The sequence below is a fragment of the Microbacterium sp. NPDC058269 genome (assembly GCF_042881445.1).
In the GTDB taxonomy this organism is placed as follows: domain Bacteria; phylum Actinomycetota; class Actinomycetes; order Actinomycetales; family Microbacteriaceae; genus Microbacterium.
Genome location: NZ_JBHVXT010000002.1, coordinates 1 through 57,671, shown reverse-complemented (window position 1 = coordinate 57,671; position 57,671 = coordinate 1). Strand labels below are relative to the sequence as shown.

At 67.2% G+C, this 57,671-nt stretch carries 50 protein-coding genes and 1 pseudogene (1 of these 51 running past the window's edge); 20 read left to right on the top strand and 31 right to left on the bottom strand.

What is annotated here, in order from left to right; translation table 11 throughout:
* Both ACFVWL_RS08500 and ACFVWL_RS08495 read left to right on the top strand, forming a co-directional pair.
* Positions 1-167: the end of a hypothetical protein gene (locus tag ACFVWL_RS08500; RefSeq protein ID WP_387181087.1), read on the top strand. It extends 319 nt beyond the left edge of the window; the window shows 167 of its 486 coding nt (coding positions 320-486); its start codon lies off the left edge, out of view; it ends in the stop codon at positions 165-167.
* On the top strand, positions 164-529 hold the full coding sequence (locus ACFVWL_RS08495; protein ID WP_387181084.1) for a hypothetical protein: 366 nt from the start codon (positions 164-166) through the stop codon (positions 527-529). The genes ACFVWL_RS08500 and ACFVWL_RS08495 overlap by 4 nt, the downstream gene beginning before the upstream one ends.
* 304 nt (positions 530-833) lie before the next feature.
* Here the strand turns inward: ACFVWL_RS08495 and ACFVWL_RS08490 are convergent, their stop codons facing one another.
* The 5 genes from ACFVWL_RS08490 to ACFVWL_RS08470 all read right to left on the bottom strand — a co-directional run bounded on the left by ACFVWL_RS08490 (position 834) and on the right by ACFVWL_RS08470 (position 5,176).
* Positions 834-965 carry a cupin domain-containing protein gene (locus ACFVWL_RS08490; protein ID WP_387181081.1) on the bottom strand — a complete coding sequence of 44 codons (132 nt, stop codon included), beginning with the start codon at positions 963-965 and terminating at the stop codon, positions 834-836.
* A gap of 674 nt (positions 966-1,639) precedes the next feature.
* Positions 1,640-2,812 carry an ABC transporter permease gene (locus tag ACFVWL_RS08485; RefSeq protein WP_387181078.1) on the bottom strand — a complete coding sequence of 391 codons (1,173 nt, stop codon included), beginning with the start codon at positions 2,810-2,812 and terminating at the stop codon, positions 1,640-1,642.
* 80 nt (positions 2,813-2,892) lie between these two features.
* Entirely contained in the window at positions 2,893-3,594 is a 702-nt protein-coding gene (locus ACFVWL_RS08480) for an ABC transporter ATP-binding protein (protein WP_387181076.1), read from the bottom strand.
* Positions 3,591-4,655, bottom strand: coding sequence for a peptidoglycan-binding protein (locus tag ACFVWL_RS08475; protein WP_387181073.1), 1,065 nt, complete (start codon positions 4,653-4,655; stop codon positions 3,591-3,593). The genes ACFVWL_RS08480 and ACFVWL_RS08475 overlap by 4 nt, the downstream gene beginning before the upstream one ends.
* A complete protein-coding gene (locus ACFVWL_RS08470; RefSeq protein ID WP_387181071.1) occupies positions 4,652-5,176 on the bottom strand; it encodes a hypothetical protein in 525 nt (174 codons plus the stop codon). The genes ACFVWL_RS08475 and ACFVWL_RS08470 overlap by 4 nt, the downstream gene beginning before the upstream one ends.
* Positions 5,177-5,343: 167 nt before the next feature.
* Here ACFVWL_RS08470 and ACFVWL_RS08465 point away from each other — a divergent pair, with 167 nt between their 5' ends.
* Both ACFVWL_RS08465 and ACFVWL_RS08460 read left to right on the top strand, forming a co-directional pair.
* Positions 5,344-6,000 (top strand): response regulator transcription factor, encoded by a 657-nt coding sequence (locus tag ACFVWL_RS08465; RefSeq protein WP_387181068.1) that lies wholly within the window; start codon positions 5,344-5,346, stop codon positions 5,998-6,000.
* A 38-nt stretch (positions 6,001-6,038) separates the two neighbouring features.
* Positions 6,039-7,211, top strand: a complete 1,173-nt coding sequence (locus ACFVWL_RS08460; RefSeq protein WP_387181066.1) for a sensor histidine kinase — start codon at positions 6,039-6,041, stop codon at positions 7,209-7,211.
* 149 nt (positions 7,212-7,360) lie between these two features.
* Here the strand turns inward: ACFVWL_RS08460 and ACFVWL_RS08455 are convergent, their stop codons facing one another.
* The 6 genes from ACFVWL_RS08455 to ACFVWL_RS08430 form a co-directional block, all read right to left on the bottom strand.
* Complete coding sequence (locus ACFVWL_RS08455; protein ID WP_387181064.1) at positions 7,361-8,302, bottom strand: zinc-binding alcohol dehydrogenase family protein; 942 nt, start codon at positions 8,300-8,302, stop codon at positions 7,361-7,363.
* 334 nt (positions 8,303-8,636) lie between these two features.
* Positions 8,637-9,965, bottom strand: a complete 1,329-nt coding sequence (locus tag ACFVWL_RS08450; protein ID WP_387181062.1) for an RNA polymerase sigma factor — start codon at positions 9,963-9,965, stop codon at positions 8,637-8,639.
* Positions 9,966-10,058: 93 nt separating this feature from the next.
* Positions 10,059-13,532, bottom strand: coding sequence for a hypothetical protein (locus tag ACFVWL_RS08445; RefSeq protein ID WP_387181059.1), 3,474 nt, complete (start codon positions 13,530-13,532; stop codon positions 10,059-10,061).
* Positions 13,533-13,633: 101 nt separating this feature from the next.
* Positions 13,634-14,032 (bottom strand): hypothetical protein, encoded by a 399-nt coding sequence (locus tag ACFVWL_RS08440; protein WP_387181057.1) that lies wholly within the window; start codon positions 14,030-14,032, stop codon positions 13,634-13,636.
* A 569-nt stretch (positions 14,033-14,601) separates the two neighbouring features.
* The gene (locus ACFVWL_RS08435; protein WP_387181054.1) at positions 14,602-14,823 is read right to left on the bottom strand and encodes a hypothetical protein; all 222 of its coding nucleotides are present in this window, start codon (positions 14,821-14,823) and stop codon (positions 14,602-14,604) included.
* A 1,459-nt stretch (positions 14,824-16,282) separates the two neighbouring features.
* Complete coding sequence (locus ACFVWL_RS08430; protein WP_387181051.1) at positions 16,283-16,558, bottom strand: hypothetical protein; 276 nt, start codon at positions 16,556-16,558, stop codon at positions 16,283-16,285.
* A 1,064-nt stretch (positions 16,559-17,622) separates the two neighbouring features.
* On the opposite strand from ACFVWL_RS08430, the gene ACFVWL_RS08425 reads away from it, so the two are divergent.
* Complete coding sequence (locus tag ACFVWL_RS08425) at positions 17,623-17,880, top strand: hypothetical protein (RefSeq protein WP_387181048.1); 258 nt, start codon at positions 17,623-17,625, stop codon at positions 17,878-17,880.
* A gap of 275 nt (positions 17,881-18,155) precedes the next feature.
* On the opposite strand, the pseudogene ACFVWL_RS08420 reads toward ACFVWL_RS08425, so the two are convergent.
* Positions 18,156-18,887 (bottom strand): annotated as a pseudogene (locus ACFVWL_RS08420) (2-oxo acid dehydrogenase subunit E2); the annotation flags it as partial.
* A 156-nt stretch (positions 18,888-19,043) separates the two neighbouring features.
* Between ACFVWL_RS08420 and ACFVWL_RS08415 the strand changes: the two are divergent.
* The 10 genes from ACFVWL_RS08415 (at position 19,044) to ACFVWL_RS08370 (ending at position 29,791) form a co-directional block, all read left to right on the top strand.
* Positions 19,044-20,474 carry an MFS transporter gene (locus ACFVWL_RS08415; RefSeq protein ID WP_387181045.1) on the top strand — a complete coding sequence of 477 codons (1,431 nt, stop codon included), beginning with the start codon at positions 19,044-19,046 and terminating at the stop codon, positions 20,472-20,474.
* 36 nt (positions 20,475-20,510) lie between these two features.
* The gene (locus ACFVWL_RS08410; protein ID WP_387181043.1) at positions 20,511-21,008 is read left to right on the top strand and encodes a universal stress protein; all 498 of its coding nucleotides are present in this window, start codon (positions 20,511-20,513) and stop codon (positions 21,006-21,008) included.
* A gap of 178 nt (positions 21,009-21,186) precedes the next feature.
* On the top strand, positions 21,187-21,399 hold the full coding sequence (locus ACFVWL_RS08405) for a heavy-metal-associated domain-containing protein (protein ID WP_387181040.1): 213 nt from the start codon (positions 21,187-21,189) through the stop codon (positions 21,397-21,399).
* Positions 21,396-22,361 (top strand): heavy-metal-associated domain-containing protein, encoded by a 966-nt coding sequence (locus ACFVWL_RS08400; protein WP_387181039.1) that lies wholly within the window; start codon positions 21,396-21,398, stop codon positions 22,359-22,361. Before ACFVWL_RS08405 ends, ACFVWL_RS08400 begins: the two co-directional genes overlap by 4 nt.
* A gap of 69 nt (positions 22,362-22,430) precedes the next feature.
* Positions 22,431-24,701: a heavy metal translocating P-type ATPase gene (locus ACFVWL_RS08395; RefSeq protein ID WP_387181036.1), complete on the top strand. Its 2,271-nt coding sequence runs from the start codon at positions 22,431-22,433 to the stop codon at positions 24,699-24,701.
* A gap of 52 nt (positions 24,702-24,753) precedes the next feature.
* Complete coding sequence (locus ACFVWL_RS08390) at positions 24,754-25,029, top strand: YHS domain-containing protein (RefSeq protein WP_387181033.1); 276 nt, start codon at positions 24,754-24,756, stop codon at positions 25,027-25,029.
* Between the two features lie 117 nt (positions 25,030-25,146).
* Positions 25,147-26,316, top strand: coding sequence for an FAD-dependent oxidoreductase (locus ACFVWL_RS08385; RefSeq protein ID WP_387181030.1), 1,170 nt, complete (start codon positions 25,147-25,149; stop codon positions 26,314-26,316).
* Between the two features lie 71 nt (positions 26,317-26,387).
* Positions 26,388-28,574 carry a heavy metal translocating P-type ATPase gene (locus ACFVWL_RS08380; protein ID WP_387181027.1) on the top strand — a complete coding sequence of 729 codons (2,187 nt, stop codon included), beginning with the start codon at positions 26,388-26,390 and terminating at the stop codon, positions 28,572-28,574.
* A 31-nt stretch (positions 28,575-28,605) separates the two neighbouring features.
* On the top strand, positions 28,606-28,917 hold the full coding sequence (locus tag ACFVWL_RS08375; RefSeq protein ID WP_387181025.1) for a metal-sensitive transcriptional regulator: 312 nt from the start codon (positions 28,606-28,608) through the stop codon (positions 28,915-28,917).
* 121 nt (positions 28,918-29,038) lie between these two features.
* Positions 29,039-29,791, top strand: a complete 753-nt coding sequence (locus ACFVWL_RS08370) for an SDR family NAD(P)-dependent oxidoreductase (protein WP_387181022.1) — start codon at positions 29,039-29,041, stop codon at positions 29,789-29,791.
* Positions 29,792-29,805: 14 nt separating this feature from the next.
* On the opposite strand, the gene ACFVWL_RS08365 is transcribed toward ACFVWL_RS08370, so the two are convergent.
* The 3 genes from ACFVWL_RS08365 to ACFVWL_RS08355 all read right to left on the bottom strand — a co-directional run bounded on the left by ACFVWL_RS08365 (position 29,806) and on the right by ACFVWL_RS08355 (position 31,938).
* On the bottom strand, positions 29,806-30,123 hold the full coding sequence (locus ACFVWL_RS08365) for a metalloregulator ArsR/SmtB family transcription factor (RefSeq protein ID WP_308737263.1): 318 nt from the start codon (positions 30,121-30,123) through the stop codon (positions 29,806-29,808).
* A complete protein-coding gene (locus ACFVWL_RS08360; RefSeq protein WP_387181020.1) occupies positions 30,120-30,593 on the bottom strand; it encodes an SRPBCC domain-containing protein in 474 nt (157 codons plus the stop codon). Before ACFVWL_RS08360 ends, ACFVWL_RS08365 begins: the two co-directional genes overlap by 4 nt.
* A 121-nt stretch (positions 30,594-30,714) precedes the next feature.
* Positions 30,715-31,938: an MFS transporter gene (locus tag ACFVWL_RS08355; RefSeq protein ID WP_387181018.1), complete on the bottom strand. Its 1,224-nt coding sequence runs from the start codon at positions 31,936-31,938 to the stop codon at positions 30,715-30,717.
* Between the two features lie 168 nt (positions 31,939-32,106).
* Here ACFVWL_RS08355 and ACFVWL_RS08350 point away from each other — a divergent pair, with 168 nt between their 5' ends.
* Positions 32,107-33,663 (top strand): SDR family oxidoreductase, encoded by a 1,557-nt coding sequence (locus ACFVWL_RS08350; protein WP_387181015.1) that lies wholly within the window; start codon positions 32,107-32,109, stop codon positions 33,661-33,663.
* 5 nt (positions 33,664-33,668) lie between these two features.
* On the opposite strand, the gene ACFVWL_RS08345 is transcribed toward ACFVWL_RS08350, so the two are convergent.
* The 4 genes from ACFVWL_RS08345 to map all read right to left on the bottom strand — a co-directional run bounded on the left by ACFVWL_RS08345 (position 33,669) and on the right by map (position 38,970).
* Positions 33,669-35,669, bottom strand: coding sequence for a BCCT family transporter (locus ACFVWL_RS08345; protein WP_387181014.1), 2,001 nt, complete (start codon positions 35,667-35,669; stop codon positions 33,669-33,671).
* Between the two features lie 56 nt (positions 35,670-35,725).
* Positions 35,726-37,429 (bottom strand): ABC1 kinase family protein, encoded by a 1,704-nt coding sequence (locus ACFVWL_RS08340; RefSeq protein WP_387181012.1) that lies wholly within the window; start codon positions 37,427-37,429, stop codon positions 35,726-35,728.
* 45 nt (positions 37,430-37,474) lie between these two features.
* On the bottom strand, positions 37,475-38,110 hold the full coding sequence (locus ACFVWL_RS08335) for a PadR family transcriptional regulator (RefSeq protein WP_387181010.1): 636 nt from the start codon (positions 38,108-38,110) through the stop codon (positions 37,475-37,477).
* 77 nt (positions 38,111-38,187) lie between these two features.
* A complete protein-coding gene (map, locus tag ACFVWL_RS08330) occupies positions 38,188-38,970 on the bottom strand; it encodes a type I methionyl aminopeptidase (protein WP_387181007.1) in 783 nt (260 codons plus the stop codon).
* Positions 38,971-39,058: 88 nt separating this feature from the next.
* Between map and ACFVWL_RS08325 the strand changes: the two genes are divergently transcribed.
* Together ACFVWL_RS08325 and ACFVWL_RS08320 are read left to right on the top strand one after the other, a co-directional pair.
* The gene (locus ACFVWL_RS08325; RefSeq protein WP_387183575.1) at positions 39,059-39,337 is read left to right on the top strand and encodes a helix-turn-helix domain-containing protein; all 279 of its coding nucleotides are present in this window, start codon (positions 39,059-39,061) and stop codon (positions 39,335-39,337) included.
* A 176-nt stretch (positions 39,338-39,513) separates the two neighbouring features.
* Positions 39,514-41,163 carry a glycosyltransferase family 2 protein gene (locus ACFVWL_RS08320; RefSeq protein WP_387181005.1) on the top strand — a complete coding sequence of 550 codons (1,650 nt, stop codon included), beginning with the start codon at positions 39,514-39,516 and terminating at the stop codon, positions 41,161-41,163.
* 79 nt (positions 41,164-41,242) lie between these two features.
* Here the strand turns inward: ACFVWL_RS08320 and ACFVWL_RS08315 are convergent, their stop codons facing one another.
* The 8 genes from ACFVWL_RS08315 to ACFVWL_RS08280 form a co-directional block, all read right to left on the bottom strand.
* The gene (locus ACFVWL_RS08315; protein ID WP_387181002.1) at positions 41,243-42,511 is read right to left on the bottom strand and encodes a hypothetical protein; all 1,269 of its coding nucleotides are present in this window, start codon (positions 42,509-42,511) and stop codon (positions 41,243-41,245) included.
* A gap of 125 nt (positions 42,512-42,636) precedes the next feature.
* Positions 42,637-43,506 (bottom strand): 3-methyl-2-oxobutanoate hydroxymethyltransferase, encoded by an 870-nt coding sequence (gene panB / locus ACFVWL_RS08310; protein WP_387181000.1) that lies wholly within the window; start codon positions 43,504-43,506, stop codon positions 42,637-42,639.
* On the bottom strand, positions 43,503-44,387 hold the full coding sequence (panC, locus tag ACFVWL_RS08305; RefSeq protein ID WP_387180998.1) for a pantoate--beta-alanine ligase: 885 nt from the start codon (positions 44,385-44,387) through the stop codon (positions 43,503-43,505). Before panC ends, panB begins: the two co-directional genes overlap by 4 nt.
* Positions 44,384-45,175 carry a DUF2520 domain-containing protein gene (locus tag ACFVWL_RS08300; protein ID WP_387180996.1) on the bottom strand — a complete coding sequence of 264 codons (792 nt, stop codon included), beginning with the start codon at positions 45,173-45,175 and terminating at the stop codon, positions 44,384-44,386. Before ACFVWL_RS08300 ends, panC begins: the two co-directional genes overlap by 4 nt.
* A 216-nt stretch (positions 45,176-45,391) precedes the next feature.
* A complete protein-coding gene (locus tag ACFVWL_RS08295) occupies positions 45,392-46,822 on the bottom strand; it encodes a DHA2 family efflux MFS transporter permease subunit (protein ID WP_387180993.1) in 1,431 nt (476 codons plus the stop codon).
* Positions 46,823-46,942: 120 nt separating this feature from the next.
* Positions 46,943-47,509, bottom strand: a complete 567-nt coding sequence (locus ACFVWL_RS08290; protein ID WP_387180990.1) for a TetR/AcrR family transcriptional regulator — start codon at positions 47,507-47,509, stop codon at positions 46,943-46,945.
* Between the two features lie 91 nt (positions 47,510-47,600).
* On the bottom strand, positions 47,601-48,128 hold the full coding sequence (locus ACFVWL_RS08285) for a hypothetical protein (RefSeq protein WP_387180988.1): 528 nt from the start codon (positions 48,126-48,128) through the stop codon (positions 47,601-47,603).
* 73 nt (positions 48,129-48,201) lie between these two features.
* Positions 48,202-48,501, bottom strand: a complete 300-nt coding sequence (locus tag ACFVWL_RS08280) for an ArsR/SmtB family transcription factor (RefSeq protein WP_387180986.1) — start codon at positions 48,499-48,501, stop codon at positions 48,202-48,204.
* Between the two features lie 82 nt (positions 48,502-48,583).
* Here ACFVWL_RS08280 and ACFVWL_RS08275 point away from each other — a divergent pair, with 82 nt between their 5' ends.
* Positions 48,584-49,816 (top strand): MFS transporter, encoded by a 1,233-nt coding sequence (locus ACFVWL_RS08275; RefSeq protein WP_387180983.1) that lies wholly within the window; start codon positions 48,584-48,586, stop codon positions 49,814-49,816.
* Between the two features lie 16 nt (positions 49,817-49,832).
* Here the strand turns inward: ACFVWL_RS08275 and hutI are convergent, their stop codons facing one another.
* From hutI to hutH, 3 genes are read right to left on the bottom strand one after another with little or no spacing between them, the layout of a single operon-like run.
* A complete protein-coding gene (gene hutI / locus ACFVWL_RS08270) occupies positions 49,833-50,996 on the bottom strand; it encodes an imidazolonepropionase (protein WP_387180980.1) in 1,164 nt (387 codons plus the stop codon).
* A 12-nt stretch (positions 50,997-51,008) separates the two neighbouring features.
* On the bottom strand, positions 51,009-52,748 hold the full coding sequence (hutU, locus tag ACFVWL_RS08265) for a urocanate hydratase (RefSeq protein ID WP_387180977.1): 1,740 nt from the start codon (positions 52,746-52,748) through the stop codon (positions 51,009-51,011).
* Complete coding sequence (gene hutH, locus ACFVWL_RS08260) at positions 52,741-54,282, bottom strand: histidine ammonia-lyase (protein WP_387180974.1); 1,542 nt, start codon at positions 54,280-54,282, stop codon at positions 52,741-52,743. Before hutH ends, hutU begins: the two co-directional genes overlap by 8 nt.
* A gap of 88 nt (positions 54,283-54,370) precedes the next feature.
* On the opposite strand from hutH, the gene ACFVWL_RS08255 reads away from it, so the two are divergent.
* Positions 54,371-55,108 (top strand): IclR family transcriptional regulator, encoded by a 738-nt coding sequence (locus tag ACFVWL_RS08255; protein WP_387183573.1) that lies wholly within the window; start codon positions 54,371-54,373, stop codon positions 55,106-55,108.
* A 4-nt stretch (positions 55,109-55,112) separates the two neighbouring features.
* On the opposite strand, the gene ACFVWL_RS08250 is transcribed toward ACFVWL_RS08255, so the two are convergent.
* Complete coding sequence (locus ACFVWL_RS08250; RefSeq protein WP_387180971.1) at positions 55,113-57,428, bottom strand: DUF2510 domain-containing protein; 2,316 nt, start codon at positions 57,426-57,428, stop codon at positions 55,113-55,115.
* Positions 57,429-57,671: the final 243 nt, after the last annotated feature.

The following is a 57,671-nucleotide window of genomic DNA, read 5'->3' as shown; positions in this document are numbered from 1 at the left end:
TCGACAACGGCGTTATGCGCAGCCTGCGCGTAGGACGCGAGTTTCGCGAGCGGTCGAGGCGTCGTCAGCAGGCCCGCGAAGCCGTGCGTCAACAGCGCGAAACCGCGTGTGACACGATCTCTGACTTCGCTCGCAACGCCCTTGTCACGGAACGGGAGGTGACATGACCGAGGACTATCCACCGGAACTCCGCAGCCTCCTGAAGCGATTCGCTCCCGGCTGGCCCGAGCTGCTGGAGGTCGGAGTCGGCTGGTACCCCCTACTTGCGAGGCTCGATGCAAAGCTGGGCACAATTTCACCGAACTACGTAGTACAGCAAGTGAAGTCAAAGTTCGGCGCGTTGAGCTTCTACGCCGGCCCGTCCGATGACCCGTCGCACTTTGACTCGGCGTTCACGGACGCTGTTCGTGAGGCTGAGTGGGAAAGCATCGAGACGTGCGAAATATGTGGGGCGTCGGCCAGGCAGTATGTGATCCGGATGTGGGTCTCGACGCTCTGCCCGGGTCACGCCTCTGAGGCGCAGCCGTAACGGCAGAGCGGGTTCATCGCCCGTCTGGCAGACTCCCGAAGGTAGGGTGCCGCCCCGTCACAAATGACGGAGCGGCGCGTCAACGCAGGATCTGGGAACGGCCGCGTTGTGGTCGGAGGTCAGGACGCCTGCGACACCCGCCGGTCGCTTCGGCTGCTCAGCTCCTCCTCGGAAACGAGGGTGAGCATCGGCTAACCTGGCACGCACAGCATGGTGACCACAAATGTTGTGGGTTCGTCGACGAGGTTGTTCGCATCCTGGTAGTGGATAACGTCCCCACCCGGCTCCCAGAACTCCCCAGCCTTCACGACGCGCGGGGCTTCCCCTCGAGCTCGAATAGAAGCTCGCCTTCGAGCACATAGCCGAATGCGGGGCCGGAATGACGGTGGGGCCGCGTCCTTGGGCTGGCGGGCGGGAGCGTGACGTGAATCGTCATCGCGTCGCGTGCTCCTTCGAGCTCGAGATAGTCAGCACAGAGGCCGCTCACGCGAGACTGCCGACGGTTCGGTTGACTCGTCTTGTTTGGGTTTTCAGGCCGAGGAGCATGCGGGACAGCTGGTCGCGGACACGCGATCGAAGGGTGAGTGAGCAGAACGATGGAAGAGAATGACTATCCGCTCGATATGCAACGCCTGCTCGACCGCATCGCGCCCGGTTGACCCCCGGTCCTCGCCGCCCTCGAACACAAAATCAACGCATACAGGCAGTCAACATCGGGCCCCCTGTAACCGCGAGACAACCAGATGGCCATATCAACGATGCCATCTCAAGCGTCCTCGTCATTGGCGCCTGACGACACGTAGTAATCACAGAACACCGCCATTCACCGCTGCACTCCACAGTCAGCCTGGCTTCCGTCGGCTGTGTCGCCGCGTGTTGCTTCGCGGCGTCGACGCGGGCACGCAGCGCCTCCCTGTCGGTGTCTCGCGAGACGCGCTCGGCGACGGCGCGGGTCCCTCGGCGCTCGTCAGGTACCTCTCGCTCCAGGAGGTTGTTCAGCCGCTCGGCCGACGGTGCGGTGAGCGTGTCGGAGTACGCGCCGATCGAGTTCGACAGCTGTTCGGCGGCGGCCTGGCGCAGTGGTCCGGAATCCCACGGGTTCGCCATTCATCACGGCGCGGAAAGCGCTTCAGTCGGTGCCAAGCGGGCCGCACGAATGGCGGGGTAGAGCCCGGCCATGCCACCAACCAGTACGGTCGCGATCATGCCGCCGAGGGAAGCCCACGCGGGCACTACGGTCGGCCATCCCTGCGAGGCCGCGTAGAGGGTTGTTGCGATCACTCCGAGCACCACGCCTGCGAGACCGCCGAAGAACGCGAGCAGCAGGGATTCGCTGAAGAACTGCAGACGTATGTTGCCGCGGGTCGCGCCGAGCGAGCGGCGCAAGCCCACCTCGCCGCGTCGTTCGAGTACCGAGATCACCATGGTGTTGGCGACGCCGACGCCGCCGACGAGCAACGCCACTGCACCGACGCCGAGCAGCAGCCCGGTGAACGCCTGGTCGGCTGCGGCGGCCGCTTCGAGTGCGTCGGAGGGGCGTGAGACATCGACCTCGTTCGGTGCTGCCGGGTTCGCGGTCGCGGCGAGTACGTCGCGCACCGCCGTGACCTGGTCGGGGTCCGTGCGAGCGAAGATCTCGGTCGGGTTCCCGTCGAAGCCGGCAATCGCCTTTGCTGCGGTCCACCCGATCAGGGCGGCCAGGTCGAGTTTGGGGGCGAGCACCGCGGGATCCAGGATCCCGACAACGGTGTACAGTGCGCCGCCGACCCGGACCTGCACGACGGGGCCAGCGTGATCGATGCCGAGCTGCGCCGCGGCTGTGCTGCCGAGCACGACAGCCGGGTACTGGGCCGTCGCCGCGTTCAACCATGCCCCGTCGGCGATCGTCACCCCGAGCGTCTGCAGCAGATCGAGGTCCGCGGCGTACGTGGCGATTCCACCCGACTCCTCCGCCGGGATGAGGTCGCTCCGGTAGACTTTCGCCTTCGTGGCGCCGAGGGCGGTGACCCCCGTGACCGGACGGATGCGCTCGATCATGCCGGGCGCATCTTTCGGCAGCGGCACTGAGTCGCCTGTGAGGCTCTGACCGGTGCTGACCGTGAGCAGGTTGGTACCGAGCCGGTCGAGGGCCTGCTGGAACTGCGCCTGTCCCGACGTCGAGATGCCGACGACGGCGACCATCGCGGCGATTCCGAGCGCGATTCCGAGCGCCGAGAGCACCGCGCGCATCGGGCGGGAGCGGAGCCCGACGCTGCCGAGCCTGACGACATCGCCGGTGCCCATGCGAGCCGGTTTAAGTGCGGCGAGCCGGTCCTGTTGTTCAGCGTCCGTTGCGGTGTCGCGCCGAGCTCCACGCTGTTTCATCACGCCATCCCTCCTATACTGGTTCCCTGCCCGGTCGAGCTGTCGAGCGTGATCGCGCCATCACGGATGTGGAAGTTCCGCGGCGCGTTTGCCGCGACATCCCTGTCGTGAGTGATCAGAAGCACCGTCGTGCCGTCGCGGTTCAACTCGCCCAGCAATGTCATCACGTCAGCACCCGCCACTGAGTCGAGGTTTCCGGTCGGCTCGTCCGCGAAGAGGATAGACGGTGAGCCGGCCGTCGCGCGGGCCACCGCCACGCGCTGTCGCTCGCCGCCCGAGAGCTGGTTCGGTCGGTGTTCCATGCGGTGGCCCAGTCCGACACGTTCGAGCGACGCCACCGCGAGTTCGCGTCGCTTCGCAGGTGCGATGCCCTGATAGAGCATGCCGTCGGCAACATTGTCGACCGCGCTGACGCCGGCCGCGAGGTGGAACTGCTGGAACACGAAGCCGATGCGTTGTGCGCGAAGCGCCGACAACTGCGCGTCGCTGAGCGAGGCGACGTCGTGCCCGTCGATTCGCACGGTGCCGGAGGTCGGCCGGTCGAGCGTTCCCATGAGCTGCAGAAGCGTCGATTTACCGGAGCCCGAGGGGCCGACGATCGCGACGAACTCGCCCCGGCCCACGCGCAGGCTTACGCCCCGCAATGCGGCGACGCTACCGTACTCCTTACGCACGTTCTGCAGGTCGATGATGTCGCTCATGATGCGGGCACCACGACTTCCATACCTTCGGTGATGCCGTCGCCGCTCACCTCGACGAACCCGTTCGCGAAGAGTCCAGTCTCGACACCGACGAGCTTGCCCTTCTGCGATTTGGTGCCGGCCATCTCGACCGCGTAGCCACCCTCACCGAGTGCGAGCAGAGCATTGACAGGCACGGTGAGCACGTCCTCGCGGCGGTCTGAGGTGAAGGCGACCTTCACTGTCGATGCCCCTGCGGCCGTGATTGCGGCCGGATCATCCGGCTTGACCGTCACGCTGAGCGATGTCTTCTTTTGCGGCTCGCCCGGCCCGGCACCGGCGTCATCCGTGACGGCGCTCTCAGCCGATGCGACCTTGCCAGGAACAGACGTTCCGTCAGGCAATGTCACGGTCACCGGGGCGCCAACGACGGCGAATGACGCCTCGGTCGTATCGAGGTCGACGACGGCCGTACGCTCACGACTCGACACCGTGATCAGGTCACCATTTGCCGGGTCTCCGAGTTCCGACGTGCGTCCGGTGACTTGCACCGGGCCCGCTGCGTAGTGCACGAAGTCAGGAGTGATCACACCGGTCTTCTCGGTCCCGAGATCCTTCTGCCACTGCTCGACCGCGTCCTCAGTCGCAGCCGTGTACTCACGGTCGACATCGAAGCCCGTGTAGCCGAGCGCGGCGAGGTTCTCCTCGAGCTGTCGCACGTCGTCACCCTCAGTACCTTCGTTGAGCGTTCGGTACGCGGGAACACCACCGTAAATCAGTACCTTCGGCACCTGGTCGACCTTTAGTAGCACGCCGCCGCGCTCGATCGTCGTTCCGAGCTCAGGCAGCCAGGTCACTGTACCTGCGGTACCGCGGAGCGTCGACTCCGAGGCATACGACAACGTGCCGAACTTCTCAGTCGTCGCGACCAGAGTCTGTTTCATCACCTCAGCCAAGTCAGGCTTCTTAGCAGCCTCGGTCGCCTGGTTGTCGCTAAATCCGAACCCCTGAGCCGCGACAGCAGCCAAGACGACACCGGCGACCACGACCGCGCCAGCAGCGATCAGCCATTTCCGGCTCACTTCGCACCCTGCAGCGCGTCCTCGCACGTGTCCATTGCCTTCTGGAACTCGGAGCTCTCAGGATCGACATCACCGGGGAGCATGACCTGGCCTTCGGCATCGGGGTCAGGGAAGCCAGGCACTCCATTTTCTCTCATGCACTTCGAGAACTCGATCTGCCCCCCCATCTGGACAGTTGGATCTCCTCCTTCCGACGTGCCGAGGAACTTCTGGCACGCCTTTATCGCCTTGTCGAGCGTTGCCTTCTCAGCGCTGGGGATCTGGAAGCTTGGAGCGTTCGGGTCCGGATCGGGCATGTCGATGCCGTTCTCGCGCATACACCCCGCGAACTTCACGGGATCGGCCCCTAGCGGATCCGACTTGTCGCCAGCCCCCGAGCCGTCGGGCGTGGTGGACTTCGAACCACTTTCGAGTGAAGCGACATCGCTTCCAGCCGACTGCGCGCATCCACTCAATGCGAGCGCACCGGCCAAGGCGAGCGCGGCAAATCCGCCGCTCAAGAACTTTCCTCCACGGTTCACGGGTAGCTCCTCTGTTTGCGTCGGTGACCCGACGGTCGAGTCAATCTGGTCGGCGTCGGAGCCTGAAGCTGCGTCCACCGACCCTTCGATGTCAACAGACGCCGCGTTACCACGGCGTTACCAATTTCGCTAACGCTCCGGTAACGCGCATAAGAGATGATGGTCGTATGCGGATCCTGGTCGTTGAAGACGAGCCCCTCCTGGCCGACGCCGTCGCCCGGTGGCTGCGCGAAGCCGCTCACGCCGTAGACGTCGTCGCCGACGGGGCGTCCGCATTGGCGCGCGTCGCCGTCAACGACTACGACCTCGTGGTGCTCGACCGCGACCTCCCTGTGGTGCACGGTGACGAGGTATGCCGCCAGATCACATCAACTGCCACCTCGCCCCGAGTACTGATGCTGACGGCGGCCAGCGGCCTCGACGATCGAGTCGCCGGGTTAACCCTCGGCGCCGACGACTACCTCGCCAAGCCGTTCGCATTCGCCGAGCTCGGCGCCCGTGCCGCCGCCCTCGGACGCCGCTCCCGCTCAGCCGCCCCTCCGGTGCTGGAGCGATCAGGCATCCGCGTCAACACGCATCACCGCGAAGTGGCACGCGACGGCAGGTACGTTCCACTCTCGAAAAGAGAGTTCGCGGTGCTCGTCGAACTCGTGCTCGCGTCCGGCGCGTATGTCTCCGCCGAGCAGCTGCTCGAGAAAGCGTGGGACGAGCACATCGACCCGTTCACGGGAGTGGTGCGCATCACGATCCTGAGATTACGACGCAAGCTCGGCGATCCACCGATCATCGAGACCGAGCCCGGCGTCGGCTATCGCATCCGATGAGACGCTTCCGCATCCCCCTTCGTGCTCGACTCACGCTCGTGTACGGCGCACTGTTCCTGGTCGCCGGTGCTGTCGCCCTCGCCATCACGTGGGTTCTCGTCCGTCAGCAACTGAACGCCAACCCGATTACAGCCCTCTCCTCCGGTCCGCTCACGCTTCCGGTCCCGACTTCGGGACCGAGTGTTGCACCGACCGACCCGTACGCGCTGTGGCCGATCGCAGAGCAGCAGTTAGTGTTCCGGATCGAGGAGCTCCGCGAGGAGGCCCTCGCCGCCATCATTACCCAGGGCATGATCGCGGTCCTCCTGGTCGGCGGCCTCGCTGCCTGGATCGGCTGGCTCATTGCCGGCAGGATACTGCGGCCCATTAGCACGATCACCGAGACCGCACGCCGCATCGCGGAATCACCCGATGCCGATCCTCGCATGCACGAACGCATCGGCCTGAACGGGCCCCGTGACGAGGTCACCGAACTCGCCGACACTTTCGACAGCATGCTCGCCCGCCTCGATTCAGGCTTCGACATTCAGCGCCGCTTCATCGCGAACGCCTCGCATGAGCTACGAACCCCACTCACCCTCAACCGCGCACTCATCGAGGTGTCCACGCACCGAGCGGATGCCTCGCCCGATCTGCGACTGCTCGGTGAAACCCTGCTTGACATCAATGCCCGGCATGAACGCCTGATCAACGGGCTCCTCCTTCTCTCCCAGTCGGAGCGCGAACTAAGCGAACGCCGCTTCGTCGATCTTGCGGACGTGGTCGAGCACGTCGTCGACCAGCAGCGCGATTCGGACGCCGGGGTCGACTCCTCGCCGACGATCGAAGTGGTGTCCGCCGACGCGCCGACGTCGGGCGACCCGGTGCTGCTCGAGCAGCTCGTGCGAAACCTCCTCGATAATGCGCTGCAGTACAACCTCACCGAGGGTGGCCGAGTTACCCTCGAAACCGGCGTCCGAGCCGGGAACACGGTGTACCTCACGGTCTCGAACACCGGCGCCGTCATCGCGAACTACGAACTCGCGAGCCTCTTCGAGCCGTTCCATCGGCTCGGGTCGGAGCGCATCGCCGGCACGCACGGAGTCGGCCTCGGCCTCTCGATCGCGCGCTCGATCGTCGAAGCACATTACGGCACGATCACCCTTGCTGCCCCGACAACAGGCGGTCTCATGGTCACCGTGACTTTGACTTCCGACGCATACGAGCAGTAGATCGGGTCGCCGCCTCGACCGCCACGGCATTCACCTCGGTTGGGCTGATTATTTGAGCCGCGTCTTTGGCCGGTGCCAGCGTCGATATCACCGGTGCTCAGCCGCTTCTGAGGCACCTCGATACCTATCCCCCTACTGGCGGAACACGACTAGGGAACGAGTAGAATCTTTCCGGCGACCTTGCCGGATTCCATCAGTTCGTGCGCCTCGGCAGCACTGGCGAGGGGGAGTTCCGGCCCTAGCTCGACAACGAAGTCGCCGCTCGCGAGCAGCTCGATTGCCATCGGCACGCCCTCGGCGCGCCACACGGTCTCCTGCTCGGTGAAGGGGTGGGGGGAACCGCCCGAGAATGCACGGATGCCGAAGCTTTCGGCATCCGCCCCTCGTACGATCGTCGCGATCCGATTGTGATCCGCAACCACCGCGAGTGAAACCTCGATGGCCTCGTCGGTGCCGGCGCAATCCATCGCGGCGGTGACCTGGGGAGCGGCGGCACGCACTCGCTCGAGGAGCCCTTCACCGTACGCCACAGGAATGGCACCGAGTTTGCGCAGCTGGTCGTGTCGTGAAGGGCGACCGGTGGCGATGACGGTCGCCCCCCAGGCAACGGCGAACTGAACCGCCGCTTGCCCAACTGCACCGGAACCGGCATGCACGAGCAGCACATCGCCCGCGGTTGCGTTCAGCGAGCGCAGACACTGGTAAGCAGTGCTGGCGGGCATGGGGACTGCCGCACCCTCGGCCATCGTCACCGAATCTGGGAGCTCCGTCAGGTTCTTCGTCGCGACCGCCAAATGAGTTGCATAGGTGCCGACGGTGTTGCCGATGACCACACGATCACCGACGGCGAAGTCGTCGACGTCAGGGCCAACCGACTCGATGACTCCTGCCCCGTCATAGCCGACGCGCCGCGGCTCTGTGATCGGTGCGGAGAGACGTTTGCCGCCGCGAACCTTCGCGTCGAACGGGTTGACGCCGGCGACTTCGATCTTTACGACAACCTCGCCCATCGCGGCAACAGCGTCAGGGATCTCGATCAGGCGCAGAACTTCGGGAGAACCAAACTCGGTGTAAACAATTGCGTGGGTCATGACCTAACGCTGCTCCTGGTTGTTCAGTGCGAGGATCTTCAGGATCCGCTGCGGGTCTCGCCAAGCGATGAAGCGTGGCTATGTCAACTTCATCTGGCCCAGGGGGCGTCTCCGGATGCGGTATCCGGTGCGCGGGTCGAAGCCGTGGATCTCCCGAGTGTCGAGGAAGGTGGTGTGGGGGCGCGGGGTGCCCCCACACCGGGTAGCCCGCCTGGGGAAGGGCGGGCCTTTTTGACTCTGGGGAGAGTGTCAAAAAGTGGGCTATACGTTCTCGTCTATATATAACGATCTATCCCAGCGAATTGGACGGCATCCGTCGAAACTTGCCTGAATGTCATGGTTGGACTCTGCTGGCGGCTGTGCCGATGACCCCGACTCCGGTGTCCGTGATTGTTGTGAGTTTGATCCAGTACCGGGGGGGTGTGTCAGCTGGTTGGTGATCAACGGAGAAGGTACCGCCGCCAGCATTGAGGGCATCCGTTGTGCAGGTGACGACTGTGCCGGTGATGTCGCATCTCCATCCTGCCGGGGGGCGTATCCGATCGACTCTCTCAGTGAGGGTTATGGTCAGGGATTTCGTCTGCCAGGTCTCATCGGCGACCTCGAAGTCCAGCTTGAAGTCGACTTGGGTTGAGGACTCGAGAGAGGTCGTAACGCCGATCTGCGCCACAGGTTCCACCTCGAACCAGAACGTCTTGGTGACGAATGCAATCGCGACAATGCTCGCGAGGACGATACCGACGCTGCCGACAGCAAGACCCACGATGTTGGTGAGCCGTCCGAAGAGACGGCGCCCCGATAACGGCTGTGAAGCGGGTGTGCGTGACGAGTCTGAATGGATTTCCTGCTTCTCAACCGCCGCGCTTGCTGGGGGTGTGGATATCAGGTCGCTGAGGAGGACGAGCGGTGTGATTCCGAGAGTCGCGAGGGCGGCAAAGCGTGCCCACACACGTCGGCAGCGTCGGCACGACTGATAATGATCTGCGGAGCCTCCTCCGCGGGTGGTGTCGGGACTGTCACCGATCACTTCAGGCAATCGTTTGGCTGCGGCAGCGCAGTCTTGTCGCGCGTTTTCCTCGAGCAAGAGGCGGAGCATTGTGCGGCGAAGGTTCGCTTTCGCGCGCCGGGTCAGTGCGTAGATCGCGGAGACGGGGCGAGCGAGCTGTGTCTCCAATTCGCCGGGCTTACGGCCTTCGATGACCGTGGCTGTGAGTACTTCTTGCTGATCTGGAGGGAGAAGCAGTAGTGCTCGCCGCACCAATGCAAGTTCTGCACTGTGGTCGATCCGTCGGATGCGATCGTCTGTGGGAGCGGCCGGGTCATCAGTGGGAGCGAAGTGGCGCACTTTGGAGCGAGGGGACTTTACCTCGTCGAGGAGTTTGTTGCGCATGACCTTGGCGATGTAAGCGTTCACGTTTCCGGTCGGTCCGCTCCCTTCTGCCCATCGACTGAGCACAATAAGAAGCGCCTCTCCCAACAGGTCGTCGGGATCGTAGGAATCTCCTGCGATTTTCCGCGCAATCATGGAGAGCTGGCTCAAGTTCTGCGCATAGTACATTCCCGCAGCACGACGATCCCCATTCGCAGCAGCGCAGACGAGAGCGTCTTGCTCAGCGTGTGCGTTGCCCTGCGCGATGCCACCTTCCCCGGTCAGCTCGCCCACTAGAGACCTCCCAATTCCCCAGAGTGGTGATGACTAGTCGCGTCACGGGGGGCGGCGGGCCTGTAGCCCACCGCCCCCGTGACGCTTACACCGCTAGTCCTCTCTACGAACGCGACGTCGCATTGTGATGATCCCTGCGCCTGCTGCGACCAGCAAGAAGGCGATGATCAGGATGAGTGTCGGGTCGGCACCGGTGATCGCCAAGCCGGTGCTCGGCTTGGTGACTACCGGCGGAACCGGCGTGCTCGCTGCTGCTGCGTCGTCGGCAACGGCGATGGTGTCACCGTTGATGTCGACCGATGCGGTGGCGACGTTGGTGAGCGCCTCGGTCAGAGTGTGCTCGACCACGAAGACGCGCGTCTCACCGATGGCGAGGGCGATCGTCTGCGGCTCGAGCGACGGAGCCAGCGGGTCGGAGACGACGACGCCGGTCAGCGGTGCCTCGCCGGTGTTGGTCACCGCGATGCGCCAGTAGATCGTCGTACCGCTCGGTGCGGTGACCGATTCAGACCAGGGGCCGTCTTTGTTCAGCGATACCTGCTTGACGATCGTCAGACCCACGATCCCTCCGGTATACCACGACGAGTCGATTGCGGTGACGGGGTCGGTCTCGGGGAACGGGGTTCCTTCTTCGTCGGAAGGGGCACCGGTTGCGGTCGCGACGTTCTCGTAGAGTCCCTCAATCGCGGTGCCGGTGCCCGTGAATGTCACGGACTCTCCGGGTGCGAGGATTCCGTCGAAGCCCTCGGGAGCGACGACCTCGACCTCTGCGCCGGCTTCTTCTGCCGCGCCGCCGATGTCGGCGACGGTGACGTCGGAGAGCGTGGTGTTGCCGGTGTTGGTCACCAGATAGCTCCATTGCACGGTCGAGCCGGTGGGAACCACCGGTGCGTCATCAGACGTCGGAACGTCGATGCCGTTCGTGGTCTTGACAATGCTGATGGCGGATGCCGCGGCAACCGTCACCACGGCTTCGTTCGACTCGAACGCCACGGCGTTGCCGCTGTAGACGGCGGTCGCGGAGACGGTGTTGTCGGCCGACTGTCCGGCGACCGTCTCGCCGTTGACTGATGTCGGTACGAGCAACGTGAAGTTCGCTCCCGTCGCCAGCGTCGGCACGTTCACCCGGAAAGCGGTGGCTCCGGCAGCATCCGCACTCCACGTGCCCGTTGTCGCCGAGGTCGCGTCGGTCGAGTACTCGACCGTCGCTCCCGCCGGGATTCCGGTGACCGGGCCCGAGAGGGTGACGTCGAAGTCGTCACCGTCGGCCGTGGCCGGCAGCTTGTCGAAGAACACCGAGTCCGAGACCGTTCCCGGCAGCACGTTGCTCACGAAGATACGCCAGAACGCCTCGCCGCCGACTGGGCTGGTCAGAGCGAACGGACCATCGGCCGATGCCGAGGACAGCTTGTCGATGAGCACGCCACCGGCGGTGTTGATCGTGGTGAGTGTCTGGTCGTACCCGATCGAGCCGCGAGCGGGGTCGAGGTTGTAGTTGTCGGTGTTGAAGTACGGGTTGTACCCGACCATCGGAACCGTCGTCGCCCCTGTGCCGCCGTCGGCGACGCTGAGGAAGCGCGGGTCGTCGGTGTGTGACCACGACTGCGGCACCACGGTGGTGCTCTCGGGGTTGTACGCCGCGGCCAGCACGACCACCGGGATCGTGTAGGTCCAGCCGTTGTTCTCGACGGAGCGGTGGTTGGCCACTCCGGGAGCACGCATCGGCGGAACCTCGTCGAACGTGAACTCGATGACCTGCATCTCGCAGCCGTTGGCATCGGCGATGCGCTGGGTCGTGTCGACCGTCACGCCCGACCCGATGGCCGGAGCTGGCGACGGGACACCAACGAGCGGGGTCGCCTCGGGCACGATCGGCTGGGAACCGTCGTAGAGGATGCCGCAAGGAAGTACGACAGTCATGACCGAATCCGTGTAGACCTCGCTCGGGTTCTGGTTGATGATCGAGGCGCGATAGCTGCCCGTGTCGCCGACGCTCAGCGTCGATGGCCCATTGATGACGGTCGTCAGGTAGACCGAGTCGGTCGGCGTGAAGGCATAGGCATCTTCGGCGGTCATCGTTCCGTCACCGTTGCGGACGGTGAGGGTGTTCTCGATCAGCCCGACGGGTGCGCCTGCGGCGGCCGGAGCCTCGATGATGCCCTCGTCGATAGTGCGGAAGACCGGCTGACCGTCGAAGGTGACCTGCACCTCGCTGTTCACCGGAACCGTCTCGGTACCGGGAGCGACGACGACACGCCATCCGCTGATCGTCTCACCCGCAGCGAGATTCACGGGCGTGGTTCCGGCATCCCAGCCTTGCGAACCGGTGACGTGCGTGGTGAACTTCGCCGTCGTTCCGGTGCCACCCGGCGGGGTGACGCTCTGCCAGGTCGTCGAACCGTTCACCTGGTATTCGAAGGTGTAAGGCAGGTTCGCGGCAGCCAGAGTGCCGTTGAAGCCCACCTGGATGTTCTGCAGGTCGATGTGCTGGTACCAGCTCGCGTTAGCGGTGCCGGTGGCACCGGAGTCTTCGAGGATCAGCTCGTCCAGGTTCGGATCATCGGTCGCACCGATGTACGACCCCTTGGCGCGGACCTGGAGGGCCTCATATCCAGCGGTGCCCGATCCTTGAACGAAGGACTTGTCGGCGGCGACACCGGCACCATCACCGTCGGCGAAGGGGATGGACTGGGTCGTGAACGGGGAGCCATCATGCCAGACGCCGTTGGCGTCCTGCGTGCGCAGGTTGACCGTGTTGGCCGGCGGGCTGACGAGTCCGGGGAACGCATCCTCGGGGTAACGGACGGTGATCGAGATCGCCGATCCCGAGGGGTCGAGAGCCTCGAGGCTGGCGTACTGCGCGTCGTTCGTCCATACGGCGTCCGGGAACGACGAGACATCCCAGGCTCCGATGGAGGCGTCCGCACTCACCAGTTCGACGCCCGCGGGGAACGTGTCCGTGAGTTCCTGCATGTGCGAGGCGAAGGTACCGGGGAACGGCCCAGCCCCCCAGACATTGAAGAAGTAGGTGACCGTGCGGTTGTCTCCACCGGTGATGACCTGCGAACTCTTCTCGGAGTTGTAGTCGTTCGAGCCGGTGACGACCGTCTCGACAGTGTCCGAGGTCACAGCACCCGAAGGGCCACCGGTTCCGGTGATGGAGGCCGCGAAGACCTCCCCCTCGTACCGATCGTTGTACGGAGCCTGGCGCACCGTGTAGGCGACGCTGAGCGGGTCGGTGTCGGTGTCGGCGAGGCTGATGGTGAGCACGCGCGTCGCAGCGTCGTAGCTGCACGAGGCGATCGGAGATGAACCACCGATCGGGCACGACTCGAACTCCACACCGGTCGGGAGCGTCGTCGTCAGCACGATACCGCTGTGCGTTGCCGCGGGCCCCTCGAAGTCGAGGGTCGCGGTGTAGTTGAAGTTCTGTCCGACGGGCACGGATGCCGGAGCCTCGAGCTCGAGCGTGTAGTCACCGTCGGCGGCGCTCGCGGGAGCTGCCGCGCCGAGGATCAGGCTCGAACTCGCGAGGATGCCTGCGATCCCGAGTGCGGCTGCGCGCACGAAGCGTCCTGCGGCAGTACGTGGCGTCTTGCCTGCGACGAATCTCGCCCGTGTGTGCCTACCGGCAGTACCACGCGACGGAGCGCGCCCACTGAGATTACTCATTCGTTCTCCCCTTTTTCGATGCCACCATCGGCGACAAGATCCCCCATACGAGAGACCAGCAGAATGCTGGAATATGACGCTTTCCCGGGTAACAAATAGGTAACGTTTACAGAGGGTCTGGCCTCGCGCAGAACATGGACACGTGTAGAGTGCGCGACTCTCGTGCTAAATGTACGACCCAGATGGCTGCCATGACAACCAAAAATGTCTGGGGCTGTCGGTTTTTCGCCCAGACCGTGCCAATAATCGGCATAGCCGCGCGCTGTCAGCTCCTTCGCGGCTCGCGCGCGATGGCTGTCTGCTCCGGCAGGCCGCGTGACGGGCCCCTCGAGGCGGAATGGTCGCGTGATGTCCGCGATCTCGGACAGCGCGTTGATCGATGACGATGTAACCATCGTGTTTCCCCTTCGTTGCTGTGCTCCACAGCAGCCCCAGATTCCCCACCTCCACCGGAGAGAAGTGCCAGCTCCCCCCAGAACTGGCACTCCTCAACATCTGAACGAGTTCACGCAGACGTCTACGCCGGGGAAGGCGCACAGAAGCTTCGGCCCCTGCCCCTCTTACACGAGTGTGAGAGGGGAATCGGACGGGTGCAAGAAGATTCTTCTCAGGAAACCCTCGGGTGCGATACCTGACCGCCGGTCTCCCCCTTCGATGGCCGCGCCCGCGCAACGCCTGGATATCGCTGCGTTGCGGCGCAACACAGATACGGGTGCGCTCCCTGGGCAGAGTGAGCTCGCGCAATCTATGCCGGCACTGGTGACCCGTACCTAACGAATGCGCGCGTCCCGGCGCAGATGCAGTCGCGCCTTGGCCACTGGCATGTGGATTTCGGCGCCCCTACCCGCCGGTAGCGCAGCTCTGTCCCACGGCTCACAACCGGTTCGCGGAGGTCGTGGGGTCGACCTGAGAATAGAAGCGACCTGAGAATAGAAGGAGAAGCAGATGCTCCGAGAGGAGGGCGTCAAAACAGCATGTAAAGTTCTCGCTCAAGATGGCGTCTCAGGGAGACGATTTCGAAGTGGGTACCACTGATAAGAGCGAGCATGTCCCAGACCTCTGCGATGCGCTCTTGCCATGCTTGACTGTCCGCTGCTGAAGTCTCCTGAGCGGCCCGAGATTGGTACTCGGCGATCAACAGCTTGGCAGCGGAGTGCAACCGGGACAGCTCCGTCTCATCCGGCATAGCATGTGCTCCTCGTCATGACAATCACGTCCATGGCCGGGCCGGTTCCGGCCGCCCGACATCGGCAGGCCTCGCCCAGGCCCCGATACTTCGATGCTCCGTCGCGGTATAGAAGCGCATGATCAGCTTGCGTCGATGCGTTCGCTGGTTCCAGGCGCGGCCCTGCGCGTTGAGAGCGTCGATCCAAGTCAGGGAGGGCATACGAATATTCATGTGGCGAGCCTGCTCCCACCCATTCAATACACATGCCCCCTTCTGAGGCTCAGGTGATACTTGACGCATCTAGTTGCGCCTCGCCATCGAGCCCGAGTCGCCGCTGCCGGGGTCGTGCGATAGACGTGGATCTCTACACCCACTTCACTCACGGGTAGCCCGAGATGACTAGCGTAGATTCCTCGGGCGGCCTCTTCGACCTCCGCCAGCCTGCCGACCTGGATCTGACGACCGATATCGACCGCGTGAACCACCCACCAACCTCGCTCGACGTACGCGGTCACCTCATATGAGCGGGACACTGCTACTCCTCGTCCTCATGGCCGTACCAATGCAGCCATCACCATTGAGACGCGATACTCCGTCGACTATTACGCCGATACGGTCTTTCTCGAGCATCGTCGGTCCGGTCTGAGGAGATCATCGCTGGTGGCGGTGATCCCTTCGAGAGCCCGACCGATTCCGCCTTCGAACTCGTCTACATGATGCGAGGCCCCCAGCCTCGTTCGACCACGCGTCGATGTGCCGGCTCGCCCCACGAGCGGCACCCGGGTGGGGAACCCGATTCGTTCCGGGTCCCCACCCGATCTTCGGGTGAGGATGAGATCCGTATGCGGCCTGAGCTCCTCGGGCGTGTCCGACAAACAAAGGGAGCCTTCAGAGTCTCAGCGTGATCTGAAACCTGCGGAGCATCCGGGCCGCCGGAAGGTCGGAGTCGACAAACACATCTGGGACGGTCATTGCTGCGGTCTGCGCACCGTCGTCGGGAAACCTTCAGACGGATACAGCCGATCTCCATGGTGATGTCATACGGAGTCCCTCCCCCACCATCATTGATGAAATGGATGACGGTCGCACTAACTTCGCGAGCTCGGGAGCAGATCTGCCGCGGCGTCGGGCGCCAAGACTGAACACGGGGTCGGTAGCGACCAGCCGTCGATACGAAGTTCCGCTGGATCGTGTGGACTTGTCTCCGTCGCGGCCGTGGCGTCGGTCCAGGCGGAGGCGGACCCTTGCTCCACGATACGGATGGGGGCGTTGAGGATACGGCCTCAGGGTGACTGCCTCTGTAGCTGAGGGACGACCTCATCCACCACAGAAGGGCCGAGCTCCTGGAGCGGGAGTTGAGATCACGAGCGGTGACGGTCCTCGCCAACCAGTCGTATCAATCTGGTGTCATCGAAGGCGGCCTGAGTCACTGCGCAAGCTGAACGCCGCCTCACGCTCTCCGTCGGCGACTGACCAGTCAAGTAGACACTCGCACGATAGAAACCGTGAGTACCAGTGCGGGGAGTGACGCGGCTGCCATGATCGGCGGCGTCCACTCCTCCGCGAAACCGGTAGCAAGGCTCAACAGTGTTCCGACCATCCAAAGACTCAATGCACCGACGCCGACTCCAGCGAAACCGTAGACGAGGGCCACCGCGCTCACAGATGCACACACCACCGCGAGCACAGTTCCGCTGATTCCCAAAGGTATAAAGAAGCTCGACAGGTCGAGCAGCAACGATGCGCTTGACATAGTCTTCCCCTCCCCCATTCATATCCCCAGTCGTCTTCTGCCCCGCTGCCAGCAGGGCCACCGTCCCCTCGGGGCATCGGTTCCCCGAGGGACGCCCGTTCGGGTGAGCGGCTGGCATACAGACTCTGGGGAGAGAAGAACGGGATGAAAACACCCCGCTACTACTAGACGAGGTGCTACTCCAAAATCAGTCGGTTCGTTCAGAAATATTCCGACCGCATCGATCCCTCGCAGCCGACCCGCACATCGTCCACGACCGTTCAGGCTCAGGTGGGGTGTAAGTCGGGCCGGGGTGCCCGCTCACGGTTCCTCCCCCTATTCCCGCGAACGGCACCCCCAGTTCCTGCCGGTCAGTGGCTGAGTTCGTTGCCGGCCTTCACCTGCCGCGATCGATTCACGCGAGCCCTGGGTGCACGGTTCTGGCGGCCCTCGTTGAGTGACTGCTTAGCCGTGTTCGGGTAGCCGGTGGCTGACTCTGCTCGCGCTTTGCGGGCGGGTGTCGTGGCTCCTTTGGCGGCTGCTCTGCAGCGGAGCCGGCATCGACCATCGGTCCGCCCGGATTCAGGCGCGCCATATTCAACTCTCGCGCTGGCTGCGCCCGACGCCCGTCCGCGATTGCCGAACGGTGCTCCTCCATCGATGTGAAATGACGCTCGAATCGCTGAACTGCCGGATTCTCCGCGAGTAGAGCTGCAGCGTCCTGCGAGCAGGCGCGACCGTGCGCCGTGTCGAAGAGAGGACGCGCATATGCGCTCGGCACCCAACGGCCACCGAGTGGATCCTGCCCCGCCTCGGCCGCGGTGATGGCCTCCGCCCAGCGCTGCATGATGCGCTCCTCCGAGACCTCGAACGGCACCTCCACGTCGACAACGTGGACGCTGTAGCCGGCACGCTCCAGCTGTGTGCCGAGTTCGACCGCGGTCGACGATGGAGCGTCACAATCGCCCCCGACCGATGCTCCACAAACCTGCGAGGCTTCAAGCCTTCTCCGATCCCTGCGTCTTCGGCCAGACGGCGATCTACTCGGACACAGTAGACGGCAAGGAAATGCGTCTCGAGATCAAGTGATCGAGGCCATCCCTGACGTGACCATCTATGCGGAATACGAGGGGCGGGACAACTACGCGCAGTTCACCGCACTACTTCGCATGGGAGGAGACTTGGCGGCCGACGCGGCACGTGGTGGAGGCGGCGAGTCTGAAAAGACCTACGCGAGCTTCTTGGCCACGCGAGACCTCGTGGCCCAGCGCCATGAGAATGCGCGCGCAGAGAGGCTCGCCAAGGAGGGCCAGCAAGCCGCCGAGCTTGGCACGGATGGCTAATCGAGAGGCGCGCCAACGCAGGGGCCGAGCCGGCCAAATTGACATAGTTGCCAATATCGGGACCACTCCCCGCTGGATTCGCCCTTAGCTTGAGTCCGAGCCCAGAGCGTGCTGCAGTTCGCAGGGCGACAGACGACGCGTTTGCATCGACGCGAACGACGGCAACAGCGATCAGGAAAGTGTCACGGCAAAGGACACCTCGAGGGCGCCAAACAGTCTCAGTCGAGTGACATCTGGTGTCATCTCAGTCCGTTTCCGACAAGTTGTTCTCGCGACTAGATGCCGAGGTCGCTCGTGAAGGCGCCCTCCTCGAGGCGCCGCTTGACCGCAGCGAGGAACCGGGCCGCGTCGGCGCCATCGATGATGCGGTGATCGTAGGAGAGCGCCAGGTAGACCATCGATCGCACCGCGACCCCATCCACCCCGTCGGCCGAGACGACCACCGCCCGCTTCACGACCGCACCCGTTCCGAGTATCGCCGATTGGGGCAGGAAGACGACCGGGGTGTCGAACAGCGCCCCGCGCGATCCGGTGTTCGTGAGGGTGAAAGTGCCGCCCGCGAGCTCATCCGGCTTCAGCCTGTTGTCCCGAGTGCGCTCCGCGAGGTCGGCGATCTGCGCGGTCAGGCTCGCGATGTCGAGGTCGGCGGCATTTCGGATGACGGGGGCCATGAGACCACGTTCGGTATCCACCGCGATGCTCATGTTCTCCTGGTCCGGGTAGACGATGCTGTCGCCGTCGACCCGGGAGTTGATGACCGGGTGGGTGCGGAGAGCCTCGGCTGCGGCCATCGCGAAGAACGGCAGGAAGCTGAGCTTCTCGCCGGTCCTGAGAAGGAAGTCACCCTTGACCCGGTCGCGGAGGCGGGCGACCCGGGTCACATCGACCTCGACCACGCTCGTGACCTGCGCCATCGCCGTCATCGACGCGACCGCGCGCTCGGCGATCACTCTCCGTAAACGTGTCATCGGCACCGTGGTGCCGCGCAAGAGGGACGCCCCTCCCGGGACGTGGATGGATTCGCTCATGTGCTCTGTCTCCTTCGCAACGGAGGGCATCCTGTCGCCGGCGCTTCACGGTCACACCGGAGCACCCCTACCCCCTATGGGTATAGGCTACACCGCGACCGGGTAGTCCGGCACAGCTTCCTAGGAGGAACGAACATGTCCACACCCCCACCCATCTCGCGAGGGAAGCGGTGGCTCGGCCTCGTGCTGATCGCCACCGCCCAGTTCGTCGTCATCATGGACACGTCGATCATCGGCGTCGCCCTCCCCGACATCCAGCGCGCCCTCGGCTTCACGCCCGAGTCCCTGTCCTGGGTGTTCAACGCCTACGTGGTCGCCTTCGGCGGACTGCTGCTGCTGGGAGGCCGTCTGTCCGACGCCTTCGGCGCCCGCAAGATCTTCGTGCTCGGCTGGCTCGTCCTGATCGCCGGCTCGATCATGGCGGGAGCCGCCAGCAACGTCGGCCTCGAGATCGCCGGTCGCGCCATCCAAGGCGCCGGATCCGCGATGATCGCCCCCGCGGCCCTGACCCTGTTGATGATGCTGTTCGGTGGCACCTCCGATCTCCCCAAGGCGTTCGCCGTCTACGGAGCCGCGGCACCGATCGGCGGCACCGCCGGCGTCTTCCTCGGCGGAGTCCTGACCGAGTACGTCAGCTGGCCGTGGGTGTTCTACGTCACGGTTCCGATCGCGCTCTTCGTCCTCGCCTTCACGGCGACGGCCCTCCCGCGCACCGTCCGCAAGGCCACGGGTTCCATCGACATCGGCGGCGCGGTGACCGTGACCGTCGGGCTGGCCGCCGTCGTGTACGCGGTGGTCAATGCGCCGGAGGTCGGATGGCTCACCTGGTCCACGCTGGGCATGCTGGCTGCCGGCATCGTCCTGTTGGTGATCTTCTTCATCATCCAGGCACGCAGCCGCAACCCGCTGCTTCGACTCAGCCTGCTTCGCGCACCCCTCCTCGGTGCCGCGAACGGGGCTCAGCTGATGCTCGGCGCCGCGTGGGTCTCCATGTGGTTCTTCCTGAACCTCTACCTGCAGCAGGTGCTCGGCGCGAGCGCGTTCGCCGCGGGAGCCGCACTCCTTCCGATGACCGGCCTGGTCGTGATCGTCATGATCGCGCTGGCACCACGACTGCAGGAGCGATTCGGCGCGAAGTCACTGATCGTCAGCGGCCTCCTGCTGCTGGCCGGCGGCCTGGCATGGCTCGCCTTCGTTCGCCCGGACGGCAACTACGCGGTCGATGTCCTGCCCGCCTCTCTCCTCGCCGCCCTCGGCATGTCGCTCGCCTTCGTGCCGTCGCTCGGCACCGCCATCAACGCGGCACCGCCCGCCGAGACCGGTGTCGCCTCGGGGCTGGTCAGCACCAGCTACCAGATCGGATCCGCGCTCGGGCTCGCCGTTCTCACGGCGATCGTCTACGGCATCGCGGGGACGGACGCCTCCACGGTCGAGCTCACGCAGGGGTACTCCGCAGCCTTCATCGGTGCAGCGATCCTCGCTCTCGCCGGAGCGATCATCACCGCCATCACGATGACGAAGCCACGGACGCCCGCTTTCGCCTCCGACGAGTCGATCTCGGTCTGACAACCCACCCGACCCATGACCAGTAAGGAAACTCCGATGCCCTCTCCGAAATTGCTCATCGCCTACGACGGCTCACCGAACGCGCAGAGCGCGCTGCACACTGTGGCCGGCCTGTTCCCGGGTGCGACCGCGGTGCTGTTCTACGCCCGGCAGCCACTCGAGGGCTTTGCCGCACACCTTGAAGGCCATCCGGCACTGGAGCAGCTGCAGGGCCTCGACGCGGCAGCGCTCGATGTGTCCGAGAAGATCGCCACCGACGGCGCGCAGCTGGCCCGCGATCTGGGCCTGAATGCCGAACCGCTCATCTCCTCCACGATGGCCACCGCCTCCGAGGCCATCGTCGACGCCGCGGAAGAGCTGGATGTCGATCTGATCGTCCTCGGATCTCGAGGACTGCGCGGCTTCAAGGCGACCCTCCTCGGGAGCACCTCGGCAAACGTGCTCCACCACGCCACTCGCCCGACCCTCGTGATCCCGTCGGACGACGTGGCCGTTGCGCGACGCGGCAACCGCAGCGCCTCCGTCGCCCGGTAAAGATCGCCGGCGGCGCCCACGCCGGAATCTGTCGAACCCCGTGCCGGATCTGTCGAGCAGAGATGCGCGACAGGTCCGGCTACGGGGCGAGTCACAGGCCGCGCGGAATACCCTCTGTGGGTATACAGTTAGTACAGATACCCCCTACGGGTAATGACCAACAAGAGAAGGAGCCATGATGGCCACGAACGAGTACCAGGTGACGGGCATGACCTGCGGGCACTGCGAGATGTCGATCCGCGAAGAGGTCAGTCAGATCGCGGGCGTCGAAGACATCGAGGTAAACGCGCAGACAGGCAAGCTCGCCGTGACCGGTACCGATGCGGTCGACGACGCACAGGTTCTGGCGGCAGTGGAAGAGGCCGGATACTCGGCGGTGCGGAGGTCATGAACGCCGGCGCGCGTCTCGGCATCTACGGGCTCGGGCTCGTCGTGGCCTTCGGCGGCGCCTTCGGCATCGCCGGGGCCCTCGTGCCCGACAGCGCGGTTGCAGGTTGGACGAAAGGAAGCGAAATGAACGGTCATCAAGAGGGTCACGGCGGATCGAACGCCACGGTCGCCGAAACCGAGGTCGCCACCGCGAGCGCCCTCAAGGGCTTGTCCCTGGGAATCGACGGCTACGTGCTCTCGCCCGTCCAGGCCCCCGCGGCAGTCGGCGAATCCGGGGAGCTGAGTTTTCAGATTCAGGATGCCGACGGCGACCCGGTCACCGAGTACACCACCGCACACGACAAGGATCTGCACCTGATCGTCGCGCGGTCCGATGGCAGCCAGTTCCGGCACGTCCACCCGGTGCTCGACGAAGCGACGGGCACCTGGTCGCTTCCGTGGCAGTGGGCGGAAGCCGGTACCTACCGGGTGTTCGCCGACTTCACGACGGCCGGGGAAGCAGCATCCGCTCTCACGCTGACTCGCACCGTTCAGGTGGCCGGAGACTTCGCACCCGTCGCGCCTGAGCCTGCGCGAACCGCCGAGGTCGCGGGCTTCACCGTGTCGCTCGAAGGCGAGATGGTGGCCGGTGCTCCGAGCGAACTCACGATCTCGGTCGCCCGCGATGGTGAGCCCGTCACTGCGCTGGAACCCTACCTGGGGGCGTTCGGTCACCTCGTGGCTCTGCGCGAGGGCGACCTCGCCTTCCTGCACGTCCACGCGGAAGGCGACGAACCGAAGGCGGGCGAAACCGCCGGACCCACGATCGTCTTCAACGCCGAGGCTCCCACCGCCGGCCGCTACCTGCTGTACCTGGACTTCCAGGTGAACGGCGAGGTGCACACCGCCGAGTTCGTGCTCGATGCCGCCCATGGCAAGGGCGGCACGGACTCCGAGGGCGAATCACACGAAGACGAACACTGATCGTCGAGCCTCGATCGGACTGCAGCTGACGGCTGCAGCCCCCACCACAGCCAAGAGAAGGAACTGCACATGAGTACATCAGCTCCCCCGAACGTGGGGACAGGCGTCGAGTTGGAGATCGGCGGGATGACGTGCGCCTCCTGCGCGATGCGGATCGAGAAGAAGCTCAACAAGCTCGAGGGCGTCGTCGCGACCGTGAACTACGCGACGGAGAAGGCGAAGGTCACGGTCCCGGACGGGTACGACCCGGCGTTGTTGATCGCCGAGGTCGAGAAGACCGGCTACTCGGCAGCGATGCCCGCTCCCCAGGGCAGGAAGAACGATGGCGCGGCAGCCGGTGACGCGGACGACGCAGATCCTGAATTGCGGTCACTGCGCAACCGACTGATCGGCGCCGTCGTGCTGACCGTGCCGGTGATCGCGATGGCGATGATCCCCGCATTGCAGTTCACCTACTGGCAGTGGGCATCGCTCGCGCTGGCTGCCCCCGTGATCGTGTGGGCGGCCTGGCCCTTCCACAAGGCTGCGTGGACGAACCTGAAGCACGGCACGGCGACGATGGACACGCTCATCTCCATGGGCACCTCCGCCGCGTTCCTCTGGTCGCTGTACGCACTGTTCTTCGGCACCGCCGGCACGCCGGGCATGACGCACCCGTTCGAGTTCGCGTTGGCTCCTTCCGACGGCGCGGCGAACATCTACCTCGAGGTGGGTGCCGGTGTGACGATGTTCATCCTCGCCGGCCGCTACTTCGAGAAGCGGTCCAAGAAGCAGGCCGGAGCGGCCTTGCGTGCGTTGCTCGAGCTCGGCGCGAAAGAGGTGTCGGTACTGCGCGGCGGAGTCGAGACGAAGATCCCCGTCGAGGATCTCCAGGTCGGCGATGAGTTCATCGTGCGCCCCGGGGAGAAGATCGCCACCGACGGTGTCGTCATCTCCGGCACGTCGGCAGTGGACGCATCCATGCTCACCGGCGAAGCCGTTCCGGTCGAGGTCGCCGAGGGTGACACCGTCACCGGGGCCACGACGAACGTCGGCGGCCGGCTCGTGGTCCGTGCGACGCGAATCGGCTCGGACACACAGCTGGCACAGATGGCGCAGCTCGTCGAGGACGCACAGACGGGCAAGGCCGAAGTGCAGCGCCTCGCCGACCGGATCTCCGGTGTGTTCGTGCCGATCGTGATCGTGATCGCGTTCCTCACGCTCGGCGGCTGGCTCGGCGCAGGATTCCCCGTGACCGCGGCGTTCACCGCGGCGGTTGCCGTGCTCGTGATCGCCTGCCCCTGCGCGCTGGGTCTGGCGACTCCCACGGCGCTGCTGGTCGGCACTGGTCGTGGTGCGCAGATGGGCGTTCTCATCAAGGGCCCGGAGGTCCTGGAATCCACCCGCAATATCGACACCGTCGTGCTGGACAAGACCGGCACGGTCACCACCGGCAGGATGACCCTGGTCGACGTGTTCGTCGAGGACGGCACCGATCGCGCGGAGCTGCTCCGGCTCGCCGGCGCACTGGAGGATGCCTCCGAGCACCCCATCGCGCAGGCCATCGCCAAGGGCGCGACCCAGGAGGTCGGATCGCTGTCGACTCCCGAGGACTTCGCGAACATCGAAGGCAAGGGCGTGCAGGGCGTCGTCGACGGCCACGCCGTGCTGGTGGGCCGCGATTCGCTGCTCGCCGAGTGGTCTCAGAAGCTCAGCCGCGAACTCGCATCGACCAAGGCACGCGCCGAGGGCGAGGGCAAGACCGTGGTCGCGGTGGGATGGGACGGGAAGGCACGAGGAATCCTCGTGGTCGCCGACACCGTCAAGCCCAGCAGCGCCGAAGCGATCGCTCAGTTCAAGGCCATCGGGCTGACCCCGATCCTCCTCACCGGCGATAACGAGGCAGTGGCCCGGCAGATCGCCGCCGAGGTGGGCATCGAGGAAGTGATCGCCGAAGTCCTCCCGAAGGACAAGGTCGATGTCGTCACCCGGCTGCAGCGCGAGGGGAAGATCGTCGCGATGATCGGCGACGGCGTCAACGACGCCCCCGCCCTCGCTCAGGCCGACCTGGGTCTCGCGATGGGCACCGGAGCGGACGTCGCGATCGAAGCATCCGACATCACCCTGGTGCGCGGCGACCTGCGCAGCGCGGTCGATGCGATCCGGCTGTCCCGCAAGACCCTCGGAACGATCAAGACCAACCTGTTCTGGGCATTCGCCTACAACGTCGCGGCGATTCCCGTCGCAGCGCTCGGCATGCTCAATCCCATGCTTGCCGGTGCGGCGATGGCGCTTTCGAGCGTCTTCGTCGTCGGCAACAGCCTGCGCCTGCGCGGGTTCAAGAGCGTCGCGAAGAACTGACGCGCCGCCATTGTCCACACCATCGAGAGATAAGCGAAAGGAACCACCCCGCATGACGAACGACACCGAGGCACCCGCCAGCTGTTGCAGCACCACCGCAGTGAACCCCGCTGCGGCAGGAAACGGACGCGAGAACCTGCTGGCCGGCGGTGCGAGTGACGATCTGACGACCTGCCCGGTCATGGTCGGCAACCCCGTCAGCAAGAAGGCCGCAGAGGCGATGGGGCTCTACCGCGACCACGAGGGCGAGCGGTACCACTTCTGCTGCGCCGGATGCGGACCCGCCTTCGACTCGGACCCCGCGAAGTACGCCGCCAACATGGCGTGACCCCGAGCGGGGTGCACGGCGCTCGACTCCCGCCGCGCACCCCGCCCCACCCCCACCCGTGGCATCGACCGGATGCTCGACGGCACCACACCCACCCGAAACCGGAGAATGCCGCACATGACCGCACACCATGCCGTGATACTCGGAGCCGGAGCAGCCGGTACCGCGGCCGCTCGCGCGCTCGTCGGTCACGCGGGCATCCACACCACGATCATCGGACGGACCGGTGAGACACCGTATTCGCGGATGCTCATCAAGGGCGTCGCGTACGGATCGGTCGAACCGGGTCTCACCCGGCTCCCGCTCCCCGATGCCGACTTCATCGCCGACACCGTCGAGATCGTCGAGACCGAAACACGTGAGGTCCAGTTGACCTCGGGCCGGACGGTCGCCTACGACTCGCTCATCGTCGCGACCGGCAGCCGACCGCGTCGCCTCGACACCGACCTCCCGGGTGCGGAACAGGCCGCGCGCGCCGGCTCCCTCTTCACCCTGCACTCCCTCGACGACGCCGTGCGGATCAGGGAAGCAGTGCTCGCGTGCGGCCGTCCCGCGCGCATCGCGATCTACGGTGCGGGACTGATCGCGTCCGAGACCGCATCGGCACTGCAGGAGCAGGGGCACCGGATCAGCCTGATCGCACGCAGTGAACTGCCCGGCGTCGCCGCCTTCGGCAGGTCCGTCGCCGCGCGCATCGCCGCCGACCACAGGCTGCGCGTGGCCACGCACTTCGGCCGCACCATCGAGCGGATCCGGCTCGACATGGATGCGACCGTCGTCACGCTCGACGACGGAACCGACATCGACGCCGACCTCGTCATCTTCGCCCTCGGCACGACACCCGTCGCCCCCGCGCCCTGGGGCATCGGCGTCGACGTCGACGATCGCCTTCGAGCCCACGGGATCCGAGCCCACGGGGTCCCGAACGTGCTCGCGGCGGGAGGCACGGCCGTGCACCACGACGATCACCTCGGAACATGGCGGATCGACCACTGGGACGACGGCGCGGCACAGGGAGCTCACGCCGCTCAGGCGCTCCTCCACTCCCTCGGCCGCGGCGACGACCCCGGACCGTACCGCCCCCGCAGCGCGCACATGGCGATGATCCACGGGCGCGTCGTCGCGGGAGTGGGGTTCACAGATCGCCCCGAAGACGCGCTCATCGAAGGCGTCGAGGAGTTCGTGGTCGTGCACGAGCACGGAGACACCGTGGTCGGCGCCAGCGGCATCGACGCGGTGGGCGCGGTCTACCAGTGGGGACAGCGCCTGCACGAGGGCTCTTCCTGACCTGGACCGGATACCCTATTGGGGTATAAGGTGAGCACGATCTCCCGACAGATCCCGTGGAAGGAACTCTCATGACCGATCCGCACGCGGACCACCACTCGCCCGCACGTTCCGTGGACACCCACGACGCAGATACCCCCGCCGCGCACGGGGAGCACAGCGGTCACGACGGTCACGGCACCCACGAGAACCACGGCACCCACGAGAACCACGACGCCCACGCCGGTCACGACGCCCACGCCGGTCACGACGCCCACGGCGGTCACGGCGGTCACGGCGGTCACGGCGACCATGTCGGGCAGTTCCGGCGGCTGTTCTGGATCAACCTCCTCATCGCGGTGCCCGTGGTGGCGTTCTCCCCGATGTTCGCGATGATCCTCGGGTACGAAGTACCCGGGTGGGCGCGCTTCATCGCACCCGCACTCGGAACAGTCATGTATGTGTGGGGCGGATGGCCGTTCCTCACCGGAGCGATCAGCGAGCTCAAGTCCCGCAAGCCGGGCATGATGCTCCTCATCGGCCTCGCCATCACCGTCGCCTTCTTCGCGTCGTGGGGCGCGACCATCGGGGTCCTCCACCACGAACTCGAGTTCTGGTGGGAGCTCGCGCTCCTCATCGTCATCATGCTTCTCGGGCACTGGATCGAGATGCGCTCGCTCGCGCAGACGACATCCGCACTCGACTCCCTCGCCGCGCTCCTTCCCGACGAGGCGGAGCGGGTCGAGGGCGACGAGGTCGTCAAGGTCGCGCCCGCCGACCTCATCGTCGGTGATGTCGTCGTCGTCCGGCCCGGTGGCAGCGTTCCTGCCGACGGTCGCATCATCGACGGAACAGCCGCGATGGACGAGTCGATGGTGACCGGGGAATCCCGTCCCGTCACACGAACGACCGGCGACCCGGTCACCGCGGGCACCGTCGCCACCGACTCCGGTCTTCGCGTGGAGATCACCGCCACGGGTGACGACACCGCCCTGGCCGGCATCCAACGGCTGGTGACCGAGGCTCAGAACTCCACCTCCCGCGCCCAGCGCATCGCCGACAAGGCCGCAGCCCTGCTGTTCTGGTTCGCCCTGCTCTCGGCCGCCCTCACCGCGTTGGTGTGGACTCTCGTCGGCAACCCGGATGCCGCGGTCGTGCGCAGCATCACCGTGCTGGTCATCGCCTGCCCGCACGCACTCGGACTGGCCATACCGCTGGTCGTCTCGATCGCCACGGAGCGCGCCGCCCGTGGAGGCGTGCTCATCAAGGACCGCCTGGCGCTGGAGAGCATGCGGACCGTGGACGCCGTGCTGTTCGACAAGACGGGAACGCTGACGAAGGGCGCCCCGACGGTCACCGTCGTCGAGCCGGCGGGTGACATCGACGCCGACCGCCTGCTCGGTATGGCAGCCTCCGCTGAGGCCGACAGCGAGCACCCGCTCGCTCGCGCAATCGTGCGCGCGGCACAGGAGAAGGGCCTGCCGCTGGCGAAGGCGACGGGGTTCACCTCATCGCCGGCCGTGGGTGTGACCGCCACCGTCGACGGCAGAGAGATTCGAGTCGGTGGACCGAAGCTCCTCGATGAGGTCGGCGGCCGGGAGATCGCCGCGGCGGACGGATGGCGCAACGAGGGTGCCATCATCCTCCACATCACCGTCGACGGGCAGGTGATGGGAGGACTGAAGCTCGCGGATGAGGTGCGCCCGGAGTCGCAGCAGGCCGTGGACGTACTGCACCGCCTCGGTGTCGAAGTCGTCATGATCACCGGCGACGCTCAGGCCGTCGCCGAGTCCGTGGCCCGCGAGCTCGGCATCGACCGCGTGTTCGCCGGCGTGCGCCCCGAAGACAAATCGGCCAAGGTCAAGGAGCTGCAAGCCGAGGGGAAGAAGGTCGCCATGGTCGGCGACGGCGTGAACGATGCGCCCGCCCTCGCACAGGCCGACGTGGGAATCGCCATCGGTGCAGGAACGGATGTCGCCATCGCGTCGGCCGGGGTGATCCTCGCAAGCTCCGACCCGCGCTCGGTGATCTCCGTCATCGAACTCTCCCGGGCCGCGTACCGCAAGATGAAGCAGAACCTCTGGTGGGCGGCCGGATACAACCTCATCTCGGTTCCGCTCGCCGCGGGAGTCTTGGCACCCGTCGGCTTCGTCCTGCCCATGTCGGTCGGGGCTATCCTGATGTCGCTGTCGACCGTCGTCGTCGCCCTCAACGCGCAATTGCTGCGGCGCATCGACCTCACCCCAGAAGCAAGCACACGGGCCGTTCTGGACCGTTGAACCACCGACTGCGGAGACGAAGGATCTGGACATGACCGAGCAAGCGACGGCCGAGGAACACGCCCACGGGTACATCACCGACAAGACGAAGTACCTGAATCGGATGCGACGCATCGAGGGCCAGGCCCGCGGCATCACGAAGATGGTCGATGAAGAGAAGTACTGCATCGACATCCTGACCCAGATCAGCGCCCTCACCAGCGCGCTCCAGGCCGTCGCCGTCGGTCTCCTCGACGATCACCTCAAGCACTGCGTGGTCGATGCGGCGCGCATGAACAGTGCTGATGCCGACGAGAAGATCAAGGAAGCCACCGACGCGATCGCACGTCTCGTCCGTTCCTGACGCACCACCTCTCTTCCATTCACGTGAATCCACCTCGTCTTTTCCGGCGTAGGCTGGAGAGAAGGACGGACCGTCCGAGAAGATCTCCCGGCACCGCGCCCGCCCGGAAGTGGGGTCACTCGTGGCTCAGTACGACGTCTCGAACCGCTCGGCGATCGTGACGGGAGCAGGCAGCGGAATCGGTCGCTCGACCGCCCTCCTGCTGGCGAAGAACGGCGCAGCGGTCGTGGTCAACGACCTGAATGCGGATCACGCGAACGCGGTGGTCGAAGAGATCCGCGCGGTCGGCGGCACGGCAGAGGCTTCGGTCGGCGATGCGACGGATGCCGCCTGGATCGCGTCTTCCATCGAGCTCGCCAACTCGCTCGCCCCCCTGCGCATCGGCGTCAACAACGCCGGCATCGGCGGCGCCAGCGCTCCGACAGCCGAGTACGAGGACGAGGCGTGGGACAAGGTCATCGCGATCAACCTCAACGCGGTCTTCCGCAACATGAAGGCGCAGATCCCCTCGATCCTCGCGAACGGCGGCGGCTCGGTCGTCAACATCGCCTCCATCCTCGGCAGCGTCGGCTTCGCCGGGTCCCCCGCATACGTCACCGCCAAGCACGGCGTGGTCGGCATGACCAAGTCGGCGGCACTCGAGTACTCCGCCAAGGGCGTGCGCGTGAACTCCGTGGGCCCCGGCTTCATCGACACCCCGCTGCTGGCGAACATGGGCGATGAGGCGAAGGACTTCCTCGTGAGCAAGCACCCGATCGGACGCCTGGGCCAGGCCGACGAGGTCGCGAACCTCATCGTCTTCCTCGCCAGCGATGCCGCGAGCTTCGTCACCGGCAGCTACCACCTGGTCGACGGCGGATACACCGCGCTCTGACGACCGGATGGCGCCTACAGCCCTTCCGCGATCTCCTTGATCGCGGCGAGGCGGCGGTCCCACTCGCGTCCGATCACATCGAGCTTCGCCGCCGTGGCGGAGAGCTCGGCGCCGACGACGCGAAAACGCACCTCGCGCCCCACTCGCACGGGCTCGACGAGTCCCACCTCCTGCAGGACGGCGAGGTGCTTCGCGATCGCCTGTCGCGACACCGGAAGGCGCCCGGCGAGGGCGGATGCCGAGGCATCCCCCTCGCCGAGAGCCGTCAGGATGCTCCAGCGCGTCTCGTCCGCGAGCGCCGCGAACATGGGCAGCAGAGTCTCTGTGGTCACGCTTCGCCTTCCACCAGGGCCACCATCTTGTCGAGCTCCAGGTCCCAGCCGGTGCGGTGCGACTCGAGGTTGCCGCGCGGGTCGGAGGTGCGCTCGAATCCGCTCTCGACGACCGTGAGCCGGGTGCCGCCATCCGCCTCTTCGAGCGTGAAGGTGAAGACGGTCGAGGTCGACTCGTCGATGCTGTCCGGCAGCTTCCCGAGGGCGTCGTCGTTGTTCCAGCGGTAGGTGATGCGCCGCGGCTCGTCGTACTCTTCGACCCGCAGGGGGATCACGTCGTAGTCGGGGAACGTCATCGTTCCGGTGGCCCCGACGCCGGCACCGTCGAGCACGGTGCGTCCGAACCAGCGGGAGACGTGCTCCGGTTCGGCCACGGCTCGCCATACCTTGTCGACGGGTGCCGCGATCTGGATGCTCCGCCGCACCGAGAAGGTCTCCTCGTCGACGACGGATGCCTCGTTATGGGTCATGTTCACCATGATGGGTCCTTTCGGGAATTCCTGCATGTCCTGTCGGCCGGTCAGCCAACTGCAACTACAGCGTTGCACATGCATGACCCACGCGCAACCCCGGGGTTGCAGAAGCCTCGGCTCAGCTGCGCGGTCGACGCTTCTCGAGGAACCCGGCCAGCAGCACGGCGACGAGCGCAGCCACCGGTGCGACCAGGAGACCTGCCCGCAGGCTCTCGTTCTCGGCGATGTATCCCACGAACGGCGGAGACAGCAGGAAGCCGAGACGGAGCAGCCACGACACGATCGTGAGCCCGACGCCGGCCCGAAGCCCCGGCAGCTCGTCCGCCGCATGCATGGCCGCGGGAATCAGGGTGGCGATACCGAAGCCCACGGCCGCGAATCCCAGGATCGTTCCGGGCACGCTGGGGTACGCGAGCGCCAGTGTCATGCCGACCGCCGCGATGATGCCGCCGACCCTCGCGACCCACCGCTGCCCGAAGCGGTCGGTCAGCGGATCGCCGATGATCCGGCCGACGAACTGCGCGCCGACCAGAGCGATGAAGCCGAGCGGCGCGATCGCGGCCGCAGCCCCGAGCGAATCGGCGAGGTACAGGGTCGCCCACGAGTTGCCCGCGTCCTCGGCCACGGCGCCGGCCATCGCGATGAGGGTCAGCGCGATGATCGCGATCACGGTGCGCGGAGTCACACCGCGACGCAGCGCTCCGGCGACCTCGACGGGTTCGGCCGTCGCCTCGGCATCGACCTCGTCGTCTCGACCGGGGAGGCAGAACCGCAGGGCGACGAGCGCGACCGTGGCGAAAACGGCCGTCGAGATGCCCAGGTGCACGCCCAGCGGCAGCTGCAGAGCGATCGCGACAGCAGCCATCGCCCCACCCAGAACCGCGCCGATCGACCAGATCGCGTGGAAGCCGTTGATGATCGAGCGTCCGTAGCGGCGCTGCACGCGCAACCCGTGGGCGTTCTGGGCGACGTCGGTGATGGCATCGGACGCTCCGCCGAGGAACAGCGCCACGGCGAAGAGCACCCCCGAGGGCGCGAGTGCCGCCGACAGCAGTCCCAGGCTCGTGAGGACGGTGCCGATCACCGCGATGCGCGCAGAACCGAACCGGCGGATCAACACCGCGGCCAGGAGCCCGGCCGCGATCGCACCGGCGGGGAAGGCGGCGATCGCGAAGCCGTAGCCGAGACTGTCCAACCCGAGCGCGGCCTTGATCTCGGGGTAGCGCGGGAGGATGTTCGCGAACAAGGCCCCGTTCGTCAGGAACAGGGCGGAGACGGCGATGCGTGCGCGTCGGGAAGCCTGGTCCGCCGCCGGTCGTCGAATCGATTCGATTGAAGCCATGTCTACGATCGTACGGTGCTCGGGAGGGTGCAGCCGACACGGGTCCGATGCTCCGCCCGACGAACCGGGACCGCTGCGGTGCGCCGCCCCCGTCGCCTTCCCCTACCGACCGGGGCCACACCCCGCAACCCCGTTCCTCACCCCTGCGTCCCGGCCTACGCTCATGACATGCCCGAACTCACCCAGCCCACCGGTCGCGAAGAGACGTTGCGCGCCCTTCCCCGCGACGACGGATCCGCCCCGCGCGCCCTCGTGCTGGGGGCGACCGGCTACATCGGCGGGCGGCTGACCCCCCGCCTGCTGAACGCCGGATACCGGGTGCGGGTCCTGGCGCGGGATGCCGCACGTGCGGCCTCCTTCCCGTGGGGCGCCGACAGCGAGATCGTCGAGGGTTCTGCCGATGATCCGGACGCCGTCGCCGCGGCCATGGACGACGTCGACGTCGTCTACTACCTGATCCACTCGATGTCGGCGGGCAAGGGCTTCGAGGAGAGCGACGAGCGCGCGGCGACGACGGTCGCCCAGGCCGCAGCCCACGCGGGCGTGCGACGCATCGTCTACCTCGGCGGTCTCCATCCGGATGATGCGAAGCTCTCGCCGCACCTGCGCTCGCGCGTGCACGTGGGTGAGATCTTCCTGCGATCGGGGGTGCCGACGCTCGTGCTGCAGGCCGGAGTGGTGATCGGCTCGGGGTCGGCGTCGTTCGAGATGATCCGCCACCTCACCGATGTGCTGCCGTACATGCCGGCACCGAAGTGGGTGCGCAACCGCATCCAGCCGATCGCCGTGCGCGACGTGCTGCATTACCTGCTCGGGGCGGCACGGGTGGACCCCGATGTGAACCGCGCGGTCGACATCGGCGGCCCCGATGTGCTGCGTTACGGCCAGATGATGAACGGCTACGCGGTCGAGGCAGGACTCCCGCAGCGTGCGATCGCCGCCCTCCCGGTGCTGACCCCCGGACTCGCCTCGCACTGGGTGAACCTGGTGACGCCGGTGCCACGGTCGATCGCGCGACCCCTCGTTGCATCGCTGCAGAACGAGTGCATCATGAAGGATCACGAGGTCGACGAGCTCATCCCGCGCCCCGAAGACGGCCTGACGCCCTACCGACGCGCTGTCGATCTCGCGCTCGGACGCGTGCGCGGCGACAGCATCGAGACCAGCTGGCAGGACTCCGAGGTCTCCGGAGCACCCAGCGATCCGCTGCCGAGCGATCCGGAGTGGGCCGGTCGCACGGTGTTCACCGATTCCCGTTCCGTGGCCACGAGCGCCTCCCCCGCCGAGCTGTGGCGCGTGATCCTCGGCATCGGCGGCGAGAACGGCTGGTACTCCTCACCCCTGCTGTGGGCGGTGCGCGGGTGGATGGACCGCATCGTCGGCGGCGTCGGCCTCAGCCGCGGACGCCGCAGTCGCACCGCCGCCCGTGTGGGTGACGCCATCGACTTCTGGCGCGTCGAAGCGGTGGAGACGACGGATGCCGGATCGCTGCTGCGCCTCCGCGCCGAGATGAAGGTGCCGGGCGAGGCGTGGCTCGAGCTGCGAGCCCTTCCCGACGACGAAGGCGCCCGCGGCGGTGCGCGCTACGAGCAGCGCGCGATCTTCTTCCCCCGCGGCCTGACCGGACGGCTGTACTGGCTCGCCGTTCTGCCGTTCCACGGCGCGATCTTCGCCGGCATGGCCGCACGCATCACCGCCGCCGCGGAAGCGTCGAAGGAGAAGTAGCGCGATCAGCCGGCGCGCGGAGGCTCCGGGTCCTCTGCAGCATCGGGAGCGACGGGGCCGTCCTCCAGCGCCGCATCGACGACCGCATCCACCTCGGCCGGGGGGATGATGTCGATCGCCTCCGTCGCCGCCTCGTACACCTCGGCGAGCGAGTCGTCGACGGTCGACTCGTCGATCCAGTCGAGGTCGTCCTCGGAGTGGTCGTACGCGACCGGCACCAGCGCGAAGTCATCGCCGTATTCCTCGAGCCCCGCCATGACGCTGTGCCGCACGGCGGCCTTGGCGTAGCGCTCGCGCAGGATCAGAGGATCACGCCGCAGATCCTTCATGAAGGCGACCATCATGAACGCCATGATGATCGCGAACGGCAGCGCGGCGATGATGGTCACGTTCTGCAGCGACTTCAGACCGCTTCCCTCCTCGCCGGTCACGAGCAGCACGGCGGCGATCACGCCGACCAGCACACCCCACACCACCGCAACCCAGCGCGCCGGCTCCGGCCGCCCCTGCTGCGACAGGGTGCCCATCACGAGCGACGCGGAATCCGCACCGGTGACGAAGAAGATCGCGATCAGCAGGATGAGCACGACGCTCGTGATCATCGAGAGCGGAAGGTTCTCGAGCACGCCGAACAGCACCTCTTCCGGCGGATCGACCGTGAGGTTCGCTCCACTCATCTGCTGCTGGATCGCCGTGGTTCCGAAGATCGCGAACCAGACGAGCGAGATGGCGGACGGGACCACGATGACGACCGACACGAACTGGCGCAGCGTGCGGCCGCGCGAGATCTTGGCGATGAACATGCCGACGAACGGCGACCACGAGATCCACCAGGCCCAGTAGAAGATCGTCCAGCTCGACAGGAACGTCTGCGCGGCTTCGCCCTGCGAGGCCGAGCGACCGATCATCTGCGGCAGGTCGCCGATGAACTGCACGGCGACCGAGGGGATCACGTTCAGGATGAGGAGGGTCGGCCCGACGAAGAAGACGAAGAAGGCCAGCAGCAGCGCCACGACGGCGTTGATGTTCGAGAGCGCGCGGATGCCCTTCGAGACGCCGGAGACGGCGGAGGCGATGAAGCAGGCGGTCAGCACGGCGATCGCGGCGATCAGCACGCCGTTGCCGAGCGGGCCCGCGCCGCTGACGATCTCGACACCGTGTCCGATCTGCAGGGCGCCGAGTCCGAGAGATGCCGCCGTGCCGAACAGCGTCACGATGATGGAGAAGATGTCGATCGTGCGGCCGAGGGGTCCGGTCGTGCGGCCCTCGCCGAGCAGCGGCGCGAAGATCGAGGAGATGAGCGGGGTGCGACCGCGACGGAAGGCCCCGTAGGCGATGGCGCCACCCACCAGCGCGTAGAACGCCCATGCCTGCGGCCCCCAGTGGTAGAGCACCTGAGTCTGGGCCGTGTGCATCGCGTCGAGGGTGTTCGCCTCGACGGTGCCGGGCGGCGGGTTCTCGAAGAAGTTCAGCGGCTCGGCGGCGCCCCAGAAGACCAGGCCGATGCCCATGCCCGCGGCGAACAGCATCGAGATCCACGAGAACATCGAGAACTCGGGCTCTTCGTCGTCGCGGCCGAGCGGGATGCGCCCGTACCGGCTGAAGCCGACGAACAGCATGAAGACGAGGATGACCGTGGCGATGGTGGTGAAGAAGAAGCCGAAGTACTCCACCACCCAGTCGAGCACCGTACGGGTCGTGCCGGAGAGGTTGTCACCCGCGAACACTCCCCACGCGATGAAGGCGAGGGTGAGGGCGACCGCGACGCCGAACACGAGCGGGTCGGTGCGGTACGTGCGCCCGGTCTCCTCGACCGAGACGCCGGGCACGAGCGCCGGATGCACGCTGCGCGGAGGGACGGCGGCGATGTCGCGGACGATCTTTCGCGCGGTCTCGGTGGCCTTGGTCGGGAGGCGGTTCGCGCCCGTGCCGACGACATCCGTGCGGGGGCGCGGAGGATTGTGTCCTGCGGAGCGTTCGGCGGGCTTCTCGTCAGGGGTCTCCATGGCATCCCATCCTGTCACGTGAGACGCCGACCCGTAAAAGTGCGGGTGTGCTGCGGCTAGCGCGGACCGCGGCGCCCGACCCCCGCGAACAGCGAGTGCAGCAGCGGGAGCACCGACACGCAGAGCAGGGTGATGCCCAACGGCGCGACCGATGGGACGAGCAGCGCACCTCCGATGAGCAGCGCCGCGAAGAGCACTCCCGAGGCGATGCGGCGGGCGATGCCCTCGAGCCGATCGAGGCGGCGCTCCAGACGGGAGGTGTCGAACGACACGTTGCCATCGTCGATGCGCGTGATGATCTTGTCGATGCGGCCGGGCAGGCTCCAGGTCGTGGCCATCGTGCCCATCGCCTGGCTCGCGAAGGCCTGCACGATGTTGCCGCTCTCGTCACGCAGCAGACGGCTGGCGTAGGGCTCGGCGGCGTCCCACACGTTGAAGGCGGGATCGAGGCCGCTGCACATGCCCGACGTCAGCGAGACGGCGCGGATGAGCAGCAGCATGTTCTCCGGCAGCTGCAGCGGAAGGGAGCGCACCATGTCGCCGAACTCCTCGGCGAAATCGCGGAACTCGCGCGGGTCGACCTTGCTCAGCTCGGCGAACCCCATGCCGCCGAAGCGGGCGAACAGCGCGGTCAGAGCCCGTTCGAGTTCGGCCGTGTCGGCGGAGGGCAGCAGCACGCCGATCTCCTGCGCCGCGGCGACGAGGCCACGGCTATCGCGCCCGGCGACCGCGATCAGAAGCGTGCGCAGGCCGTCGCGGAGGCTCGCGGGGATCTCGGCCATCATGCCGAAGTCGATGAACGTGAGGCGGAATCCCGGCCCCGGCTCTCCGTCGATCGACGGCGCCGGCGTGACGAAGATGTTGCCCGGGTGGGGGTCGGCGTGCACGAAGCTGTGCGTGAAGACCTGGTCGAACATGACCTCGGCGAACACCGCGGCCACCTCGGAGGGATCGATCCCGGCCGCGCGGAGGGCTTCGGTGTCGTTGATCTTGATGGCCGTGACATCCGACAGGGTGAGCACCCGACGGGTCGAGCGCTCCCACACGATCTCGGGGGTGTCGACGCGGGTGTCGTCGGCGAAGTTCTCGCGGAAGCGTTCGGCGCTCGCGGCCTCGTGCAGGTAGTCGATCTCCTCGAGGCTGGTCGCGGCGAACTCCTCGACGAGCGCAGGCGCATCCACCCGGTCGGCGACGATGCGCACGCGCGTCAGCCAGCGCGCGACACGGCGAAGCGCCGCGAGGTCGACCGCGACGATCTCGTCGATGCCCGGTCGCTGGACCTTGACCACCACGTCTTCGAGGCCCGTGTCGGCCGCGTCGAGCGCCGAGAGTCGGGCGCGGTGCACCTGTCCGAGGGATGCGGCGGCGAGCGGAGTCTCATCGAACCAGGCGTAGGCGCGTTCGAGCGGGATGCCGAGCTCGGCTTCGGCGAGCGCGCGGATGGCCGGCGTGGGTACGGGCGGAACCTCGTCCTGCAGCCCTTCGAGCTCTTTCGTGATCTCCGGCGGCAGCACGTCGAGGCGCGACGACATGAACTGCCCGACCTTGATCATGAGTCCGCCGAGCTCGACGGCCAGCACGTGGAAGCGACGCGCGAACGTCTGCATCCGCTGCCCGCGCGTGCGCTCCGCGATCCTGCTCATCCCGAAACGCGGGAGAACGAGCTCGAACCACCAGATCTTGAGGAATTCCCGGCCCGCGAACGACAGGATGCGGCGGTACCTGGCGCGATGAACGCCCTGTGCCGCAGCATCCGTCATCGCGTGGCTCCTTCGCAGGTCCCCACTCGATGCCGCACTGCGCGGTCAGTCCTGCGCGAGGATCGAGTACAGCCTACGGCGGGCCTCGTCGAGGACCTCGATCGTCTGCTGCACCTGCTCGGGCGAACCGCTGCGACCGACCTGTGCAGCGGCGGCCGCGAGGTCGACACCGGCCTTGGGCAGTGCGTTGAAGCGGGCGCTGTCGCGGTGGCCGTCCTTGCCGGACGACGACTCCCACGGAGCGGGGTTCTCGGACCTCTCGTCGGCGATCGCACGCCCTGCTTCGGTGAGCGAGTAGGTCTTGCGACCGTTCTGCTCCTCGGCCTCGATGAGCCCTTCATCGGCGAGCAGCTGCAGCGTCGGGTAGACCGAGCCGGCGCTCGGCTTCCAGGTGCCTCCGCTGCGCTCGGCGATCTCGTTGATGATCTGATATCCGTGCATCGGCTTCTCGGCGAGCAGGGAGAGCACGGCCGTGCGGACGTCGCCGCGGGCCATGCGCGAGCCGCCGGAGGGGCGGGACTCGAAAGACTTGCGGAGCTGGTCCATCGCCTCGAAGATCGCGGATGCCGGACCGCCGGGGCCCGTGCCGAAGCCGGAGCCGCCGAAGAGCCCGCCGGGTCCTCCGTTGCTCCCGGAGCCGCCGTTGCCGCCGAACGGGTTGGAGGGGAATGCGTTGTTCATGATGACCTCCTGCTGTGGTGAACGATACTCAACGATATATCGTTCACCCTGAAGGTGGGGTGGGAGTTTCCGATGCGTCAGCCCCGTCCGTGCGACGGCAGCGTGAGGATCTCGGCGCCGTGCTCGGTGATCGCGATCGTGTGCTCGCTGTGGGCCGTGCGGCATCCGGTCGCACTGCGAAGAGTCCAGCCGTCGGCATCCGTGCGGAGTTCGTCGGTGTCGGCCATGACCCACGGCTCGAGGGCGAGCAGGAGGCCGGGGCGCAGCGTGTAGCCGCGGCCCGGTCGCCCGTCGTTCGCGACGTGCGGATCCTGATGCATGGTCGAGCCGATGCCGTGCCCGCCGAACTCGAGGTTGATCGGGTAGCCCTCGGCACTCAGGACCGAGCCGATGGCGCACGAGAGGTCGCCGATGCGCGCCCCCGGGCGTGCGGCGGCGATGGCTGCGGCGAGCGCGCGCTCGGTCGTCGCGATCATCGCGAGGTCTTCGACTGCTGGGTTATCGCCGACCACGAAACTGACGGCGGCATCGGCGGAGACTCCACGGAGCGTGACGGCCAGGTCGAGCGTGAGCAGGTCGCCGTCGGCGAGTCGATAGTCGTGAGGCATGCCGTGCAGCACGGCGTCGTTCACGGCCGTGCAGACGTAGTGCCCGAAGGGGCCTCGCCCGAACGACGGCGCATAGTCGACGTAGCAGGATTCGGCGCCGGCCTCCTCGATCATCTCGCGGGTCCATCGGTCGAGGTCGAGCAGGTTCACGCCGACCTCGGCGCGGGTCTTCAGCGCCTGCAGGATGTCGCCGACGAGCGCACCCGCGGCCCTGGCGCGGACGAGCTCCTCGGCGTTCAGGATCTCGATCATGGGGTGTTCCTCCGTGTCGTTCGATGCGGCTTCGCTGATCCAATAACTATCCCGGTAATACTATCCCGGGATTAGAATGGGCATCATGATGGTCCGCATGCCTCTCAGCCCGGCAGACGTCGAACGCGGCGAGCGCCTGGGAGCTCTCCTGCGCCGCGCACGCGGGGAACGATCGATGCTGGGCGTCGCTCTGGACGCCGGCATCTCCCCCGAAACGCTGCGGAAGATCGAGTCCGGTCGCGTCGCCACACCGGCCTTCTCGACGATCGCGGCCGTAGCCGACGTGCTGGGCCTCTCCCTGGATGCGGTGTGGTCCGAGATCGGCTCACACGCCGGAGCCACTCGCGCAGACAGCATCGCCTCCTGAGCTCCGGGCGGGGAACTCCCGCCGGTCGGCCTCCCGGGCAGCGCTCCGCCGACCCGCACCGCCCTTTCGATTTCCGCCCTGCAAGGGGTTTCGTGCGCACACGCCCGGGCGTCGCGCAACCCCGGTGACGCACACAGGAAGAAGTGTTTAGCTCGGGGAATTGTCGACTTGGGGGAGTGAGACGTTTGTCACAGAGCGATCGGCCGGAGAACAGCAGCAGCACCGCGGGCACCATCCGCGTGAGCGTGGTCGTCCCGGTGTTCCGACCCGGACCATCATTCGACGACCTCATCGCGTCGCTCGATCGCCAGACCTTGGGCACCTCGTCGTTCGAGGTGATCCTGTGCGACGACGGCTCCGGCGAGCCCACGGGTGCACGCCTCGCCGACATCGCCCGCGACCGACCCCACGTGCGCGTGCTGTCGCTCGAGCACTCCGGCTGGCCCGGCATGCCCCGCAACCACGGGGTCGAGGCCGCTCGCGGAACGTACGTGCAGTTCGTCGACCAGGACGACTACCTGTTCGATCGCGCCCTCGAGAAGCTGTGCGACTACGCCGACCTGCACGCGTCCGATGTGATCGTCGGCAAGGAGGTCGGCATCGGCCGTCGCCTTCCGAGTCGCATCTTCAGCCACGATGTCCCCCGCGCGGTGCTCGGATCCGATCCGCTTCTCGAGATGCTCACTCCGCACAAGATGTTCCGCACCTCGTTCCTGCGGGCCAACGGCATCCGATTCCCCGAGGGCAAGGTGCGGCTGGAGGATCACCTGTTCGTGATGCAGGCGTACTTCGCGGCATCGACGATCTCGATCCTGGCGAGCGAACCCTGCTACGCCTGGGTCAAAGAGCCGGGCAGCGCGAGCTCTTCCCGCATCGATCCCGAATCGTATTTCCCTCACCTCGAGACGGTGCTCGACCTCGTCGAGGCGAACACAGAACCGGGAAAGCTGCGCGACCGACTCCTGCGGCACTGGTTCCGCGGCAAGATTCTGAAACGCCTCTCCGGTCGGCAGATGGTCCGATACCCCGACGACTACCGTGATCGCCTGCTCGATGTGGTCACCCCCCTGGTGCAGAAGAAGTTCGGCCCGGGAGTCGACGCCGGCCTCGGCTTCCCGCACCGGATCCGCGCAGCGCTGCTCCGGGCGGAACGTCGCGACGATCTGCTGGCCTTTGCCCGGTTCGAGACGGAGATCGCCTGTCGCGCCGTGGTGACCGAGGCCCGCTGGTCTCGCGGAGGCGGCCTGCACCTCACGCTCCGGGTGACCCTCACGAGGGATGGCCATGACGCCTTCGTGTTCGAGTCCACGGTCGAGGCACCGAAGACCGTGGGAACCGAGGGTGCGGTCGCGGGTTCCAAGAAGGTCACACGCCTCATCTCTCTCCCCGTCTCGGCGATCGGCGGCCTGCCGGAGAACCTCCTCGTCGCCGACCGCGAGCTTCGCAACGACCGGGTAGACCTCTTCCTCACGGACGGGGAGACCGGTGCGGAGCTCCGCATCGGAGGCCGGCACCCCCGCACCCTCGATGCTGCCCGTGTATCGATCGATCCCGTGAAGGTGTTCGGCCCGAACGACGAGTCCCGTGGAGGGGCACTGACCGTGAAGGTCCGGCGAGCGGGCTGGACCTTCGAGACCCCGTTGGAAGCCACACCCGCCGTTCTCGCCCGCGCCGGACGGTCGCCGCTGCTCGCCGGCCGAACCTGCACCCTCGTGGCTGCAGACGATGGCACCGTCGAGCTTCGCCGCGAGTGGCCGGGCGGACGCATGAAAGACCTCGCCGGGCGCGCCGCACGCCGGCTCCGCGCCCTCGCGCGGCGCCACTGACGGCGCCCTCCCCGGCCGCCACGGTCACCACTCGCGCATCGAGCACCGCCAAGAGGAGCACCTCCCCGCAGCAGCGAGGTCATCGCAGCGCCGCGCGCGCGACGGCGCGCATCGCCGGGGTGATCGATCCGAACTCTGCCGGCGACGACAGCGCGCAGAGGCTCTCGACTACCCGCTGCACGGCATACCGCTCCCCACTCCCGCGGCGCGCGCCGCTCTCCCGATGCGAACGCAGCGACCACTCGGAGGACCTCGCCCCGCCACCGCGCCCCTCTGCTACCGCGGCCTCACCGCGCTCGACGACCTCCGGGAGCTCGTCGAAGGCTGCGGCCGACCCATCGGCGACAGCCAACAGGGCGAGGGTGACCTTGCGCGGCTGACCACTGGGGATCAGCCCCTCACGCCCGATCGCTCGCACGACGTCGATGATCCGGCGGAACGCGCGCACGTCCCCGCTCGCCAGCGCATGCCCGAGGTGCGTGACCACCACGCGACCGCGCAGCCGGCGCACCGCCTTCGTCCGTCGCGCGACCACCACCAGGGCCTCGACGGGATCGGGGAGGTCGGGGGTCGCGTCGGACCAGTCGAGGGCGTCCACGGCTTCGGAGACGACCGCGCGGGGCAGCCACCCGTCCGACGGATCCTGTTCGACGCCGTCAGAGCCGATTCGCGCGACGAGCATCCGAAGTCCCGCCGTCGCCGACTCCGCGGTCGCCCCATCTACGGTCGCCGCATCCACGATCTCCGCATCCGGCACTCCGGCGTCGATCAGCCCCGTTTTTTCAAGGTGCGCGAGAAGGGCCAGTCGACGGACCGGGGGCAGTGACTCGCACAGCGCGGCGAGCGGGGAGAAGGAGTGCAGGCCATCGCCGAACCTTCCCACAGTCATCGAGTCGAGACGCGGCTGCACCAGACCGAAGCGCTGCGCGAGTTCGAACGCCACATGCTCCGCCCGGAACGGTGGGCGCTGCACCTGCCAACCCGCTGTCGCGAATCTCTCGTCGCTCGGGTCGCCGCCCGCTTCGACGACAGCGACCCGTGGATCGCCCATCGTGGTCTGGAACGGCCCCCTGATCGTCACGTCGACCGCTTCGGCGACACCGGGAATCGACACCTGCTGCTTCTCGCACCGCCAGGGCACGAGATCGATGAGCGGTGGCGGATCAGCTCCCTCTTCGGGCTCGGGCCCTTCGGGTTCGAGTCCGAGACTCAGGCGGTACGCCTCGACGACCCAGTAGGAGGGGGCGTCGCGCGGCACGCCGATGACCCGTGTGAGCTCCGGCCGCTCGGCCACCGACATCTCGACGTGAAGTGCCCACGTGACGTGGACGTGCTCTGAGAGGTTCATCCGGGCAACGCTAGATCGCCACTGAGCCCGCCTCCCGCCACTGAATCACGAACTGTCGAGAAGTCCTCGAGCGGTCTGGCAGTGCAGGAGAGATACGACCACGACGAGTCATTGGACCTCGTGATCTAGCGCCTCGCGAGCAGCTCCTGGAGGCGCGTGGCCTCCCCCTCCGTCATGGAGTATCCGTGCTCGGGCGCAGGGTAGACGCCACCGCGCACCTCGACCGCATAGTCCTCGACGCCCCTGATCGCGGCAGTGCGCAGCTCGGCATAGCGCTTGACGAATTTGGCGGCACCGCCGTCGTAGAGACCGAGCAGGTCGTGGAACACGAGCACCTGTCCGTCGGCCTCGGCTCCGGCTCCGATGCCGATCACGGGGATGTCGAGCAACGGCACGAGGGCGGCGGTCACCTCGGAGGGAACGGCCTCGACCACGAGCATCGAGCACCCGGCATCCTGCAGCGCCAGAGCGTCGTCGATCACGGCGAGCGCGGCCTCGGCGGTGCGCCCCTGTGCACGGTAGCCCCCGAGCGCGGTAGCCGTCTGCGGGGTGAGGCCGACGTGCCCGACGACGGGGATCCCCGCCTGCACGAGTGCCCGCGCGCGATCGACCGTCGTCCCTCCGCGCTCGATCTTCACCAGGTCGCAGCCGGCTTCCTTGATGAAGCGCTGCGCGGTCGCGATGGCGAGTTCGTCCGAGGCCTCGTACGACCCGAAGGGCAGGTCGCCGACGAGCAACGGGGCAGCGAGTCCGCGCCGCACGGCCTTCGTCAGCATGAGCATCTCGTCGGTCGTGACCGGCACCGTGCTGTCGTAGCCGAGCACGGTCATCGCCGCGGAGTCCCCCACGAGCACGACATCGACGCCGGCCGCCTCGACGATCTGCGCACTCGGATGGTCGTAGGCGGTGACCATGACGATAGGCTCGCCTGCTGCCTTCTTCGCGGCGAGAGCGGCGAGGGTGATGCGCGTGCGGGGAGCGACATGTGCGCTCATGCGCTGACCTCCGTGTCGGTGGGGTCCGAGGCGTCGGCGACGCGCAAGACGTGGTTGTCGATCAGACGGGCGGCACCGACGTGGGCGGCGACCGCAAGGAGGGCATCCCGGTCGACGCGGGCGAGGGGGCGCAGCGTCTCGGCGTCGCGGAGTTCGAGGTATTCCGGGTCGATCCCGGCGTCACCGAGCACGTCACGCGCGGCGGTCAGGATGCTCCCAGCGCTGAGGTCCCCCGCCTCGAACACCGCGGAGCCGGCGTCGAGGGCGCGGTTCAGCGCGGTCGCCTGCGCGCGCGCACCCGCATCGAGATAGACGTTGCGCGAGCTCATCGCGAGCCCGTCGACCTCCCGCACGATGGGGCACGGGACAATCTGCACGTCGAGGTCGAGGTCGCGTACGACTCGGCGCACCACGAGCACCTGCTGCGCATCCTTCTGTCCGAAGTAGGCGGTGTCCGGTCGGACGATCCCGAACAGCTTGGTGACGACCGTCGCGACGCCGTCGAAATGGTGCGCCCCACGACTCGCGCCGTCGAGAACATCGGTCAGACCCGCGACGTGGATGTTCGTCGCAAAACCGTCGGGGTAGATCTCTGAAGGGGAGGGGGCGAAGAGGATGTCGACGCCCTCGGCTTCGGCGAGCGCAGCATCTCGCGCCTCATCGCGAGGGTAGGCGCTGAGGTCTTCGTTCGCGCCGAACTGGGTCGGGTTGACGAAGAGCGAGACGACGACGAAGTCGGACTCTCGGCGCGCAGCCTTCATGAGCGACAGGTGACCGTCATGGAATGCACCCATCGTGGGCACGAGGCCGACCGTCTTGCTCTCGGCCCTGGCGTCGCGGACCGCGGCCCGGACCTCGGGAATCGTGCGGAGGATCCTCATGCGTGCGACTCCTCGGTTGCGGCGGTGGCGTGTGCGGTGGAGGGGTGTGCGGCGGCGGGACGGGCGGCGATCGTACGGGTAGCTGCGGCGAGCGCGTCGAACAGATCGTCGAGGTCGAGTTCTCCGGCAGCCGCCCGTTGACGTGCGACGGTCGCCTCATCTCCGCGGGCGATGGGTCCGGTCAGAACAGCGGCAGCGCCGCTCGTCGCCCAGTTCTCGACCGCCTGTCGCACCAACGGGGCGAGGAGTGCCCGTGCTTCGTCATGGGCGATGCCCGCCGCCGAGGCCAGGCCTTCCGCCGCATCCAGGACCGTGAGGACGAAGTTCGAGGCGAAGGACGCGGCCGCGTGATAGCTCGCGCGGTGTGCGTCGTCGACCTCGAACGGACGCGCACCGACGGCGACGGCGAGCTGTTCCGCGACCTCGCGGGCTGCGGGCGTGCGGCCGGCGATCGCGGCACCGATGCCGCGGAACACCTCGGGCCCTTCCGTGCCGGTGAAGGTCTGCAGCGGATGGAGGCTGAAGTCCACGTCCGTGAGCGGAGTCGCGCCGGAGACGTGCCCGAGGAGGTGCGCATGCGGACGGGCGGCGACGGCAGCATCCGGGATCGCCGCATCCGGCAGGCAGAGCAGGACGATGTCTGCATCCGGGATCCGTTCATGGCGTCCGACCGGGCCGAGCACCTCGATCTCGGCGGACCTGAGGGCCCGCCCGAGCACACGTCCGAGACGGCCGGCGCCGACGATGGCGATGGTCGTTCCTGGCGCGAGAGAAGAGGTTGGTTGCATGTCGATTCCCCACCGGATGACACGGTTCGGGTGCCAGAAGTATCCGCCCGGCGTGGCACCCGATCCAAATCGGGCCACAGATCGCATGCCGAATCGCGGTTCAACCTTGGCAATTAGACAGTGTTTGTGGAGATCATATTGCTATTCTGCTTTCCCGCAGAAGCGGCAAGCCCCTGGGCACGCGCGCGGCCCCAGGGGCATCCGTCGCCGTCGAACTCAGTCCCGAGCCCAGACCGCGACGATCGCCGCCCCGAGAACCGCCAGCCCCGCCGCTCCGAGGAAGAGCCAGGAGAAGCCGCCGGTGAGGGCGACCGCGGAAGAAGCTCCGTCCGCCGCAAGTGCAGCGGTGCGCAACCCCGCGACTGTGCCGAGCACGGCGAGCCCCACTGCTCCACCGATCTGCTGACTCGTGTTGATCAGGCCGCCGGCGAGCCCGGCCTCTCCCCCGTCGACGCCGTCGACGGCGAGCTGGGTCGTCGCCACCACTGCGCCGCCCAGCCCGACGCCGATCAGGAGGGTCGGTCCGAGCAGCTGCGCGAAGAACTGCGCGTCGGATGGAGCGGCGGCGAGCCAGGTGAGCCCTCCGGCGAGGACGAGCAGAGACCCCGCCAGCACCGGCCGGGCGCCGAGGCGTGCGATGAGGGCGGCAGCGCCGCCGGCGACGAGCACGAGAACGCCGGCGAGAGGCAGCTGTGAGAGACCCGCGGTGAGAGCGTCGTAGCCGAGCACGGCCTGCATGTAGACGGAGAGGGCGAAGAAGAGGGCGACCATCGCGGCACCGCCGAGCACCATCACGATGTTGCCGAGAGCGAGGTTGCGGTTGCGGAACACCGACAGCGGAACGAGAGGCTCCGGGCTGCGGCGTTCGATCACCACGAAGGCGGCACCGAGCAGCAGTGCCGCCACGAGGAGCACGAGGGGCAGCGGATGCACGAAGCCGAGCTGCTCGACCGCGCTGAGAGCACCGACCAGCGCGACCAGCGCCGCCGTGACCGTGATGGCACCCGCGGCATCGAGACGCCCGGGAGCACGCACACCATCGCGGGTGACGAGGATCGGGATCGCGATCAACACGAGCGCGCCGACCGGCACGTTGACGAAGAACACCGACTGCCAGCCGAGAGTCGCGGTGAGCACTCCGCCGAGCAGCACACCGGCTGCCGACCCGATGCCCGCGACGGCGCCCCACACACCGAGAGCCTTGGTGCGTTCCTCGTCGTTCGGGAACAGGTGGGCCAGCAGCGCCAGTGCGGCGGGGGCGAGGAGTGCGGCCGAGACACCCTGCAGCGCACGGGCGCCGAGCAGCATCTCGCTCGAGAAGGACAGGCCGGCGAGCGCGGATGCGGCAACGAAGCCGGCGGTCCCGATCAGGAAGATGCGGCGGTGCCCGTAGCGGTCTGCGAGGCGCCCGCCGAGAAGGAGCAGACCGCCGAACGCCAGCACGTAGGCGGTGATCACCCAGGCGAGGGCGGTGGTGTCCATCCCGAGCTGTTGGCCGAGCACGGGGAGGGCGATGTTCACGATCGAGGCGTCGAGCACGACGAGGAACTGCGCGAGGGCGAGGATGCTGAGGGCGAGCCAGCGACGAGAACTGCGCGCTGCGGCGCCAGGGCCGGCCGCGGTGGTCGTGGGAGTGAGAGTGGTCATGAGGTGCTCCTGTTCTTATTCGGGGTTCTTGTTCGGAGTTCGTGTCCGGATTCCTCTCAAATGAGTGATTGCTCACTCACTCTTGAGGGCATGCAAAGTGGGATCCGCTCTGGCGTCGGATCAGCCGGGGTGCGCGATCCCCTTCGTGAGCAGGGCGACCCATTCCCCGGGGCGCCCGTCGAGCTGGGTGGTGACGATCAAGTGACAGAGCTGTCCATAGGCGATGAACCGCTGCACATCGTCGTCGTCCGCTCGCGAACGGGTCTTCGCGAATGTCGTGACACGCTCGAGCCCGGCACGAAGCGCCTCGCCGATCGAGGGGATCTCGGCCACCGACTGCGCGTGCACCTGCAGCATGAGCAGCTTCCGGTCGGAGATGAGGTGCGCGTACGCATCCCCCATCGCGTCGAGGATGCCCTCGGGCGAAGTGTCACCCGCTGCGTCCGCCCCCTCTTCCAGTGCGGCGACGATCGCTTCGAAGCACGCTTCCAGCGCGACGACGAACAGCGCCTCCTTGCCGGAGTAGAGCTTGAACACGTAAGCCGGCGAGATCTTGGCCTCGCGTGCGACGTCGGCGACGGTGGTGCCGTGATACCCGCCGCGCGCGAACGCCGCCAGCGCCGCCGCGGCCACGAGGGGCTTGCGGGCGTCTGCCGTGGAGAGGATCGAACTGCGCGTGGCGGACATATGAGTGACTGTACACTCACTCTTCGTGAAGGACAAGCACTGAGTGCTCAGGCGCGAAAACGGCAGCGTCGCCCCTCCCCTGCGCCGACCGTCACGAACAGAAGTCGTCAGCGAAACGCTCGAACTCCTCGCGACTCACGATCGGGTCGTCGGACGAATCCCAGATGTCGGATGCAAACATCCCGATGGGCGTGAACACTTCACCAGGCCGCACGCCCGCCAGCTCACTCGCTCCGAACTGACCCGAGACCGCGTTCTCCCCGTCGTCGCCGTAGGCCGTCAAGAGGAAGAGCACATCCGAGCCGAGGGTTCTCTCCCGAAACGGCATGGCGAGTTCGGCATCGCCCACGATCGGCGCAGGCATCGGGTATTCCCTGGCCTTGACGTTTCGCCACCCGTTGTCCTCTGGCTGAGATCCGAGTTCAGAGTCTGGAGGGAACGAGTTGATGGCTCGCAGGTTGAGGAGATTGACAGACCCATGACAGAGGCGCACGAGCACTTCGAGGGAGCCGTCCTCCTGCCGGAGCAGACCGAGAGTTCCGGTTGCGCCCGGGGTGCACGCCGTGAGCGCGAGCAGCGGCGCGAGGAGCAGCACCGCAGCGACGTGCCGAGTTTTCATGAAGGCACACTATCCGCCCGCACACGCGACGACCGCGAACGTATCTCAAACGTGACGGCGGGATCCGCGAGGCCTACAGCACCGAGTCGAGCAACCCGGGGAAGAGCGTGTCAAGGTCATCGCGCCGCAGGGTCAGCATCCGGCGACGCCCGTTCGGCTCGTTGCGGATGACGCCCGCTTCGCGCAGCACCTTCATGAAGTGCGACTTGGTCGACTTCGGGAGGTTGGGGTCGGTGGCGTGGCAGGCAGCCATGTCGAGGGGCCCGTCGGCGAGCTGGCGCGCGATCGCGAGGCGCTCGGGGTCGCTGAGCGCGAAGAGCACGTCAGTGAGCTGGATCTCGGAGCGCTCGGGGTGCGGAAGATCGCCAGGCATAGTTCGAGAATAGTTGAACAATCGACGGATGGCGAGTACGCTCCGATAGTTCGATGATTCTCGAACCGTATGAGGAGGCGCCATGACCACGACAGAGCCGATCGTCGCCGTCCCCCCGCGGACGACCACCCCGACGACCGCCCCGCGGGCGCGCGCCCGGTTCGGGTTCGTCCTGGCGATCGTCGCGCAGATCCTGATGATGGTCGGTGCGAGTGCTCCGTCGCCGTTCTACCCGGTGCTCGCACAGGAGATCGGCTTCGACGCGATCGTGATCAGTGCGGTGTTCGCCGTCTACGCGGTGGCGCTGCTGCTCACCCTCCTCACCGCCGGCTCGCTCTCGGATCACGTCGGCCGCCGCCCGGTCGTGATCGCGGGGTTCCTGCTGCTCGCCGGAAGCATGTTCTTGTTCTGGCATGCGGATGCTGTGGCGATGCTGTTCCTCGCCCGGATCCTGCAAGGCGTTGCGAGCGGCCTGCTCATCTCGGCATTGTCGGCCACGGTGCTCGACTTCGCGCCGGGCGGACGGGCGGGGGTCGCCGCCCTGTGGAACGCTCTCAGCCCGGGGATCGGCCTCGCGCTCGGGGCACTCGCCTCGGGGGTGATGCTCGATGTCAGCGGTGAGGCCCTGCTCGATGTGTTCGCACCGCTGAGCTCGGCCTACATCGTGCTCGCAGCCCTCTTCTTCCTCGTTCCGGAGACTGCACCCCGCAAGCCCGGCGTCTGGGCATCGCTGAGCTTCCGCCTGTCGATCCCGTCCGCGATTCGGGCCGACTTCTGGCGCGGCGCTCCGGCCGTGATCGCGGGGTGGGCGACGGGCGGGCTGTTCCTGTCGCTCGGGGCGAACATCGTGCGAGGCGAGCTCGGCGGCGAGGCGCACGTCTGGCAAGGGCTCGGTGTCGTGCTGCTCGCCGGGGTCGGGGCCGTGACGGCGTTCACGCTCCGGATGATCGCGGCCCGGTCGATGGTGCTGTTCGGCACGTCGGCACTGGCGGTCGGAACCCTGCTGTCCTTGATCGCGCTCAGCCTCGGTTCGCTGCCGTTCTACCTCGTCGCGGCGGCCGTGACCGGGATGGGATTCGGTACGGCGTTCTCCGGTGTGGTCGCTTCTCTCGCCCCGCGGATCCCGGCGACGCAGCGGGCCGACACCTTCGCCGTGATCTACCTGCTGGCGTACCTCGCGTTCGGGGTGCCGGCGGTCGTCGCGGGCACGCTCGTCGGAGTCGTCGGCCTCGAAGCGGTGTGCGTGGGGTACGGGGTCGTCGTGATCGCCCTGGCAGGGATCGCGTTCGCGTTGCGTATGCGCCGCGCGGCATAGAAGCTCAGGAGTGGCCTCAGCCGATCGCCGTGCCGTCCTTCCAGACGGTGCGCACGAGAGGCACTCCCGGGCGGTAGGCGAGGTGGATGCGGGTCGGTGCCGCGAGCAGGACGAGATCGGCCTTGGCGCCGGCCGCGATCACGCCGACGTCATCGCGCCGCAGCGCCTTCGCGCCCCCCACGGTCGCCGCCCAGACGGCTTCGGCCGGAGTCATCCCCATGTCGCGCACGGCCACCGCGATGCAGAACGGCATCGACGAGGTGAAGCTCGACCCCGGGTTCGTGTCGCAGGCGAGGGCCACGGTCACTCCCGCGTCGATCAGACGTCGGGCGTTCGGATACGGCTGTCGCGTCGAGAACTCGACCCCCGGCAGCAGGGTGAGCACGGTGTCGGATCCGGCGAGCGCATTGATGTCTGCATCCGTCAGGTATGTGCCGTGGTCGATGGACGCCGCGCCGAGCTCGACGGCCAGACGCACCCCCTCTCCCGGTCCGAGCTGGCTGGCGTGCACGCGAGGTGCGAGTCCGCGCGCGATGCCCGCTTCCAGCACCCGCCGCGACTGCGGCACCGTGAAAGCACCGGTCTCGCAGAAGACATCGATCCACTTCGCGTGCGGCGCACAGGCGTCGAGCATGGGGCCGACCACCAGGTCGACGTACTCGTCCGGACGGTCGGCGTACTCCGCGGGCACGACGTGCGCGCCGAGAAAGGTCACCTCGGGCGTCACCTCTGCGGCCAGGCGCACCAGGCGCTCCTCGTTGGCGACGCTCAGCCCGTAGCCGCTCTTGATCTCGACGGTCGTCGTGCCCTGCGCGAGCATCTCGTCGAGGAAGCCGCGCAGGCGCCCACGCAGCTCGTCGTCGGTCGCGGCGCGGGTGGCGGCGACGGTCGAGCGGATGCCTCCGGCGGCGTACTTCTCCCCCGCCATGCGCGCCTCGAACTCGACGGCACGGTCGCCCCCGAAGACGAGGTGGCTGTGGCTGTCGACGAATCCGGGGATCACCGCGCGACCCCCGGCGTCCACGACCTCATCGGCTTCCGGCGCCTCCGCGGCGGCGCCGACCCACGCGATCCGCTCGCCCTCGATCAGAACCGCGGCATCGGTGAGGGTTCCGGTGATGTCGTCACCCGTGGGGACGTTGGTGGTCAGTTCCGCGATGTTCGTGATGAGCGTCGACATGCCCACACTCTCTCAGAGCATCGGCACGTTCAGGCCGCGCTCGCGCGCCACCTCACGGGCGTGCTCGTATCCGGCGTCGACGTGACGCATCACGCCGGTGCCGGGGTCGTTCGTCAGCACGCGCTCGAGCTTCTCGGCCGCGAGCTCCGTGCCGTCGGCGACGGTGACCTGTCCGGCGTGGATGGAGCGGCCGATGCCGACGCCGCCGCCGTGATGCAGCGACACCCACGACGCACCGGATGCCGTGTTGAGCAGGGCGTTCAGCAGCGGCCAGTCGGCGATCGCGTCGGATCCGTCCTTCATCGCCTCGGTCTCACGATACGGCGATGCGACCGAACCGGAGTCGAGGTGGTCGCGACCGATCACGATCGGGGCCGACAGCTCGCCCGAGGCGACCATCTCGTTGAACTTGAGGCCGGCGAGGTGGCGCTCCTTGTAGCCGAGCCAGCAGATGCGCGCGGGCAGTCCCTCGAAGTGCACCTTCTCGCCGGCTTTCTCCAGCCAGCGGTGCAGGGCGGCGTCTTCGGGGAAGAGCTCGGCGATCGCACGGTCGGTCTTGTAGATGTCTTCGGGGTCGCCGGAGAGCGCTGCCCAACGGAAGGGCCCGCGCCCTTCCTCGAACTGCGGACGGATGTAGGCCGGCACGAATCCGGGGAACTCGAACGCCCGGTCGAAGCCGCCCAGCTTCGCTTCGGCCCGGATCGAGTTGCCGTAGTCGAACACGGCGGCCCCCGCATCCTGGAAAGCCACCATCGCCTCGACGTGCGCGGCCATCGACTCACGAGAGCGGCGCGTGAACTCCTCGGGGTCACGCTCGGCCTCGGCCTTCCAGTCCGCGACGGCGATGCCGAGCGGGAGATAGGCGAGCGGGTCGTGCGCGCTGGTCTGGTCGGTCACGATGTCGATCGGCACATCGCGACGCAGAAGCTCCGGGAACACCTCGGCCGCGTTGCCGACGACACCGACTGAGAGGGCCTCCCCCGCATCCTTGGCGGCGACGACGCGGGCGACGGCCGCATCGAGGTCGGTCGTGTACTCGTCGAGGTAGCCGTGCTCCACGCGCCGGGTGAGACGCGACTCGTCGACATCGACGACCAGCACCACCCCGTCGTTCATGGTCACGGCGAGCGGCTGGGCGCCGCCCATTCCGCCGGCTCCACCCGTGAGAGTCAGCGTTCCACGGAGCGAGTCGCGACCGAGCGAGCGGGCGACCGCGGCGAAGGTCTCGTACGTGCCCTGCAGGATGCCCTGGGTTCCGATGTAGATCCAGGAGCCGGCGGTCATCTGCCCGTACATGATGAGGCCGAGCTCTTCGAGCTTGCGGAACTCCGGCCAGGTTGCCCAATCCCCCACCAGGTTGGAGTTGGCGATGAGCACGCGCGGCGCCCACTCATGCGTGCGGAAGACACCGACCGGCTTGCCCGACTGCACCAGCAGGGTCTCGTCGGGCTCGAGCTCGTCGAGGGTGCGGACGATCGCGTCATACGCCTCCCAGCTGCGGGCGGCCTTGCCCGTGCCGCCGTAGACCACCAGGTCTTCGGGGTGCTCGGCGACCTCGGGGTCGAGGTTGTTCATCAGCATCCGCTTCGCGGCTTCGGCGCCCCAGCTCTTCGCGGTGCGCTGGTTGCCCCGGGCGGCGCGGACGACGCGGGGCCCGGACACGGGAGCGTCGGATGCGGTGGTGTCGGATGCGGTGGTGTCGGATGCGGTGGTGTCGGATGCAGGTGCTTCTGATGCGACGTTCTCAACCATGAGTGTGCTCCTTTGCGATGCGGGCGACGTCGCCCGACTGAACGAGGGCGGTGACGGCTTCCATCTCCGGGGAGAGGAAGCGATCGGGGCCGGGGCCCGCAGCGACGGTGCGGACCAGGTCGCGCACGGCACCCGTCGCGGGTCCCGCCTGCAGCGGGGCGCGCAGGTCGAGGGCGCGGGCGCCGGTGAGGATCTCGATCGCGAGCACACGGCCGAGGCCGTCGATCGCCCGCCGCAGTTTGCGGGCGGCGGCCCATCCCATCGAGACGTGATCCTCCTGCATGGCCGACGACGGGATCGAGTCGACGGATGCCGGCACCGCGAGGCGCTTGAGCTCGGAGACGATTCCGGCGGCCGCGTACTGCGCGATCATGAGGCCGGAGTCGACGCCGACCTCGTCCGCGAGGAACGGCGGGAGTCCGTGGCTACGGGCCGGGTCCAGGGCGCGGTCGGTGCGGCGCTCGGAGACCGAGGCGACGTCGGCGACCGAGATCGCGAGGAAGTCGAGGACGGCCGCAACGGGAGCGCCGTGGAAGTTGCCGTTCGACTCGATGCGTCCGTCGAGGGTGATGACGGGGTTGTCGATGACGCTGGCGAGCTCGCGGCCGGCGATCAGCGCGGCGTGGGCGAGGGTGTCGCGCGCGGCACCGTGCACCTGGGGCGAGCAGCGCAGGGAGTAGGCGTCCTGCACGCGGCCGTCGTCCGGCCCCTTGTGGCTCGCGACCATGGGGGAGTCGCCGAGGAAGGCGCGGAGGTTGGCGGCGGACTCGGCCTGACCCGTCTGCGCACGGAGTGCCATCAGGTCGGCGGCGAACACGGCATCGGTGCCGAGCTGCGACTCGACCGACATGGCCGCGGCGATGTCAGCGGTGAGCAGGAGCGTCTCGAGGTCGTGGAGCGCGAGCACCAGCATGCCCAGCATGCCGTCGGTGCCGTTGATGAGCGCGAGACCCTCCTTCTCGACGAGGGTGAGCGGTTCGATGCCCGCGGCGGCGAGGGCCTCGGCGGCAGGGACCAGCGCGCCGGATGCATCGCGGACGTCTCCTTCGCCCATCGCGGCCAGGGCGATGTGCGCGAGGGGTGCCAGGTCGCCGGAGCAGCCGAGCGATCCGTACTCCCGCACGACGGGGGCGATGCCCTCGTTGAGCAGCGCGGCGTAGGTCTCGACGACGACGGGACGGACGCCGGTGCGCCCGGAGGCGAGGGTCTGCAGTCGCAGGAGCTGGAGTCCGCGGACGACCTCGCGCTCGACCTCGGTGCCGGTGCCCGCGGCGTGCGAGCGGATCAGGCTGGCCTGCAGCTGGAGGCGGCGGTCGGGAGCGATGAACGTGGTCGCGAGGGCGCCGAACCCGGTGGAGACGCCGTAGTGCGGGTTCGGGTCTGCCGCGAGGCCGTCGATCACGCGTCGGGTGTCGGCCACACGAACGAGGGCATCTGCGTCGAGCTGGACGGGAGCGTTGTGGCGGACGACGGCGACGACATCGGCGGGAGACAGCGGAGCCGCTCCGACCAGCACGGGGGCAAGTTCGGTCATGGTTCGATTCCACACCCGACGTGTCGTGAGGGACACCCGTTCGTGCGATGCTGTGTCTGTGATCCCAGACAAGTCCGAGGCGACGCAGGTGCCCGCCGCAGAGAACACGCTCCGTATCCTGAGCTACCTCGCCGGCAGGCCCGCTCCGGTCGCGGCGTCGGCGATCGCCCGCGAGCTCGAGCTGCCGCGGTCGACGGTGTACCACCTGCTCACCACGCTGGCCTCGCACGGGTTCGTGCTGCATCTGCGGGAGGAGCGTCGTTGGGGCCTCGGCACCTCCGCCTTCGAGCTCGCGGGCGGCTATGCCCGACAGCAGCCGCTCGCGCGGAGGGGCAGGCCCTTGGTCGCGGCGCTCACCGACCGGCTGGGGGAGAGCGCGCACCTCGCGGTGATGAGCGGTGGAGATGTGCTCTACATCGTCGAGGAGCGTGCGCCGCGACGACCCGCTCTGGTGACGGATGTGGGTGTGCGGCTTCCGGCACACCTCACGGCTTCAGGCCGGGCGATGCTCGCCGCGCTCCCCCGCGAGCAGGTGCGTGCGCTGTATCCGGATGCGTCGGTCTTCCCCGACCGCACCGGACTCGGTCCGCGCTCGCCCCGGGAACTCCGGGAGCTTCTGCGTGAGGTCCGCGCCCGTGGCTACGCGACGGAGGACAGCGAGGTGGCAGACGGTCTGCGCTCGGTCGGCGCCGCCGTCCGCGATCACGCCGGCTGGCCGGTGGCCGCGGTCGCCGTGACCTGGGCGGGCGACGCCGTGACGGAGGAGCACCTGGTGGACGCCGTGCGCTCGACAGCCGCCGCGCTCGAGGCGCGTCTCGCGCGCTGACGGATCAGGGCGTCGCGTACAGGTGCTGGAACTGCGCCGGGGCCCAGCCGTCTCGTGTCTCGCGCGTGGCGGTGCCGGTGAACTCCGACTCGTTGATCATCAGATACTCCGTGGGGTCGCCGCCGTCGTTCCACGTCGTGTCCACGGCCTTCCACTCTCCGTCGACCTTCACGTGGTTCCAGGCGTGGAGTCCCGCTTCCACTCGGCCGCTCACGTAGACCGAGTCCAGGCCGGCCTTGCGGATGAGGAGGTTGAACGTGTCGGTGTATCCGCCGCAGATGACACTCCCGTCGATCAGACCACCCCGTGCATCGGAGACGCGCATGTCGGCGCCTGGCGTCGCGATGGACAGACCTGCCTCGAGGGCTTGCAGCGCCGCATAGTCGTACTCGATGTTGTCGACGATCCACTGGTTCACAGCGGTCACCTTCTCGGTGTCGGTCATCCCCTCATCGACGACCTCGGCGACGACGTCATCGGCCAGGGCGTCGACCTCTGCACGCACCGCGTCGCGGTCGGCATCGTCCTGCAAGTACGCGACGTAGAGCGCATCCCCATCGGCGAGGTAGGTGTCGACCGACATCTTGACCATCGGGTTCTGCAGCAACGCCTCGATCGCGGCGTCACTGACCGCGGGGTACGCCGAGTTGTCGAGATACGCGGAGATATCGATCGATTCCGACCCCGCGAGCATGTGCTCGGCGATGTAGGTCGTGAACTCGTTGCTGCCGTACACCTCATAGGGAGACTCCGGCACCTCCGAGACGGGATCCATCTTGCGGTAGGTCGCGAGCGACATCGAGTCGTCCGCGACGATCACGCGATCGCCGAGCCGCGGGGCTTCCTGCGTCGCCCGTTGGTTGAACGCCTCCGCGAAGGCTACGGCCTGGGTGTGCCAGTCCGCCTCGGACATCCCGTCGGGCATCACCGAGGTGATCGTGCCGGTGAGCGTGGTTCCGAGCACCGAGTAGGGGAACGAGGCGTAGTGCTCGCCCGTCCCGTCGATGTTCCACTTGTCTTCGTACTTCACCGCGACGGCGCCGGCGTCGATTCGGATCGGCATCTTCATGGTGTTGCCGTTCAGAGTGGTGATCGGATACCACGTCGGCGCCGCGGAGAGATCGCCCGAGTCCGGCGGAAAGAGATCGCGTGCCTGGTTGAGGGCACGGTGCAGTGGATAGGATCCGATGGTCGAGTCCAGGTCCGTGATCACGATCGGTGTGCGCGTGGTCTTATCGGGCGACACGGCGATGACCGAGAGCTTCGACAGCGGCGCGCCGACATAGGAGAACGCTTCTCCGGAGAAGTTGGCATCGTCGACGGAGTCGGATTGGAACAGCTGCAGCTCCCGATTGAGAATGTAGTTGCTCTCGTTCTCCTCACTCGGCGCCGGCTGCCACGATGTCTCCGTCGTCTCGGCGATCACGTCCAGCCGGACGTTCTCCGAGCCCGGCTCTCCGGCGATGGAGGTGAAGTCGGGCACGGTCTTGAGGATCACATAGGTGCTGCCCTCCGGCATGCCCGCAGGCTCTGACCAGGAGAGCCCCACGGTGCCCGGCATGTCCCCGGGGCCCGCACGGAGCTCGATCGGTCCAAGGCCATCCGGCTGCTGCCGCTGACTGGAGGAGACGGTGTGGACGATCGGGACGTCGAGCTTCTTCCCTTCTCGGTCGTACCGCTGGACGATGTAATGCGCGTCCATCTCGGTCCAGTTCGTGAACTCGTTCTCACCCGCGTCCGACACGACGTAGTCGCCGAGGAGGCCGGCAGTCAGATCTGCGACGTCGTTGCTCCACTTGTAGGACTTGCTGTCGCGTGCACTCACGAGGATCCGCGGGTCGGACTCCGTCCAGGTGACGCCGGGAAAGAGAGGGGATGTGGTGAAGTCCTTGTCGATGTACACGTCGACGACCCCGTGGGTGCCGCTGCGCTCGTCCCCGAGGGAAGCGCTGAGAGCGTAGGGATCGACGTCCATGGGGATCTCGAACTTCTCGTCGACGTCGAGATAGGTCGTCGGCGCCCAGGCATAGCCACCCGCTTCCACCGTCGCGCCGGGACCGGCACCCGAGTTGATGCCGTTCACGACAGCGATGCCGCCCACGACCAATGCGACCGCGGCTGCAGCCCCGATGAGCGAGAAGAGCAGTGCGCGACGACGCTTCGGGCGCGGAGTCTCGACATCCGCGTCCGAGCGATGCGCCGGCGCTGGTGCCGTATCGACCGGCCTGTTCGTGTGCTCGGTCCAACGGTGGCCGTCCCACCAGCGGTGGTACCGAGAGTCCTCCGGGTCTGTGTACCAACCGGGCGCAGCGTTGCTCATGACTGTTGTCCCCCCCTGAACGTCACACGTCCCTACCACTCTCACACAGAATGGCCCGGTAGAACGAAAAAAAGCCGCCCCGGGGTCGGGGCGGCTCTTCGTGTGAGGTCTCGTCGTGTGAACGGCGTTGACGTCTCATCGTGTAAATGCAAAATGGCCACCCAACGATGGGTGGCCATTTTGACTAAAAGGAGTCCGGCGGTGTCCTACTCTCCCACAGGGTCCCCCCTGCAGTACCATCGG

Coding starts and splice junctions, on each gene's coding strand:
- ACFVWL_RS08495 (WP_387181084.1), top strand. CDS start 164: ATGACCGAGGACTATCCACCGGAACTCCGCAGCCTCCTGAAGCGATTC.
- ACFVWL_RS08405 (WP_387181040.1), top strand. CDS start 21,187: ATGGCCACGAACGAGTACCAGGTGACGGGCATGACCTGCGGGCACTGC.
- hutH (WP_387180974.1), bottom strand. CDS start 54,282: ATGACCGAACTTGCCCCCGTGCTGGTCGGAGCGGCTCCGCTGTCTCCC.
- ACFVWL_RS08465 (WP_387181068.1), top strand. CDS start 5,344: ATGCGGATCCTGGTCGTTGAAGACGAGCCCCTCCTGGCCGACGCCGTC.
- ACFVWL_RS08400 (WP_387181039.1), top strand. CDS start 21,396: ATGAACGCCGGCGCGCGTCTCGGCATCTACGGGCTCGGGCTCGTCGTG.
- panB (WP_387181000.1), bottom strand. CDS start 43,506: ATGAGCGCACATGTCGCTCCCCGCACGCGCATCACCCTCGCCGCTCTC.
- ACFVWL_RS08335 (WP_387181010.1), bottom strand. CDS start 38,110: ATGAACAACGCATTCCCCTCCAACCCGTTCGGCGGCAACGGCGGCTCC.
- ACFVWL_RS08480 (WP_387181076.1), bottom strand. CDS start 3,594: ATGAGCGACATCATCGACCTGCAGAACGTGCGTAAGGAGTACGGTAGC.
- ACFVWL_RS08435 (WP_387181054.1), bottom strand. CDS start 14,823: ATGCCGGATGAGACGGAGCTGTCCCGGTTGCACTCCGCTGCCAAGCTG.
- ACFVWL_RS08490 (WP_387181081.1), bottom strand. CDS start 965: ATGACGATTCACGTCACGCTCCCGCCCGCCAGCCCAAGGACGCGGCCC.
- ACFVWL_RS08410 (WP_387181043.1), top strand. CDS start 20,511: ATGCCCTCTCCGAAATTGCTCATCGCCTACGACGGCTCACCGAACGCG.
- ACFVWL_RS08390 (WP_387181033.1), top strand. CDS start 24,754: ATGACGAACGACACCGAGGCACCCGCCAGCTGTTGCAGCACCACCGCA.
- map (WP_387181007.1), bottom strand. CDS start 38,970: ATGATCGAGATCCTGAACGCCGAGGAGCTCGTCCGCGCCAGGGCCGCG.
- ACFVWL_RS08430 (WP_387181051.1), bottom strand. CDS start 16,558: ATGTCAAGCGCATCGTTGCTGCTCGACCTGTCGAGCTTCTTTATACCT.
- ACFVWL_RS08350 (WP_387181015.1), top strand. CDS start 32,107: ATGCCCGAACTCACCCAGCCCACCGGTCGCGAAGAGACGTTGCGCGCC.
- ACFVWL_RS08325 (WP_387183575.1), top strand. CDS start 39,059: ATGGTCCGCATGCCTCTCAGCCCGGCAGACGTCGAACGCGGCGAGCGC.
- hutI (WP_387180980.1), bottom strand. CDS start 50,996: ATGTCGACGCTCATCACGAACATCGCGGAACTGACCACCAACGTCCCC.
- ACFVWL_RS08380 (WP_387181027.1), top strand. CDS start 26,388: ATGACCGATCCGCACGCGGACCACCACTCGCCCGCACGTTCCGTGGAC.
- ACFVWL_RS08415 (WP_387181045.1), top strand. CDS start 19,044: ATGTCCACACCCCCACCCATCTCGCGAGGGAAGCGGTGGCTCGGCCTC.
- ACFVWL_RS08355 (WP_387181018.1), bottom strand. CDS start 31,938: ATGGCTTCAATCGAATCGATTCGACGACCGGCGGCGGACCAGGCTTCC.
- ACFVWL_RS08395 (WP_387181036.1), top strand. CDS start 22,431: ATGAGTACATCAGCTCCCCCGAACGTGGGGACAGGCGTCGAGTTGGAG.
- ACFVWL_RS08485 (WP_387181078.1), bottom strand. CDS start 2,812: ATGGGCACCGGCGATGTCGTCAGGCTCGGCAGCGTCGGGCTCCGCTCC.
- ACFVWL_RS08455 (WP_387181064.1), bottom strand. CDS start 8,302: ATGACCCACGCAATTGTTTACACCGAGTTTGGTTCTCCCGAAGTTCTG.
- ACFVWL_RS08280 (WP_387180986.1), bottom strand. CDS start 48,501: ATGCCTGGCGATCTTCCGCACCCCGAGCGCTCCGAGATCCAGCTCACT.
- ACFVWL_RS08360 (WP_387181020.1), bottom strand. CDS start 30,593: ATGACCCATAACGAGGCATCCGTCGTCGACGAGGAGACCTTCTCGGTG.
- ACFVWL_RS08315 (WP_387181002.1), bottom strand. CDS start 42,511: ATGAACCTCTCAGAGCACGTCCACGTCACGTGGGCACTTCACGTCGAG.
- ACFVWL_RS08250 (WP_387180971.1), bottom strand. CDS start 57,428: ATGAGCAACGCTGCGCCCGGTTGGTACACAGACCCGGAGGACTCTCGG.
- ACFVWL_RS08345 (WP_387181014.1), bottom strand. CDS start 35,669: ATGGAGACCCCTGACGAGAAGCCCGCCGAACGCTCCGCAGGACACAAT.
- ACFVWL_RS08290 (WP_387180990.1), bottom strand. CDS start 47,509: ATGTCCGCCACGCGCAGTTCGATCCTCTCCACGGCAGACGCCCGCAAG.
- ACFVWL_RS08385 (WP_387181030.1), top strand. CDS start 25,147: ATGACCGCACACCATGCCGTGATACTCGGAGCCGGAGCAGCCGGTACC.
- ACFVWL_RS08375 (WP_387181025.1), top strand. CDS start 28,606: ATGACCGAGCAAGCGACGGCCGAGGAACACGCCCACGGGTACATCACC.
- ACFVWL_RS08275 (WP_387180983.1), top strand. CDS start 48,584: ATGACCACGACAGAGCCGATCGTCGCCGTCCCCCCGCGGACGACCACC.
- ACFVWL_RS08340 (WP_387181012.1), bottom strand. CDS start 37,429: ATGACGGATGCTGCGGCACAGGGCGTTCATCGCGCCAGGTACCGCCGC.
- ACFVWL_RS08440 (WP_387181057.1), bottom strand. CDS start 14,032: ATGGTTACATCGTCATCGATCAACGCGCTGTCCGAGATCGCGGACATC.
- ACFVWL_RS08285 (WP_387180988.1), bottom strand. CDS start 48,128: ATGAAAACTCGGCACGTCGCTGCGGTGCTGCTCCTCGCGCCGCTGCTC.
- panC (WP_387180998.1), bottom strand. CDS start 44,387: ATGAGGATCCTCCGCACGATTCCCGAGGTCCGGGCCGCGGTCCGCGAC.
- hutU (WP_387180977.1), bottom strand. CDS start 52,748: ATGGTTGAGAACGTCGCATCAGAAGCACCTGCATCCGACACCACCGCA.
- ACFVWL_RS08300 (WP_387180996.1), bottom strand. CDS start 45,175: ATGCAACCAACCTCTTCTCTCGCGCCAGGAACGACCATCGCCATCGTC.
- ACFVWL_RS08295 (WP_387180993.1), bottom strand. CDS start 46,822: ATGACCACTCTCACTCCCACGACCACCGCGGCCGGCCCTGGCGCCGCA.